At 75.5% G+C, this 57,671-nt stretch carries 46 protein-coding genes and 2 pseudogenes (1 of these 48 only partly in view); 25 read left to right on the top strand and 23 right to left on the bottom strand.

Annotation, left to right across the window (positions count from 1 at the left end; all coding sequences use genetic code 11):
- On the top strand, window positions 1–1,224 hold the 3' portion of the coding sequence (locus MN205_RS06760; RefSeq protein WP_242125568.1) for a cytochrome P450. 147 nt of this gene lie to the left of the window's left edge; 1,224 of the gene's 1,371 nt are visible here — the last part of the coding sequence; the start codon falls outside the window, past its left edge; its stop codon occupies window positions 1,222–1,224.
- Between the two features lie 3 nt (window positions 1,225–1,227).
- Complete coding sequence (locus MN205_RS06755) at window positions 1,228–2,292, top strand: NAD-dependent epimerase/dehydratase family protein (protein ID WP_242125567.1); 1,065 nt, start codon at window positions 1,228–1,230, stop codon at window positions 2,290–2,292.
- 152 nt (window positions 2,293–2,444) lie between these two features.
- Here the strand turns inward: MN205_RS06755 and MN205_RS06750 are convergent.
- Window positions 2,445–3,131, bottom strand: a pseudogene (locus tag MN205_RS06750) (sigma-70 family RNA polymerase sigma factor); the annotation flags it as partial.
- A gap of 93 nt (window positions 3,132–3,224) precedes the next feature.
- A complete protein-coding gene (locus MN205_RS06745) occupies window positions 3,225–3,842 on the bottom strand; it encodes a nucleotidyltransferase (protein WP_242125565.1) in 618 nt (205 codons plus the stop codon).
- 36 nt (window positions 3,843–3,878) lie between these two features.
- Here MN205_RS06745 and MN205_RS06740 point away from each other — a divergent pair, with 36 nt between their 5' ends.
- Both MN205_RS06740 and MN205_RS06735 read left to right on the top strand, forming a co-directional pair.
- Window positions 3,879–4,655: an endonuclease/exonuclease/phosphatase family protein gene (locus MN205_RS06740; RefSeq protein ID WP_242125563.1), complete on the top strand. Its 777-nt coding sequence runs from the start codon at window positions 3,879–3,881 to the stop codon at window positions 4,653–4,655.
- A gap of 131 nt (window positions 4,656–4,786) precedes the next feature.
- Window positions 4,787–6,562 (top strand): diguanylate cyclase, encoded by a 1,776-nt coding sequence (locus tag MN205_RS06735; RefSeq protein ID WP_242125561.1) that lies wholly within the window; start codon window positions 4,787–4,789, stop codon window positions 6,560–6,562.
- A 138-nt stretch (window positions 6,563–6,700) separates the two neighbouring features.
- Here the strand turns inward: MN205_RS06735 and MN205_RS06730 are convergent, their stop codons facing one another.
- Complete coding sequence (locus MN205_RS06730; RefSeq protein WP_242125558.1) at window positions 6,701–7,753, bottom strand: aldo/keto reductase; 1,053 nt, start codon at window positions 7,751–7,753, stop codon at window positions 6,701–6,703.
- Between the two features lie 9 nt (window positions 7,754–7,762).
- Window positions 7,763–9,658, bottom strand: coding sequence for a glycoside hydrolase family 2 protein (locus MN205_RS06725; RefSeq protein ID WP_242125557.1), 1,896 nt, complete (start codon window positions 9,656–9,658; stop codon window positions 7,763–7,765).
- A gap of 161 nt (window positions 9,659–9,819) precedes the next feature.
- On the opposite strand from MN205_RS06725, the gene MN205_RS06720 reads away from it, so the two are divergent.
- From MN205_RS06720 to MN205_RS06710, 3 genes are read left to right on the top strand one after another with little or no spacing between them, the layout of a single operon-like run.
- Complete coding sequence (locus MN205_RS06720; RefSeq protein ID WP_242125555.1) at window positions 9,820–11,187, top strand: extracellular solute-binding protein; 1,368 nt, start codon at window positions 9,820–9,822, stop codon at window positions 11,185–11,187.
- Window positions 11,188–11,230: 43 nt separating this feature from the next.
- Window positions 11,231–12,172, top strand: coding sequence for a carbohydrate ABC transporter permease (locus MN205_RS06715; RefSeq protein ID WP_242125553.1), 942 nt, complete (start codon window positions 11,231–11,233; stop codon window positions 12,170–12,172).
- 1 nt (window position 12,173) lies between these two features.
- Entirely contained in the window at window positions 12,174–13,091 is a 918-nt protein-coding gene (locus tag MN205_RS06710) for a carbohydrate ABC transporter permease (RefSeq protein ID WP_242125552.1), read from the top strand.
- Between the two features lie 80 nt (window positions 13,092–13,171).
- Here the strand turns inward: MN205_RS06710 and MN205_RS06705 are convergent, their stop codons facing one another.
- Window positions 13,172–14,413, bottom strand: a complete 1,242-nt coding sequence (locus MN205_RS06705) for an MFS transporter (RefSeq protein ID WP_242125551.1) — start codon at window positions 14,411–14,413, stop codon at window positions 13,172–13,174.
- A 43-nt stretch (window positions 14,414–14,456) separates the two neighbouring features.
- Here MN205_RS06705 and MN205_RS06700 point away from each other — a divergent pair, with 43 nt between their 5' ends.
- A complete protein-coding gene (locus MN205_RS06700) occupies window positions 14,457–15,587 on the top strand; it encodes an ROK family protein (RefSeq protein WP_242125550.1) in 1,131 nt (376 codons plus the stop codon).
- A gap of 4 nt (window positions 15,588–15,591) precedes the next feature.
- Here MN205_RS06700 and MN205_RS06695 read toward each other — a convergent pair whose 3' ends face one another.
- The 10 genes and pseudogenes from MN205_RS06695 to MN205_RS21665 form a co-directional block, all read right to left on the bottom strand.
- The gene (locus MN205_RS06695; protein ID WP_242125548.1) at window positions 15,592–16,476 is read right to left on the bottom strand and encodes an LLM class flavin-dependent oxidoreductase; all 885 of its coding nucleotides are present in this window, start codon (window positions 16,474–16,476) and stop codon (window positions 15,592–15,594) included.
- Window positions 16,473–17,399, bottom strand: coding sequence for an alpha/beta fold hydrolase (locus tag MN205_RS06690; protein WP_242125546.1), 927 nt, complete (start codon window positions 17,397–17,399; stop codon window positions 16,473–16,475). Before MN205_RS06690 ends, MN205_RS06695 begins: the two co-directional genes overlap by 4 nt.
- A gap of 57 nt (window positions 17,400–17,456) precedes the next feature.
- Window positions 17,457–17,933, bottom strand: coding sequence for a DUF1992 domain-containing protein (locus MN205_RS21685; protein WP_242125544.1), 477 nt, complete (start codon window positions 17,931–17,933; stop codon window positions 17,457–17,459).
- Window positions 17,934–17,992: 59 nt separating this feature from the next.
- Window positions 17,993–18,508 carry a hypothetical protein gene (locus MN205_RS21680; RefSeq protein WP_242125543.1) on the bottom strand — a complete coding sequence of 172 codons (516 nt, stop codon included), beginning with the start codon at window positions 18,506–18,508 and terminating at the stop codon, window positions 17,993–17,995.
- A gap of 175 nt (window positions 18,509–18,683) precedes the next feature.
- Window positions 18,684–19,235 (bottom strand): annotated as a pseudogene (locus MN205_RS22305) (M14 family zinc carboxypeptidase); the annotation flags it as partial.
- A gap of 171 nt (window positions 19,236–19,406) precedes the next feature.
- Window positions 19,407–20,594, bottom strand: coding sequence for an L-2-hydroxyglutarate oxidase (lhgO, locus tag MN205_RS06670; protein WP_242125539.1), 1,188 nt, complete (start codon window positions 20,592–20,594; stop codon window positions 19,407–19,409).
- A gap of 180 nt (window positions 20,595–20,774) precedes the next feature.
- On the bottom strand, window positions 20,775–23,084 hold the full coding sequence (locus MN205_RS06665; protein ID WP_242125537.1) for an EAL domain-containing protein: 2,310 nt from the start codon (window positions 23,082–23,084) through the stop codon (window positions 20,775–20,777).
- Window positions 23,085–23,172: 88 nt separating this feature from the next.
- Entirely contained in the window at window positions 23,173–24,300 is a 1,128-nt protein-coding gene (locus tag MN205_RS06660) for a hypothetical protein (RefSeq protein ID WP_242125536.1), read from the bottom strand.
- A gap of 81 nt (window positions 24,301–24,381) precedes the next feature.
- A complete protein-coding gene (locus MN205_RS21670) occupies window positions 24,382–24,672 on the bottom strand; it encodes a pyridoxamine 5'-phosphate oxidase family protein (RefSeq protein WP_242125534.1) in 291 nt (96 codons plus the stop codon).
- On the bottom strand, window positions 24,669–24,935 hold the full coding sequence (locus MN205_RS21665) for a hypothetical protein (RefSeq protein WP_242125532.1): 267 nt from the start codon (window positions 24,933–24,935) through the stop codon (window positions 24,669–24,671). Before MN205_RS21665 ends, MN205_RS21670 begins: the two co-directional genes overlap by 4 nt.
- Window positions 24,936–25,078: 143 nt before the next feature.
- Between MN205_RS21665 and MN205_RS06645 the strand changes: the two genes are divergently transcribed.
- Window positions 25,079–25,999, top strand: coding sequence for a zinc-dependent alcohol dehydrogenase (locus tag MN205_RS06645; RefSeq protein ID WP_242125530.1), 921 nt, complete (start codon window positions 25,079–25,081; stop codon window positions 25,997–25,999).
- 115 nt (window positions 26,000–26,114) lie between these two features.
- The gene (locus tag MN205_RS06640; protein WP_242125528.1) at window positions 26,115–26,591 is read left to right on the top strand and encodes an ATP-binding protein; all 477 of its coding nucleotides are present in this window, start codon (window positions 26,115–26,117) and stop codon (window positions 26,589–26,591) included.
- Between the two features lie 49 nt (window positions 26,592–26,640).
- Here MN205_RS06640 and MN205_RS06635 read toward each other — a convergent pair whose 3' ends face one another.
- Window positions 26,641–27,807 (bottom strand): metallophosphoesterase family protein, encoded by a 1,167-nt coding sequence (locus MN205_RS06635; protein WP_242125527.1) that lies wholly within the window; start codon window positions 27,805–27,807, stop codon window positions 26,641–26,643.
- Between the two features lie 208 nt (window positions 27,808–28,015).
- Here MN205_RS06635 and MN205_RS06630 point away from each other — a divergent pair, with 208 nt between their 5' ends.
- The 5 genes from MN205_RS06630 to MN205_RS06610 all read left to right on the top strand — a co-directional run bounded on the left by MN205_RS06630 (window position 28,016) and on the right by MN205_RS06610 (window position 34,100).
- Window positions 28,016–30,469: a phosphoketolase gene (locus tag MN205_RS06630; RefSeq protein ID WP_242125525.1), complete on the top strand. Its 2,454-nt coding sequence runs from the start codon at window positions 28,016–28,018 to the stop codon at window positions 30,467–30,469.
- A gap of 37 nt (window positions 30,470–30,506) precedes the next feature.
- Window positions 30,507–31,466 carry a threonine/serine dehydratase gene (locus tag MN205_RS06625; protein WP_242125523.1) on the top strand — a complete coding sequence of 320 codons (960 nt, stop codon included), beginning with the start codon at window positions 30,507–30,509 and terminating at the stop codon, window positions 31,464–31,466.
- Window positions 31,467–31,557: 91 nt separating this feature from the next.
- Window positions 31,558–31,965: an aspartate 1-decarboxylase gene (gene panD / locus MN205_RS06620; protein ID WP_242125521.1), complete on the top strand. Its 408-nt coding sequence runs from the start codon at window positions 31,558–31,560 to the stop codon at window positions 31,963–31,965.
- Window positions 31,966–32,079: 114 nt separating this feature from the next.
- Window positions 32,080–33,207, top strand: a complete 1,128-nt coding sequence (locus MN205_RS06615) for a magnesium and cobalt transport protein CorA (RefSeq protein WP_242125518.1) — start codon at window positions 32,080–32,082, stop codon at window positions 33,205–33,207.
- 167 nt (window positions 33,208–33,374) lie between these two features.
- The gene (locus tag MN205_RS06610; RefSeq protein WP_242125583.1) at window positions 33,375–34,100 is read left to right on the top strand and encodes an endo alpha-1,4 polygalactosaminidase; all 726 of its coding nucleotides are present in this window, start codon (window positions 33,375–33,377) and stop codon (window positions 34,098–34,100) included.
- A 78-nt stretch (window positions 34,101–34,178) separates the two neighbouring features.
- Here the strand turns inward: MN205_RS06610 and MN205_RS06605 are convergent, their stop codons facing one another.
- On the bottom strand, window positions 34,179–34,808 hold the full coding sequence (locus MN205_RS06605; RefSeq protein WP_242125516.1) for a hypothetical protein: 630 nt from the start codon (window positions 34,806–34,808) through the stop codon (window positions 34,179–34,181).
- On the bottom strand, window positions 34,805–37,510 hold the full coding sequence (locus MN205_RS06600; protein WP_242125514.1) for a fibronectin type III domain-containing protein: 2,706 nt from the start codon (window positions 37,508–37,510) through the stop codon (window positions 34,805–34,807). Before MN205_RS06600 ends, MN205_RS06605 begins: the two co-directional genes overlap by 4 nt.
- 287 nt (window positions 37,511–37,797) lie before the next feature.
- Between MN205_RS06600 and MN205_RS06595 the strand changes: the two genes are divergently transcribed.
- Genes MN205_RS06595 through MN205_RS06580 form a run of 4 tightly spaced genes read left to right on the top strand, consistent with a single transcriptional unit; the run spans window position 37,798 to window position 42,813 of the window.
- Complete coding sequence (locus tag MN205_RS06595) at window positions 37,798–38,340, top strand: hypothetical protein (protein WP_242125513.1); 543 nt, start codon at window positions 37,798–37,800, stop codon at window positions 38,338–38,340.
- Entirely contained in the window at window positions 38,337–40,007 is a 1,671-nt protein-coding gene (locus tag MN205_RS06590; protein WP_242125511.1) for a hypothetical protein, read from the top strand. The genes MN205_RS06595 and MN205_RS06590 overlap by 4 nt, the downstream gene beginning before the upstream one ends.
- Entirely contained in the window at window positions 40,004–41,497 is a 1,494-nt protein-coding gene (locus MN205_RS06585; protein ID WP_242125509.1) for a DUF3492 domain-containing protein, read from the top strand. Before MN205_RS06590 ends, MN205_RS06585 begins: the two co-directional genes overlap by 4 nt.
- Entirely contained in the window at window positions 41,494–42,813 is a 1,320-nt protein-coding gene (locus MN205_RS06580) for a hypothetical protein (RefSeq protein ID WP_242125506.1), read from the top strand. The genes MN205_RS06585 and MN205_RS06580 overlap by 4 nt, the downstream gene beginning before the upstream one ends.
- A gap of 37 nt (window positions 42,814–42,850) precedes the next feature.
- Here MN205_RS06580 and MN205_RS06575 read toward each other — a convergent pair whose 3' ends face one another.
- A complete protein-coding gene (locus MN205_RS06575; RefSeq protein WP_242125504.1) occupies window positions 42,851–43,831 on the bottom strand; it encodes an ABC transporter substrate-binding protein in 981 nt (326 codons plus the stop codon).
- A 202-nt stretch (window positions 43,832–44,033) separates the two neighbouring features.
- On the opposite strand from MN205_RS06575, the gene MN205_RS06570 reads away from it, so the two are divergent.
- Window positions 44,034–46,697, top strand: coding sequence for a bifunctional diguanylate cyclase/phosphodiesterase (locus MN205_RS06570; RefSeq protein ID WP_242125503.1), 2,664 nt, complete (start codon window positions 44,034–44,036; stop codon window positions 46,695–46,697).
- Between the two features lie 20 nt (window positions 46,698–46,717).
- Here the strand turns inward: MN205_RS06570 and MN205_RS06565 are convergent, their stop codons facing one another.
- From MN205_RS06565 to MN205_RS06550, 4 genes are all read right to left on the bottom strand, one after another.
- A complete protein-coding gene (locus MN205_RS06565; protein WP_242125501.1) occupies window positions 46,718–47,065 on the bottom strand; it encodes an STAS domain-containing protein in 348 nt (115 codons plus the stop codon).
- On the bottom strand, window positions 47,062–49,182 hold the full coding sequence (locus MN205_RS06560; RefSeq protein WP_242125499.1) for a SpoIIE family protein phosphatase: 2,121 nt from the start codon (window positions 49,180–49,182) through the stop codon (window positions 47,062–47,064). The genes MN205_RS06565 and MN205_RS06560 overlap by 4 nt, the downstream gene beginning before the upstream one ends.
- Window positions 49,179–49,976 (bottom strand): alpha/beta fold hydrolase, encoded by a 798-nt coding sequence (locus MN205_RS06555; protein WP_242125497.1) that lies wholly within the window; start codon window positions 49,974–49,976, stop codon window positions 49,179–49,181. Before MN205_RS06555 ends, MN205_RS06560 begins: the two co-directional genes overlap by 4 nt.
- 91 nt (window positions 49,977–50,067) lie before the next feature.
- A complete protein-coding gene (locus tag MN205_RS06550; protein WP_242125495.1) occupies window positions 50,068–51,477 on the bottom strand; it encodes an aminotransferase class V-fold PLP-dependent enzyme in 1,410 nt (469 codons plus the stop codon).
- A 152-nt stretch (window positions 51,478–51,629) separates the two neighbouring features.
- Between MN205_RS06550 and MN205_RS06545 the strand changes: the two genes are divergently transcribed.
- The 5 genes from MN205_RS06545 (at window position 51,630) to MN205_RS06525 (ending at window position 57,643) form a co-directional block, all read left to right on the top strand.
- Entirely contained in the window at window positions 51,630–53,678 is a 2,049-nt protein-coding gene (locus MN205_RS06545) for an EAL domain-containing protein (protein WP_242125493.1), read from the top strand.
- A gap of 191 nt (window positions 53,679–53,869) precedes the next feature.
- Entirely contained in the window at window positions 53,870–55,141 is a 1,272-nt protein-coding gene (locus tag MN205_RS06540) for an ABC transporter substrate-binding protein (RefSeq protein ID WP_242125492.1), read from the top strand.
- Window positions 55,138–56,091 (top strand): carbohydrate ABC transporter permease, encoded by a 954-nt coding sequence (locus tag MN205_RS06535; protein WP_242125490.1) that lies wholly within the window; start codon window positions 55,138–55,140, stop codon window positions 56,089–56,091. Before MN205_RS06540 ends, MN205_RS06535 begins: the two co-directional genes overlap by 4 nt.
- Window positions 56,088–57,005, top strand: a complete 918-nt coding sequence (locus tag MN205_RS06530) for a carbohydrate ABC transporter permease (protein WP_242125488.1) — start codon at window positions 56,088–56,090, stop codon at window positions 57,003–57,005. Before MN205_RS06535 ends, MN205_RS06530 begins: the two co-directional genes overlap by 4 nt.
- Before the next feature lie 5 nt (window positions 57,006–57,010).
- Window positions 57,011–57,643 (top strand): hypothetical protein, encoded by a 633-nt coding sequence (locus MN205_RS06525; RefSeq protein WP_242125486.1) that lies wholly within the window; start codon window positions 57,011–57,013, stop codon window positions 57,641–57,643.
- The last annotated feature ends 28 nt before the right edge of the window (window positions 57,644–57,671 follow it).

Genomic DNA, 57,671 nt, shown 5'->3' with positions numbered 1-57,671 from the left:
GGGCTGCCGCGGCTGCGCCCGGACCGCGGCGCCCCGGCGGGCGCCGCGGTGCGCTCGCGGCTGCTGGGCCGCCCGGCGGTGGTCGTGCGCGGCGCGGACGGCGTGCGCGCCTTCTACGACAGCTCCCTGGTGGCGCGGCGCGGCGCCGTGCCGGCGCCGCTGAGCAACGTCCTGTTCGGGCGCGGCGCCGTGCACGGCCTGGACGACGCCGCGCACCGGGTGCGCAAGGAGCTGTTCACGACCGCGCTCGCCCCCGAGCGCGTCGACGGCCTGGTGGCCGCCGCCGGGGAGGAGTGGGCGCGGGCGGTGCGCGGGTGGCCGGGCCGCGATCGGGTCGAGGTCTTCGACGAGGCCGTCGGCGTGCTCGGCCGGGCGGTCCTGCGCTGGGCCGGGGCCGGGGCCGGTGGGGCCACCGACACCGCCCGCGCGCACGAGCTCGCCACGATCGTCGACGGGTTCGGCTCGGCCGGCCCGCGGTTCCTGCGCGCTCGCCGGGCGCGGGGCCGCTGCGAACGGTGGGCGGCGCGGGCGGTGCGGGACGTGCGCTCCGGCCGGCGCCTGGCCCCCGCCGGCAGCGCGCTGGCCCTGGTGGCCGCGCACCGCGAACCCGACGGCCGGCTGCTGGACGAGCGCACGGCGGCGGTCGAGCTGCTGAACGTGCTGCGCCCCACGGTGGCCGTGGCGTGGCTCGTGGCGCAGGCCGCGGTCGCGCTGCACGAGCACCCGCGCTGGCGGGACGCCGTCGCTGCCGCGGCGGGCGGGCCGGAACCGTCCGGCACCGCCGTGGCCGTCGCGCACGAGGTGCGCCGGCGCTACCCGTTCGTGCCGGCCCTGGCCACGCGGCTGCGCCGCGACGCCGAGGTGGCCGGGCACCGCCTGCGCGCCGGCGACCGGGTCGTGCTGGACGTCGTGAGCACGCACCGCGACCCGGCCGCGTGGCCGTCGCCCGAGGAGTTCGACCCGGGCCGTTTCGACGGCGCCGGTGTGTGCCCGGTCGCGCACGGTTTCGCACCGCAGGGCGGCGGCGACGCCCGCACCGGCCACCGCTGCCCGGGGGAACCGGCCACGGTGCGCCTGCTGGCGCAGGCCGCCGAGGTGCTGTCCGGTCTGCGGTTCACCGTCCCGCCGCAGGAGACGCGGATGCCGGCGCGGCCGGTCCCGTCGCGGCCGGCGGACGGTTTCGTCGTCACGGAGGTCGCCCCGGCGGCCGGAGAGGAGCGCTGAGGAGTGCGGATCGTCATCACGGGAGCCGCCGGGAACGTCGGCACCGCCCTGCTGCGGCGCCTGGCGCAGCGCAACGCCGAGGGCGCCGGGCACGAGGTCGTCGGCATCGGCCGGCGACTGCCGCCCGCCGACCGGGCCCCCTACGACACGGCGACGTGGACGTCGCTGGACATCGCCGACCCGGCCCGCCGCGACGAGCTGCACGACGCGGTGCGCGGCGCCGACGCGGTGGTGCACACCGCCTGGCTGATCCAGCCGGCCCGCGACCCCGCGGAGCTGGCCCGCGTGAACCTCGGCGGCAGCCGAGAGGTGGTCCGCGCGGTGCGCGAGACGGGTGTCCCCCACCTGGTGCACCTGTCGTCGATCGGGACCTACGCACCCCACCCCGACGACGACTCGCGCGTCGACGAGAACTGGCCCGCCACGGGGATCCCCACCCTGCAGTACTCGCGGGACAAGGCCGCCGTGGAGGCGCACCTGGACGTCGTCGAACCCGACGCACCCGGCCTCACGGTGACCCGGGTGCGCCCGGGCCTGGTGTTCCAGCGGGACTCGGCCAGCGAGATCGCCCGGTACTTCGCCGGTGCCCTCGTGCCGACCCGCGCGCTGGGGCGCGTCCCGCTACCGGTGCTCCCGCTGCCGCACGGGGTGCGGTTCCAGGTCGTGCACGCCGACGACCTGGCCGACGCCCTGGTGCGCATCGTGGAGCAGCGCGCCGGTGGTGCGTTCAACCTCGCCGACGAACCCGTCCTGGGCGGGCGCGACCTGGGCCGCGCCCTGAACGCGCGCACTCTCGTCCCCGTGCCGCACGGGCTGGCCCGCGCGGCCGTGGCCGCCAGCTACCACGCGCGCATCCACCCCGTGAAACCCGGCTGGTTCGACCTGGGCATGTCGGTGCCCGTCATGGACACCAACCGCGCACGCAGGGAACTGGGCTGGCAGCCCCGTCACGCAGCCGCGGACGTGCTCACCGAACTGCTGGCCGGGATGCGCGAGCACGCGGGAACCGCCTCGCCGCCGTTGCGCAGCCGCTCGGCCGCGGAACCGGGCTCGCGGGTGGGCACGTGACGCACCGCACCGGGCGCGCGAACCACGCGGACCGGGGAACCGGCGCGCCGGGGCACCGCCGGTCGCTGCTGCCGACCGGCCGGTTCCCCGGCGAGGGCGTCGCGCAGGCGGTGCAGCACCGACGAGAGCAACCGGGACACCTGCATCTGGCTGATGCCGAGTTCCGCGGCGATCTGGGACTGCGTGGCGTCGGCGAAGAACCGCATCGCCAGGATCCGCCGGTCGCGGTCGGGCAGTTCCGCCAGCACCGGCCCGAGGGAGGCGAGGTCGTCGACCACGGCGGTGGGGTCGCCGGAGGCCACGAGCGTGTCCCCGACCGTGGTGTCGTCGTCGGCGCCCAGGCGCGCGTCCAGGGAGACCGCCGAGTAGGCCGCTGCGGCGCAACGCGCTTCGCGGACCTCCTGCACCGAGGTGCCCAGCCGGTCGGCCAGCGCGGCCTCGTCCGCACCGGTGGCGTTCTCCTGCTCCAGGTCCCGCTCCACCGACCGCATCCGGGAACGCAGTTCCTGCAGGCGCCGCGGGGGGCGGACGTCCCAGCCGTGGTCGCGGAAGTGGCGGCGGATCTCACCGGTGATCGTCGGGGCCGCGTACGCGGCGAACGACGCACCGGCGCCGGGCTGGTACCCCCGCGCCGCCTTCACCAGCCCGAGGAAGGCCACCTGGACCAGGTCGTCCCAGGACTCGCCGCGGTTGCGGTAGCGCGAGGCCAGGCCACGTGCCAGGTCGAGGTGCTCCACGACCAGGTCCTCGACGGCCGGGCCGGTGGTCCTGTGCGGCGCCGTCGGGGCGACGGCAGCATCGACGTCGGGAACTAGAGCGGTCACGGAAACCCTCCGCATCAGTTCTTGCTCGGTGATCAGGCGATCTGCTGCACCCGCGAGGCACAGTCGAGCACCGACGCACCTGGTCGGCAACCGCAGCCACCACCGTGCTCAGGCGCGGCCCGGGACCACCTGCAGCAGTTCGAGCAGGTGCACGAACGCCTGTGCGAACGGCCGGTGCCCCGTGCGCTCGCGCACCGCCTCCCAGTCCACGGCCTCGCGGATGCTGCGCACCACCCGCAGCGCGGGAGCGAAGTCGCAGGTGTGCTCGTCGAAGGCGCACAGCTTGTGCACGACGACGTCGGTGGCGGAGATCACCGGCATCTCGACCGACAGCACCTCCAGCCGCTGCGCGCGCGCGAGCAGCTCGTCGTCGACGGGCACACCGCCGCCGCGGTGCAGCAGGTCGACCTCCACGCCGTCGCTGAGCACCTTGAACAGCCAGTCCTCCGGCGGGGCGAGGACCTCCAGGCCCGCGTCGCGGAAGTGCTCGCGCACCCGCTCGGCGTCCTCTGCGCGCAGGTCGAAGTCCACGTCGTGCACCGGCTCGGGGGCGCCGTGGGCCCACGCGGCGTACCCGCCGGCCAGCGCGAACGGCGCACCGGCGCGCTTGAGCTCGGCGGCCACGCGCACCAGGGCGGTGCGGCGCTGCTCGACGGTCGTGGCGGCGGGGTTGACGCCCGCGTCCACCTCCCCGTCGCCGACGCCGTGGTTGCCCGTGTTCTCCACCGTGCTCCTCCTGCCCTCGTGCCGCACCCTGGGGAGGTGCGACTGGCGACCTTCAACATCCTGCACGGCAGATCGCTGGAGGACGACCGGGTGGACGTGGGGCGCTACGCCGCCGCGATCGCCTCCCTCGACGCGGACGTGGTGGCCCTGCAGGAGGTGGACCGCTCGCAGGAGCGTTCCGCGCGCGCGGACCTGACCGCGGTGGCCGCCGAGGCGCTGGACGCCGGCGAGCACCGGTTCGTGGCGGCGCTGTCGGGCACCCCCGGGGCCACCTGGATGGCGGCCACCGGGCAGGAGCAGCCGGACGAGGCCGCCTACGGCATCGCGCTGCTGTCCCGGTTCCCGGTGCGCTCGTGGGAGGTGGTGCGGTTGCCGTCGGTGCCGTGCACGGTGCCGGTGGTCTTCCCCGGGCAGCGCCGTCCGAAGCTGGTGCGCGACGAGCCGCGCGTGGCCGTGGTGGCCGCCGTGGAGGACCCGTCGACGGGACGCTGCCTGACGGTGGCGAGCACCCACCTGTCGTTCGTCCCGGGGTGGAACTCCTGGCAGCTGCGCCGCCTGGCGCGCACGCTGCGCCGCTCCCCCGCCCCGGTGGTGCTCATGGGGGACCTCAACCTGGAGCCGGAGGCTGTGCGGCGCAGCACCGGGATGCGCCCGCTGGTGCGGGCCGACACGTTCCCGGTGCACGCCCCCGAGCGCCAGCTGGACCACGTGCTGGTGGGCGACGACGGTGCCCGCCCGCTGCGCGTGCACGACGCCCGGGCCCGGCGCCTGCCGCTGTCGGACCACCTGGCGCTGACGGTCGACCTGGACTGAGCCCCCACCGGCCCCGCGGCACGGCACCGCGGCACGGCCCCGTGGCCCCCGTCCGGCGGTGCCGCTCAACCCCGCTCCCACGTGCGCCGATGGACCGGGGACGCCCATGCGCTGCGGAGAGGGAGGGTGACGTGAGCACCAGCACGGACAGCGCGCCGGTCCCCGCGCACCTCGCCGCGCTCGACGCCGAGGTGGTCGCGGCCCTGCGCCTGGCGGCCGCCGTGGCGGGCCTGCCCCGCGGGGACGTGGAGCTGCTGACCGGCGACCAGCCGTGCGCCCTGGAGCCCGGAGCGTCCTGCGCCTGCGCCCGCGTGCCCGTGGTCGGCGCCCGGGGGACGCCGCTGGGCGCCCTGTGCCTGCACGGCGCCCACCCGGACGCGGCGACCCTGGCCCGCCTGGAGGACGTGGCGCTGCTGCTGGTGCCCGCGCTGGAGCGCCGGCCCGGTGCGGGGGCGTCCCGCGAGGCGCTGGACGCCGAGGAGCAGCGCACGCTGGCCGAGCTGGTCATGGCCGAGGTCGAGCACCGGCGCGAGCTGACCGAGGCGGTGCTGGCCACCGTGGACGTGGGCATCCTCGTCGCCGATCCCGACGGCCGGCTGCAGCTGGGCAACGACACGGCCACCGACTGGCTCGGGCAGCCGGTGCGCGACGACCTGGACGCCGAGGACCAGCCGGCCCACTACGGCCTGTACCGGGCGGACGGGCGCACCCTGCTCACCGCGGAGGACTCCCCCCTGCAGCGGGCGCTGCGCGGGGAGGACGTCGTGGACGCCGAGGTGGTGGTGCTGCCCTTCGGGCGCCCGGCCCGCACCGTGCTGTGCACGGCCCGCACGATGAGCACCGCGACCGGGAACCTGCTGGGCGCGGTGCTGGCGATGCACGACGTGACCGCCGCCCGCGCCCGCGAGGCGGCGCTGGCCGAGGCGCACGCGCAGCTCGCCGAGCACGCCGAGCAGGTCGAGGCCCTGGCGCGGGCCTCGCGCGCGGTGGCCACGGCCGAGGACCCCCGCGAGGCGGTGTGCGAGGCGGTGCGCGGCCTGACGGGCGCGGACGCCGTGTACCTCCTGCAACCGGAGGAGCCCGGCGCCCTCGTCTCGACCGCCGCGGCCGGGGTGGACGGCCGGGTGAGGATCCGGGTGGACGTCAGCGCCCGCACCAGCCTGACGGCGACGGCGTTCCTCGACGGCGAGCAGGTCTTCGCCCCCGACGTGGCCGCCCGCGCCGGCAGCGACCCGGAGCTGGCGCGCTCGGTGCGCGCCGCCTCGGCGGTGTGGCAGCCGGTGCTGCTGCGCGGCGACGAGCCGATCGGCGTGCTCAGCGTGGTCTGGCACGAGCGCGTGGCCGTGCTGCCGGCGGCGCTGGCCTCGCTGCTGCGCACGTTCTCCGGGGAGGCGGCCCACGCGGTGGAGCGCGCGGACCTGCTGGCGCGGCTGGCGCGCGCCGCGGAGCGCGACGCCCTGACCGGCCTGGCGAACCGCCGGCACTGGGACGAGACGGCACCGCGGGAGATCTCCCGGGCGGGGCGCACCGGGGTGCCGCTGACGTTCGTGCTCGTCGACCTGGACCACTTCAAGCGCTACAACGACACGTTCGGCCACCTCGAGGGCGACGCGCTGCTGCGCGAGTTCGCCGAGCGGGCCTCCTCCTGCCTGCGGGAGGTGGACACGCTGGCCCGCTGGGGCGGGGAGGAGTTCGTGCTGGCCCTGCCCGGCTGCACCGCAGCGGACGCGGTGCTGGTGGCCGACCGCATCCGCGCGGTGGTGCCGCGCGGGCAGAGCGCGACCGCCGGGGTGGCGCAGTGGGTGCCGGGGACGTCGGCGGCCGAGGTGCTCGCGCGCGCCGACGAGGCGCTGTACCGCGGCAAGCACGCCGGCCGGGACGCCACGGTCGTCGCCCCGGGGGTCTAGCGCGGCAGCCGGGTCCACAGCCGCTCCAGCTCGTCCGCACCGGGTTCTCCCGCGGCCCGCTGCCGGTCCGGTGGTGACGCCGTGCGCCCGGGTGGGGCGTCGCCACCCCGGCGCACGGCGGTGCGGCCCGGCCGGGGCTCAGCCCAGGTGGGGGCCCAGCAGCGACAGGTCCGCGGCCGAGAGCCGGTCCCCGGCGGTGGCCGCCTGGTGCCAGTGCGGGTAGCGCAGCGGCACCGCGCTGACCTCGTCCAGGCGGCGGCGCTCCTCGTCCGTGAGCACCAGGTCGGCGGCGGCGAGGTTGTCGCGCAGCTGCTCCTCGGTGCGCGCGCCGATCACCAGGGACGTCACGCCGGGCCGGCCGAGCAGCCAGGCCAGCGCCACCTGCGCGGCGGAGACGCCGTGCGCCTCGCCGACCTCGACGAGCACGTCGACGGTGTCGTACAGCTTGCCCTCGTCGTGCACGGGCGGCTCGTCCCAGTCCGTCAGGTGCCGCGAGCCCTCGGGCGCCTGACGGTCGCGGCGGTACTTGCCGGACAGGAGCCCGCCGGCGAGCGGGCTCCACACCAGGACGCCGAGGTCCTGGTCGAGCGTCAGCGGCACCAGCTCGTCCTCGGCGTCGCGCGCCTGCAGCGTGTAGTGGATCTGCTGGGAGACGTATCGCTGGTACCCGCGGGCGTCGGCCACCGCCAGGGCCTTCATCAGCTGCCAGCCGGAGTGGTTGGAGGCGCCGACGTAGCGGACCTTGCCGGAGCGCACGAGCGTGTCCAGGGCCTCCAGCGTCTCCTCCAGCGGGGTCTGCCCGTCCCACTCGTGGATCTGGTAGAGGTCCACGTGGTCGGTGCGCAGGCGGCGCAGGCTGCGTTCCACCGAGCGCACGAGGTGGTGCCGTGAGGCGCCGCCGTCGTTGGGTCCGGGCCCGGCGACCATGCGCGCCTTGGTGGCGACGAGGACGTCGTCGCGGCGGCCCTGCAGGACCTCGCCGACGATCTCCTCGCTGCGCCCGTCGGAGTAGATGTCCGCGGTGTCGAGGAGGTTCACCCCCGCCTCCAGCGCGACGTCCACCTGGCGGCGGGCCTGCGCCACGTCGGTGTTCCCGACGTTCGCGAAGGCGCCCCTCCCGCCGAACGTCATCGTGCCCATGGTGATCGTCGAGACGCGCAGCCCCGACCGTCCGAGTCGCCGGTACTCCATGCCCGGACCCTACGCGGGGCCCCGGCGCTGCGCCTGCGCTCGCCACGCCTCCTCGATCGCGGCCGGGCGCTGCTGGGCGGCGCGCACCCGGTCGACGTCCAGCTTGGTGGAGCGGTCGAAGGAGTAGACCCCGTTCTGCTCCTGGAAGACGTCGGTGAGCTGGGTGTAGCAGTAGCCGAACATCAGCGGGTCGTCGAGCAGGACGCCGGTGAGGCCGGCGAAGCGGGCGTGGAACTCCTCCTCGCTGCGCGGGGCCCTCCCGTACCCCCAGGACGACTCCGCCCCGCGGTCCACGGAGGGGTCGCTCGCCTCGGCGTCCGGGCGCCACCAGATGCCGCCGAACTCGCTGCAGAACCACGGCTGCCCGCCGTAGGGCACCGACCACTCCCGCCCGTCCTCGCCGCGGTTGGTGTGCGGGGCGTCCTGCGCCAGGCCGCCGACCTCCCGGGCGAACTCCTCGGGGTCCTGGGTGTAGTCGTGGCTGTCCCACACGTCGGACTCGGCGACGCGGTGCGAGTACCCGGAGGCGTCCAGGACGGGGCGGGAGGTGTCCATCGCCTTCGCCGCCAGGAACATCCCGCGGGTGACGTCGTCCAGGACGGTGATCCGGTCGGTGAGGCGCTGGTAGGTCTCGTTCAAGCCGCACCACCCGATGAGCGCGGGGTGGGAGCGGTCGCGCTCGAGGGCCTCCAGCCACTGGGTGACGAAGGACGCGGTGGGCCGCTGGAACTCCCGGTCGAGCTCGGTGCCGCGCTCGGCGGCGCCCCAGTCGCCGAACTCGCCCCAGCACAGGTACCCCAGCCGGTCGGCGTGGAAGAGGAACCGCTCCTCGAAGACCTTCTGGTGCAGCCGGGCGCCGTTGAAGCCGGCGGCCAGGGACAGCTCGATGTCGCGCACCAGGGCCTCGTCGCTGGGTGCGGTCATCAGCCCGTCGGGCCAGTAGCCCTGGTCCAGCACCAGGCGCTGGAAGACCGGCCGGCCGTTGAGCAGCACCGCCTTGCCGTCGATGGAGACCGAGCGCAGACCCGCGTAGGTGTCCACCGCGTCGACCTCGGCGCCGGCGGCGTCCAGCAGGGCGATGCGCACGTCGTACAGGTGCGGGTCCTGCGGCGACCACAGCCGCACCCGGTCCCCGGGCAGCGTCAGCACCAGGCGCGGGGACAGGTCCAGGTCGGCGCGCACGGAGGCGGTGAGCACCTCGCCGTCCGCGTCGGAGACGGTGGCGCGCAGCGTCCAGCCCGTCCGGTCCCCGGCGCTGCCGGTGCCGGAACGGCGCAGCGGCTGCTCCAGGTGGAGCGCCGAGCCCGCGACGTCCGGGGTGATCCTGGGCCGGGCCAGGGAGACGTCGGGGACCGGCTCCAGCCAGACCGTCTGCCAGATGCCGGTGGTCCGGGTGTAGAAGCACTCGTGGTTGCCGTACCGGGTGGACTGCTTGCCGCGCGCCTGCGGGCCCCACCGGCTGTCGCGGGCGCGGACCACGACCGTCACCGTGCCGCGGCGGTGGCCCAGGTCGACCGTGAACGGGGTGAACCCGCCGCGGTGACGGGCCAGTTCCTCGCCGTCCACCCACACGGTGGCGTCGTGGTCGACGGCACCGAAGTGCAGCAGCGTGCGCCGGCCCGACCACTCCTCGGGCAGTTCCACCTCCCGCCGGTACCAGACGGCGGACATGAAGTCGGTGGTCCCGACACCGGACAGCTCCGACTCCGGGGCGAAGGGCACGGTGATCTCCCCGGTGAGCGGGCGTTCCAGCAGACCGCGCTCCAGGCCGGAGTCACCGGCGTCCACCTCGAACTCCCACCGGCCGTTCAGGCAGAGCCAGTCCGGGCGGCGCACCGAGGGGCGGGGGTGCTCCGGCCGGGGGACGTGGTTCGGGTGGCCGGAGCGGCCGGTGGCCTGGGGCACGGGAGCCTCCTCGTCGAGGGCTGGATCACCGGCAGCATGCCGCTGCCGCGGCGGTGCGGGCAACACCCGCGCAGACCCCTGACAACGTTGGAGGTGGGTGCTAGCGTCCGAGAGCACCAGCGGGGACATCGGAGTCCCCGCCCGGTCGAGGGATGGACGGCGTGACCAGTTCTCCACCTGCACCACGGCGCCGGACGCTGACCCGGCGCTCCCTCCTGAACGGTGGCCTCGCCGCCGGTGGTCTCGGTCTGGCCGCGACGGCCTCCGGGTGCGGAACGCCCTTCGCGGCGGGTGTCGCAGGCACCCAGCTCGCGCCCGGCACCGTGACCTTCTGGAACCTCTTCGGCGGCGGCGACGGCGCCCGGCTGCAGCTCATGCTTGACCAGTACGAGCAGGAGCAGGGCGGGTCGGACGCGCTGCAGGCGGCGACGTTCGCCTGGGGCAACCCGTACTACACGAAGGTCTCCCTGGCCACGCTGGGCGACAAGCCCCCGGACGTGGCCGTGGCCCACGCGACGCGGGCGACGAACCTCGCGCGCGCCGGGCTGCTCACCGAGATCACCGAGGACGTGCTGGCCTCGGTGGGGCTGTCGTCGACCGACTTCACGCCCAAGGTGTGGGAGTCCACCGTCCTGGACGGCAAGGCCTACGCGATCCCGCTGGACACCCACCCGTTCGTCCTCTTCTACAACAAGACGGTCTGCCGCGACGCCGGCCTGCTCGACGCGGACGACGAACTGGTGCCCATCCAGGGCACCGAGCAGTGGGAGGCCGCCCTGGCGGCGGCGAAGGAGGTCACCGGGGCCTACGGTGCGAGCGTCGCGACGGTCAGCGAGACGGCGACGCCCTGGCGCTTCTTCCAGACGCTGTACTCCCAGCGCAACGGCAGCACCCCCTTCCTCTCCGACGGCGGGACGGAGCTCACCTTCGACGAGGCGCTCGTCGCGGACACGCTGGCGTACCTGCAGGGCCTGACCGGCAGCGGCCTGATGCCGCAGGCGACGGACTACGCCGGTTCGCAGACGCTCATGTTCACCGGGCAGTCGGCGTTCTACCTGCAGGGCGAGTGGGAGATCACCACCGCGCAGAGCGTCGAGGGGCTGGAGTTCGGGATGGTCCCCGTCCCCACCCTGTTCGACCAGCCGGCCTGCCAGGCCGACTCCCACGCGTTCGTCCTGCCCACGATGGAACGCAGCCCGGACCAGCTCGAGCGGGCGATGGGCTTCGTGAAGTCCATGCTCGACCAGAGCCTCGCCTGGGCGGAGGGCGGGCACGTCCCGGCCTACCTGCCCGCGCTGCGCAGCCCCGAGTACGCCGCGATGGAACCGCAGTCCGACTACGCGGAAGCCGCCGACTACGCCGTCTACGACGCCCCGGCGTGGTACTCCGGCTCGGGGTCGAACTTCGAGAACATCGTCGGAGCCCAGATCGGCCTGGTCATGCAGGGCATCGCCAGCCCGGAGGAGGCCATCGCCAGCATGCGCTCGCAGCTGGGCACCTACGCCAGGACGGCGGACCCGCTGTCATGAGCCCCGCGCCGCAGACCCGCTCGCGCCGACAGGAGAGCCGCTCGTGAGTGCACCGACCATCACGCAACCTGGAGTGGCCGCCTCCCAGCCGCTGAGGAAGGACCGGATGCGCGCGGGCGACACCAAGCCCGCCTGGCTGTTCATCGCCCCCTTCGCCCTGTTCTACGTGCTGTTCCTCATCTGGCCGACCATCTACATGGTCGTCGCCAGCTTCTTCAACACCAGCATCGTCCAGGAGGGGTTCGGCTCCTTCGCCGGCTTCGGGAACTACCAGGAGATGCTGACCCGGCCGGAGTTCTGGTCGGCGATGTGGCACACCCTGCAGTTCACGATCTACACGACGCCGCCGCTGGTCGTGCTGGCCTTCCTGTTCGCCATCCTCGCCAACCGGGTGCGCAGGGGGCAGGCGCTCTTCCGCCTGGCCTTCTTCGTCCCGTTCATCCTGCCGTCCGCCGCCATCGCGCTGATCTGGAACTTCATCTACACCCCGGCCAGCGGCCTGCTGGCGGTGGTGCAGGGGTGGTTCGGCGTGGAGGCCCCCTCGCCCGTGCTGGGCACGCCGAGCATCGCCATGGTCGGCATCGCCGTCACCACCGTGTGGTGGACGATCGGCTTCAACTTCATCCTCTACCTCGCCGGCCTGCAGGACATCCCGCGGGAGCTGTACGAGGCGGCCGCCCTGGACGGCGCCACGCCGTGGCAGCAGATCCGGTGGATCACCATCCCCATGCTCAGCCGCACGACGACCCTGGTCGTCCTGCTGCAGATCATCGCCAGCCTGAAGATCTTCGACCAGGTCTACCTCATGACCGGCGGCGGCCCCGGCATCGCGACGGAGGTCGCCCTGGGCCTGATCACCACGTCGGCGTTCACCGACTTCCGGGTGGGGGCCGCCTCGGCCGCCTCGGTGCTGCTGTTCATCGTCATCGTGATCATCGCAGTGCTGCGGCAGCTCATCGACCGCGCGCAGGAGAGGAGGGCCTGACATGGCGACCACCGGAACGAGCAGCACCCCGCGCCGCACCCCCGGGATCTCGGCCGCGGCTCCGCCGCCGCGGCGGGTCACGGACTCGTCGAAGAACAGCAGCCGCGCCTTCAACGTCGTCTGCGGCGTCGTCCTGGGCGTCTTCGCGGTCCTTTGGCTGATCCCCAGCCTGTGGGCGATCAAGACGTCGCTGACCCCGAACAGCGTGTCCGCGGTCGGCGCCGAGGAGATCCTCCGCCACGGCGGTCTGACCCTGGAGCCCTACGCCAACATCCTGCGCGGCGGCGCCATCTGGGACTGGTACCTGGCCAGCTTCTTCACCGCCGCGGTCACCACCGCGCTGACCGTCGTGTTCGCGTCGATGAGCGGCTACGCCCTGTCCAGGCTGCAGTTCCGCGGGCGAGGACTGGTCTTCGTGCTCATGCTGGCCGGCATCATGATCCCGAGCCAGGTGCTGGTGGTGCCGATCTTCCAGATGCTCGACGCGGTCTCGCTGCTCAACACCTACTGGGCGGTGATCCTCCCGCAGATCCCGTACGTCATCGCGGTGTTCGTCTTCAAGCAGTTCTTCGACGGCCTGCCCAAGGAGCTGGAGGAGTCCGCCCGCATCGACGGCGCGGGCTTCTGGCGCATCTACCGCTCCATCATCATGCCGCTGTCCAAGCCGGTCGTCTCCGCGATGGCGATCCTGGCGTTCGTCAACGTCTGGAACAACCTGCTGCTGCCGCTGTTCGTGGTCTCCAACCCGGAGCTGATGACCATCCCGGTCGGCCTGGCGACGGTGCAGGGCTCGTTCGGCCAGCGCTACTCCGACATCCAGGCGTCGTCCATCCTCGGCGCCCTGCCGCTGGTGATCCTGTTCCTGCTCTTCCAGCGCCGCATCGTCGAGGGTGTCGCCGGCACCGGCCTGAAGGGCTGACCCGGCCACCTCGGACGCCTCTGCGGGAGGCCCCCGGCCCACCCGGCCGGGGGCCTCCCGCCGTCCCCGGCCCGCTCCCGTCAGCGGGCCGGCGCGGAGCCGAGGCGCGACGCGACGACGAGGGCGGTGACGGCCAGCGCCGCCCCGGTCAGGGCGAGCGGGACGGGGCCGCCGCCGAGCAGGACGCGCCCGCCCACCCAGGCGCCGGCGGCGATGCCGACGTTGAACATCGAGTTCACGACGGCCGGCGCCGCCCCGGGCACGTCGGTGGCGCGCAGCGCGGCGGTCTGCAGCAGCGAGGGCAGCGCCCCGAACGCGGCGCCCCAGACCACCACGGCCGCGACCGTCGCGGCGGCGTGGCCGGAGCCGAGCGCGAGCGCGAACAGGCACGCGGCGACCACGGCGACCACGGCGCGCAGGGCGGCCAGCGGGTGGCGGTCGGCGGTGGCACCGGCCAGGAGCAGACCGGCGAAGCTGGCCAGCCCGTAGCCGAGCAGCGCCAGGCTCACCGACCCCTCGCCGACGCCGGCGCGCAGCAGCAGCGGCGTGACGTAGGTGTAGGCGCTGTAGTGCCCCAGGGTCAGCACCGCCGTGGTGAGGGCGACGAGGAGCAGGCGACGCCCGCGCAGCGCCGCCAGCACGCCGCTCCCGCCGCGTCGCGGGTGCTCGCCGGTGCGCGGGCCGGGCAGGCCGGGGCCGGTCCCGGGCGCGCGGGCGGGCACCAGGACGGCGGCGGCCGCGGCGAGCAGCAGGAGCGCACCCGTGGTCGCGGCGAAGGTCCAGCGCCAGCCCCAGGCCGTCCCGGCGGCGCTGCCCAGGGGCACGCCGAGGGCCAGGGCCAGGGTGATGCCGGTGTTGACGAGCGCGACGGCGCGCCCGGAGCGCCCGGGCGGGGAGACGGCGACCGCGGTGGCGACCGCGACGGAGAACAGCCCGGCGTGGGCGAGCCCGCCGAGCAGGCGCGCAGTGAGCGCGAGCGGGTAGCCGCCGGTGGTGCCGGCGACGACGACGAGGCCGTTGGCCGCGGCGTACACCAGCAGCAGCGCGACGAGGACCCCGCGCGGTGAGCGGTGCGCGACCAGGGCGGTCACGGGGACGGCGCCGAGCGCGACGACGAGGGCGTACGCGGACATCCACCACCCGATGCGGTCCTCGGGCACGGCGAACGCGTCGGCGAGCTGGGGCAGGAGCCCGACGGGCATCACCTCGGTGCTGACGGCGGCGGCGACCGCCGCGGACAGCAGGGCCAGCGTGCCCACGGGGAGCCGGTGGGGCGCGCCGGCACCGGTGGTGGTCGTGGAAGCCTGGTCGCCGGTGCGCACCGCACCAAAATACTCTGAGAGCGAGCAAAAGGGGGCGGTACCCGTGGGCACGCTGACGGCCCGGGGCGAGGAGCTGCTGCGCCTGGCCCACGAGCGACCGGACCTCACCCGGGCCGAGGCCGCCCGGACCCTGGGCACGGGCACCGGGACGACCGCGGACCTCGTGGCCCGCCTGACGTCCGCTCACCTGATCGACGAGCGCCCCGCCGCCCCCGGCGGTGGTCGCGGGCGCCCCACCCGCCACCTCGTCCCCCACCGGGCGGGACCGCTCGTCCTCGGTGCCGTCGTCAGCCACGAGGACTGGGCCGTGGGCGCCGTCGCGCTCGGCGGCGCACCGGTCGCCACCGAGCGCGGCACCCACGACGGCGGCGACGGCACCGCCGTGCTGCGGGCCGTGCGCGCCGCCGCGAGCCGGCTGCGGCGCGGGGCGCCGGGGCGGGTGCGGGGGCTGGGCGTGGCCGTGCCCGGCCTCGTGCACGACGGGCACCTCCTCGACGCGCCCATCCTCGGCTGGCGCGGCCTGGACCTGCGCGCCGCCCTGGCCGCCGAGGGGGAGGTCTTCCTGGCCGGCAACGACGCCACCCTCGCCGCCGTCGGGGAGGCGCGCCGCGGGGCCGCCGCCGGCGCGGCGGTGCACCTGCACCTGCACGTGGACGCCGGTCTGGGGGGTGCCGTCACCACCGGCGGCCACCCGCTGGAGGGCGCCCACGGCCTGGCCGGGGAGTTCGGCCACGTGCCCTTCGGCGACCCCGCCGTGCGCTGCCCGTGCGGCGCCCACGGCTGCTGGGGCACCACCCTGGACGGCACCGCGTTCGCCCGCGCCCTCGGCGAGGCCCCGCCCGGCGACCCCGTGTCCTACGCGCGGCGGGCGCTGGAGCGCGCCGCCGCGGGCGACGAGGACGCCCTGCGCGCCACCCGCGCGGTCGGCACCTCGCTGGGGCGCGGTGCCGGCGGCCTCGTCAACGCGCTGGACGCCGACCTCGTCACCCTCGGCGGCCTGGCCGCCCGGCTCCTGGCGGTCGTGCCCGACGAGGTGCGCGGCGCCTGCGAGGACGGCCTGATGCGCTCGCGCCGCAGCGCCCCGCCCGCCCTGGTGCCGGCGGCCCTCGGCGACGACGGCCCGCTGACCGGCGCCGCCGAACTGGTCTGGTCGCAGCTGTGGGAACGCCTGTGACCGGTCAGCTCATCGCGGTGGGGGGCACGTCGAGGCCGTGGGTGCGCAGGACGTCCGCGAGCGCACCGGCGGGCACGCCGCGGCCGTCGGGGCGGGGCCAGTGCACGACGACCTCGTCGAACTCCGCCGCCGCCAGCCGCTCCGCGAACTCCCCGTAGCGGGCGAACACGGCCGTCTCGTCGCGGCCCACCAGGGCCAGGCGCCGCGGCGATCGGCCGGGGGCGACCTCGCGGCGGGTGCGCTCGAACCGCCCGGCCGCCTCGACGTACCCGGTGGTGACCGCCTCGGCGCCGGCCGCCGACGGGTCGCCGTAGGTGACCCAGGCGTCCCCGGCACGGGCGGCGAAGGCCATCCCCCGGGGCCCGGCGGCGGCGATCGTCACGGGCACCCCGCCCGGCTGCACCGGCCCGGGGACGGCGCGCGCGTCGTGAGCGGTGAAGAACTCGCCGCGCTCGTCGGTGACCCGCTGCGAGAGCAGCCGGACCAGCAGGGCCGTCCACTCCTCGAAGCGGCGCTGGCGCTGCCCGGGCGTGAGCGCCCCGGCGCCGAGGACGGCGGCGTCGTGCGCCGACGTGCCCGCACCCACCCCCAGCTCGAACCGCCCGCCGCACACGTGGTCCAGCGTCATCACCTCGGAGGCGAACGTCACCGGGTGCCGGAAGTTCGGGGACGCGACGAGGGTGCCCAGCCGCACGGTGCTCGTCGCCGCGCCCGCTGCGGCCAGCAGCGGCACGGCGTTGAACCACGGGCCCTCGCGCATGTCGCGCCAGGACAGGTGGTCGTAGGTGAAGGCGGTGCGCAGGCCTGCGGCCTCGACCTCGCGCACGGCGGCGGTGAACCGCGCGGGTGCGTGGTCGTTGAGGACGACGGCGGACAGGGCCGGGGTCACGGTGCCTCCGCGAGGTCGGGTGCGTCCCCAGTCTCCCCGGCTGCGGCGGCGGGGGCGACCGCTGGGCCCAGCGCCGCCCGCAACACGTCCTCGGCGTGCGACCAGAGCAGGGACCCGCCGGCGCCGGCGACGACGCGGTGCCGGGCGCCGGGGACCCGCGCAGCCAGGGTGGCGCCGAGGTCGGGCGAGTGGGTGCCGTCCAGGTCGCCGTGCCACACCTCGACGGGGACGGCGATCGCCTCCAGCGGCAGGCCCCACTCGCGCACGGCCAGCACCGTGTCGCGCGCGTAGGCGTCCGGTCCCTGCCGGAAACCGTCGTCGAGGACCCGTCGGAACCAGGTGCGGAAGTCCCCCCGGCCGTAGGTGGCGGCGTCGGCGGGGGCGACGCGGCCGAGGACCAGCTCGAACATCGAGGCCGCGGTGGACCCGGCGAAGGCGTCGTACGCCCTCTCGGGGTCCCGGGCGGCGAGGTCGACGAGGGCGGCGAAGCCCGGCGGCAGAGCCGCGCGGAACTCCGGACGGGCGACCTCGTCGGCCGGGGAGACGAGCACCAGGCGGCTGACCACCCCCGCCGCGGCGGCAGCCAGCCCGAAGGGGGCGCCCTGGGAGTGCGCCAGGCACGGCACGGGTCCGGTCCCGAGGGAGGCGACGAGTTCGCGCAGGTCCTCGGCCACGCTCGTGAACGTCGCCCCGGGGCACGGGTCGGAGGCGCCCAGACCGGGGCGCTCCACGGTGACCAGCCGGACGCCGAGGTGGCGCAGCGGCCCCTCGCCGGGGGTGACGAGGCCACCGGACGCAGCACCGGGCACCAGCAGGACGGGACGGCCGCCCGGGTCGCCGTGCTCGGCGTGGGCGAGGACGCGCCCGTCGCGCAGTCGCACGCGGCCGGTCGTCGGGACACCGGGGTCGAAGTCGGCGTGCACGCCGGGGACCGTAGCGGCGCTCCCGGAGCGCCGCTACGGCTTTCGGCACCGGTGCGCTCACCGCGCGCGGCGCCACCACCGGCGGCGCCGCACCACCGCGGCGGGCGGTTCCCGGGCGGGGGCCGGAGCGGGGCGAGCCCGTTCCCACCGCTCGCGCACCTCGGCGGCGTCGAGCAGCGCGACCACGACGAGAGGCCCGTCGGCGGGGCGCCGGTACAGCTCGCGCACCCGGTCGTTGAAGCCGGCCACGACCGCGTCGACGTCGGCGGCCGAGCGCAGTCGCCCGGCGTCGCGCAGCAGCTCCTCCCGCTCGCGGCGCAGCGCGAGCGCCGGGGGCAGCATCGCCGAGACGTCGAAACCCTCCCGGCGGGCCTTCTCGGCGGCCCACTCCTCCGCGGAGAACGGCCGGTCGAGGTGGCGCAGCGGCTGCCCGGCCCCGCGCAGGCCGTCGAACTCGCCGCGCTCGGCGGCCTCGCGCACCTGCCGCTCGACCCAGCTCTCGAAGGAGCTGCCGCCCGGCTTCCGGCCCGTCACCCCGGCGAGGGTACGACGGGTCCGGCCGGGCGGCAGCCCGGGACCGTCAGGTCGAGGGATCAGTCGACCTCGGCGTCGCTCTGCACGTCCGGGACGACCTGCCCGTCCGGGGTGAGCTGGACGCTGTCGGGCAGCGTCTCGTAGGCGCGCGGGTCCAGGCGGTCCACGGCCCCGGTCGCCAGGTCGGTGAGCATCCGCTCGATGCCCGCGACGGTGGCACGGGTGAACCGCTCGCGGCCGGCCTGCCCGAGGGTCTGGCTCTGGCCGCGGATCTCGAACAGCACGGTGCGGGTCCCGTTGAGCGCGAACGCCGAACGGGCCTGGCCGGGCAGGTCGCGCTCGGGTGCGTGGGAGTACCGCACGGGCAGGAAACCGGCCTGCTCGATGCCGTTGAACGCCGAGAGGGCCAGCTGGCGCGAGGAGTCCTGCGCGTCCTGGTACTCCGCGTACTTGCCGCCGGGCTCGAACTCCCAGTCCGGCAGCGGCGGGTAGTCGACGGCGACGTCGATGAGCTCGTTCGTGTCGTCGCGGGCGACGCAGGCACCCTGGTGGTGGATGTCGAGGAAACCGTCCACGCCGTCGAAGCGCTCCTGCAGGTCCAGGTACAGGTCGCGCAGCGCCTGCGACTCGGGGTTGAGGAACCACCCGAAGTCCTGGGGGGGTACCCGGCAGGTCGGCGGGGTCGGGAACGTGACCGAGATCGGCGTGGAAGTCGCGGTTGAGGTCGAAACCGGGCCGGGTGATGTAGTCGTCGCCCTGCTGGAGGCGCTGGATGTAGTTCCAGGCGGGCTGGCTGGGGGCCAGTTGCGGGAACTGCGCGACCACCTCGGCCCAGGTGCGGTCGTTGCCGCGGCGGTCCAGCTCGGCGCCGTCGACGTTGAGCTTGGGCACCGCGACGACGGTGACCGAGGACAGCAACCGCTGGGTCGACGGGTCGTCGGAGGTGGCGAGCCGGTCCAGGACGCGCAGGACGGCATCGGGGCCGACCTTCTCGTTGCCGAGCTCGGCGTGGCTGGTGAACTCGTTGATCGGGAGCTGGCGCACCTCGGTGGTGCACGGCGGCGGCGCCAGCGGGTCGAGCGGCGCGGCGGTGGCGGGCAGGCCACCGGCGAGCGCCACGGTCGCGATCAGCGGGAGGACGGACAGGCCGGTGAGCCAGCGGGCGGTGCGGCGCTCACGGGGTGCGGAGGTGCGCACGGGGCTCCAGGAGCAGGCGGCGACGACGCGCCGAGGGGGCGGGGACGCGTGCGGCGGGGGTGACCTCGGGAACCGTTTCCCGAAGATCCGCTGTGCGTTGTCCATGGCCGCGCGACACCCCCTGTCAACGACCTGGAGCGATCAGCAGCGCACGGAGCGCACCTGTCGGGCGGCGTCCACGGCCCACCCGTCCCCGGCGACCGCGTTCCAGACGCACGAGCGCCCGGCCCCCCGTGGACGGGGCGACCGGGCGCTCGCGGGGTGCTGCTGAGCCCGTCAGACCTCGGTGTCGATCTCGTCGGCGATGCGCCGACCGATCTCCAGCGAGGCGGTCGCCGCGGGCGAGGGGGCGTTCAGGACGTGCACCTGGCGGATGCCGCGCTCGAAGTAGAAGTCGTCCACCAGCGCGCCGCTGCGGTGCAGGGCCTGCGCGCGCACCCCGGCGTGGGTGGGCACGAGGGCGTCGTCGGCCAGCGCCGGCACGAGCTCGCGCAGGCTGGCCAGGAAGCGCTTGCGCGATGCGGAGCGCAGCACCTCGTCGATGCCGGTCCGCCAGTACTTCTGCCCCAGCTTCCACGTGCCGGGCCAGCGGAACGTGTCGAGCAGGTCGCCGGCGGAGACGTCGCGCCAGGTGTAGCCCTCGCGCTTGAGGGCGAGCACCGCGTTGGGGCCGGCGTGCACGCCGCCGCCGATCATCTTGGTCAGGTGCACGCCGAGGAACGGCAGCGTGGCGTCGGGCACCGGGTAGATGAGGCCCTTGACCAGGTGCGACTGCTGCGGGGTGAGCTCGAAGTACTCCCCGCGGAACGGCACGATGCGCACCTCCGGCTCCAGGCCGGCCAGCCGGGCGATGCGGTCGGACTGCAGGCCGCCGCAGTTGACGAACACGTCGCCGGTGACCTCGCCGGTGGTGGTCTGCACGGTCACCGAGCGGAACGTGGAGGTGACCCCGACGATCTCGGAGCCGGTGCGGATCTCACCGCCGTCCTTCTCCACGAGCTGCGCGAGGGTGTCGCACACGCCGCGGTAGTCGACGATGCCGGTGCTCTCCACGCGCAGCGCGGCGACGCAGCTGACGTGCGGCTCGAACTCGCGGGCCTCCTCGGGGGAGATCATCCGCACAGGCACGCCGTTGGCCAGGCCGCGCTCCAGCAGGCGGCGCAGCGCCGGGACCTGCTGCGTGGTGGTGGCCACGACGAGCTTGCCGCAGATGTCGACGGCGACGCCGTGGTCCTCGGCGAACTCGCGCATCGACTTCGCGCCGGCGGTGCCGAGCGTGGCCTTCAGGCTGCCGGGCGCGTAGTACAGGCCCGAGTGGATGACGCCGGAGTTGTTGCCGGTCTGGTGCTCGGCGACCCGGCTCTCCTTCTCCAGGACGGTCACCCGGTGGCCGCGCTGGCTGAGCGCCCAGGCCGTGGACAGGCCGACGATGCCCCCACCTGCGACGACGACGTGGCTACCCATGCGTGTTCCTCCCCCTGCTGGTGCGGTGCTGTGCTCCCGCGGCGCCGGGCGCGCGGGACCCCCGCAGGAGTGTCGCGCATCGGCGGGGCGCCCCGGGACCACCTCGGCGGATCGCTGCTCCACCTCGGGCACGTCGCCCCCCTGCGCAGTCAGGCGATCACGCGCAGTCGCCGGTGGTGGTCAGACCACCGGCGCGGGGAAGCCCGCGCCGCGCCGTGCCCGCTTGCGCTCGTGCATCGCCTCGTCGGCGCGGTGCAGCAGGTCCTCGACCCCGTCCCCCGCGGCGGCGGTGGCGACCCCGACGCTGACGCGGATCGAGACCTCGACCCCTCCCAGGGCGATCGGGTCGGCCACCGACCGCGCCAGCCGGGCCGCGACCTCCTGCGCGGTGGCGGGCGCCGGCCGCCCGGGCGGTGCGGTCAGCGCCACGATGAACTCGTCGCCGCCCAGGCGCGCCGCGAGGCCGCCCGGCGGCAGGGCGTCGCGCAGCCGGCCGGCCACCGCCACCAGCAGGTCGTCGCCCGCGCCGTGGCCGAAGCGGTCGTTGATCGCCTTGAAGCCGTCGAGGTCGCAGAGCAGCAGGGCCACCTCGTCCCCCGCGGCCAGGGCACCGGCGACCCGGTCGGCCAGGAGGCGGCGGTTCGGCAGGCCCGTCAGGGCGTCGGTGCGGGCCAGGTCCTCGATGCGCCGCAGGTGGGCGCGGGTGCGGTCGCGCTCCACCTCCAGGGCCCGCTGGGCCTCCACCCGCTCGGTGACGTCGTTCTGCAGGCCGACGTAGCGCACCACGCGCCCGTCGGCGTCGCGCACGGGGGCGAGCTGGATCTCGTTCCACCAGGGGGTGCGCCCGGGGCCGCGGTGGTTCAGCAGCACCCCGCTCCACTCCCGCCCGTCCTCCACCGCGGCCCGCAGGGCCGCCAGCACCGCCGGGTCGGTGCCCGGCCCCTGCAGGAAGCGGCAGTTGCGGCCCAGCACCTGCTCCGAGCGCAGCCCGGACAGCACCTCGAACGCGGTGTTGACGTACACCAGCGGCTGGTCCGGCCGGGTGACGTCGGCGATCGTCACGCCGTGCGAGGTGGTGCCCAGCACGCGCTGCAGGACGCGCTCGGCGACGGAGGCGTCCGCACCCGGCCCGGCGACCGCGGTGGCCGCCGCGGCCGCCCGCGCCGCAGCGGCAGCGGCCGTGGCCCCGGCGGCCGTCGTCGCACCGGCCGCCACGGCGGTCGCGACCACCCCGGCGGGTGCGGCACCGACGGGGGCGGCGGCGGTGCGGGGCGCCACCCGGGACAGCAGCGAGTGCGCGGCGGCCACGACGGTGGCGCGGTCGTAGGTCAGGGCGTACTCGAACGTGCGCCGGGCGTCCGGGCCGCTGTCGCCGAGGTCGCGCGCCAGCAGCGCCACGGCGAAGTGCGGGCCGAGGACCACCACGTCCCACTCCCCGCGCACCGGGTCGCGCGGGTCGAGCGCCGCACCGCGCAGGCCCGGCAGCGGCTCGGCGGGCAGCCCCTCCCCCAGCGCGCACACGAACCCGGTGCGCTCCACCAGGTCGCGGTAACGGCCCGTGGTGGCGGGGGTGAAGTGCCGCGCCTCCTGGAAGGTGGCGGCGACCACGCACGTGGACCCGATGCGCAGCGCCTCCCGCTCCAGCTGCTTGGACAGCTCGATGAGCAGCGACTTCGGCGAACGCCGCAGGGGCGTGCCGGGCGGCAGCAGCGCGAACGGCGACGACTCGGCGAAGCGGCCCACGGCCGGCGCGGCGGGGAGGCGCAGCTCGCCGGCGGGCAGGCCGGGCACGGGCGCGGGACCGGGGCGGCCGAACAGCCACCCCTGCCCCAGGTGGGCACCCAGGGCGCGGGCCATCGCCAGGTGCCGCTCGTCCTCGATGCCCTCGGCCAGCACGGTCGCCCCGCTCTCCTGGGCGTACGCGTTGACGGCGTGCATGATCTCGGCGACGGCGGCGCCGGGGCGCTCCTGCACCAGCCGCAGGTCCAGCTTCACCACGTCCGGCCGCAGCAGCGGCATGAACGCCAGCGACATCGCGTCGGCGCCCACGTCGTCCAGGGCGACGCCCCAGCCGAGCTCGCGCACGCGGGCGACGGTGCGCAGCAGCTCCGCGGGCCGGGCGGCGATGGCCCGCTCGGTGATCTCGACGACGACGCGCAGCTCGCCGGGTGCTCCCGCGGCCAGGGCCAGCAGGTCGTCCAGGGGGGCGCTGTCGAGGACCTCGGGTTCGACGTTGACGAACAGCGTCAGCGGGGCCAGCAGCCCGGAGGCGAGCGCCCCGCGGAACGCCGCCGCGCGGCACGCCTCGTCGAGCTCGGCGAGCAGACCCTCGGCGCGCGCGGCGGCGAAGAGGCGGTCGGGGCGCTCCAGCGGCCCGACCGGGCCGCGGGCCAGCGCCTCGTAGGCGACGATGTCCCCGCTGTCCAGCTCCACGATCGGCTGGAACACGCTGCGCACGCCGTGGCCGCCCAGCAGCTCGCGGATCCCCACGCTCACCTCCTGCGTCACCCGCCGGTGGTCGGCACGGTGGGCGCGCACCTTGAGCCCGCGCCCACCGGGACCGGCCGGCGCGCCCGGTTCAGGCGTGCACGCCGACGCCCACACCCTCGTCCTCGTCCTCGTCACGGTCCTCGGCGAAGAACACCGACACCACGTCGTGCACGGCACCGGCCACGCCGGGGCGCGCCGTCCACGGCTCCACCGCCGAGAGCACCCCCAGCTCACCCAGGGCCCGCACCGTCTCCAGCGCCGCGGGCAGCTCGTCGCCGTCGCCGGTGGACTCCATCACCGCCCGCAGCTGCGGGGTCGTCATGGGGTCCAGCACGGACGCCGTGACGACGCTGAGCCCGCCGACCACCGCGGCCGGTGTCGAGGAGGCCGCCAGCACGTTCGTCACCGCGGTGGCCAGGACGCTCGCGGCCACGTCGCGGCGGTTGTCGACGTCGTGCAGGGCGTCGACGGGGCCGGGCACGTGGGTGCGGCCGTCCACGACCTCCACGACGCCGGAGGCGGTCCAGTCCAGCCACAGCGCCACCGGGTCGATGGCCTCACCGACCCCGGCGCGCAGGGCGTCGACGACGGGCCCGTCCACGACCGGTTCCTCACCGACCGGGACACCGGCGCGCAGCGCGTCCAGCGCCTCGAGCGCCCCCGTGACCACGGGCACGGTCCGCAGGTCGCGCAGCTCCTCCTCGGCGGGCACGGCCAGGGCCGCCGCCTCCAGCGCGTCCAGGACGCTGTGCTGGTCCGAGGCGGTGCCGGCGATGCCGCCGGAGGCGACGTCCAGGCAGTCGGCGAGCTCCTCCGGCGCGCCCCGCCAGGCACCGGACTCGCCCAGGAACATCAGGTACGTCGTCCACGCGACGCGCACCTCGTCGACGAGCTCCTGCGCGTCCAGGCCGTTGTGCTCGGCGACGGCGGGCACGAGCTCGGTGAACAGCCCGCGCAGCTCGGCGGCGCCGAAGTACGTGGCGGAGCTGCGCTCGACGGGCTCGCCGGTGTCCACCAGCAGCCAGCCCAGCGACTCCATCAGGCGCGCCTCGAGGTCACCGGGGGCGAGGACGGCCTCGTCCTCCTCGGTCTCCAGGAAGGTGCGGTACTCCACCTGCAGGTCTCCGAGCGCGCGCCCACCGGCCCGCAGCGGCGAGAGGCCGGGGGCGGTCCGGGGACCGGCGGTGCGGCGGGCGGGCTTCTTCTTCTTCGGCACGGCGGGCACCTCGGCATCGGGAGTGGTCCCTGAGCACCCTACCGAGGGTGGCCGCCGGGGGACGCGTCGTGGAGCGGGCGCTCAGCGCGCCGGTTCGTCACCGCCCGCCGCGCCGGGGGCGCGCCGCCCACCAGCCGGAGCCGGTGACGGGGAAGCGGCGGCCGGCTTGCTGCCGTCGGCGGTGCGGAACAGGACGCTGCCGTGGTCGACGGCGTGGTTGACGGCGAAGACGTCCGGACGCCCGTCGGCGTCGACGACGACGAAGCGGCCGAGGGGGGCGCCGCGCAGCAGCTCCCAGCAGGCGGGCTCGTCGAGGAGCTCCACGCCCGGGGCGGGCACGCCCGCGGCGCCGGGACCGACCGGGGCGCTCACCGGGCCACCTCCGCCGCGCGGCCCCCCGTCAGGTCGCCCTTCAGGTCCAGGACGAGCTCCCCGCCCGGTGGCGGGCCGAGGCGGCGGCCGGTCGGCCGGGACAGCTCCAGGGCGTGGTTCAGCGTCGCGACGGCGGGCAGGGCGTGCTCGGTGCAGACGGCCCGGCCGGTGCCCCGCTCCCCGAGGAGCGCCCGGCACTCGGCCGGCGGGAGTGCGGTGAGGTGACTCGTCCCACCACGGTCCGCGACCGGTGCACGACCCACCAGGGACGGAGGTCCCGCCGCGGGCCCCTCGCAGGTCCCCGGTGGCGGGGACCTGCGGTCCTGTCGGCACGACCGGCCGCGCAGGAGACTGGTGGTGTTCCCGGGGCGGCAGGACGCCCCGGCCCCCGAGTCCGGGGGACACCGTGAGAGCAGCCGTCGTCACCGAGTTCACCGCCCCGCTGCAGGTGCGGGAGGTGCCCGTGCCCGTGCCGGGACCGCAGGACGTCCTGGTGCGCGTCGAGGCCAGCGGGCTGTGCCACACGGACATCCACGCCGCGCACGGCGACTGGCCGGTGGAGCCGGCCCCGCCGTTCGTGCCCGGCCACGAGGGCGTGGGGGTCGTCGAGGCCGTCGGCGCCGAGGTCACCTCCCGCCGCGTCGGCGATCGGGTCGCGATCGCCTGGCTGGGCTCGGCGTGCGGGACCTGCCGCTGCTGCGTGGGCGGGTGGGAGACGCTGTGCCCGGAGCAGCGGAACTCCGGGTACTCCGTCGACGGCGCGTTCGCCGAGTACGCCGTGCTGCCGGCGGCGTTCGCCAACCCCGTCCCGGAGGGCGTCCCGCCCCTGGAGGCGGCGCCGCTGACCTGCGCGGGCGTCACCACCTACAAGGCGGTCAAGGTCGCCCGGGTGGCGGTGGACGTGCAGGAGGACAAGCTGCAGCTGGCGAAGGAGCTCGGCGCCGACCACCTGGTGAACGCCCGCGAGACCGACCCGGCCGAGGCGGTGCACGCCCTGGGCGGCGCGGACGTGAGCATCGCCCTGGCGGCCTCCCCGGCCTCCTTCGACCAGGCGTACCGGGCGCTGCGCCCCGGTGGGCGGCTGGTGTGCGTGGCGCTGCCGGCCGACGGGACCATCACCCTGCCGATCTTCGACACCGTCCTGCAGGGCAAGTCGGTCATCGGCTCCATCGTCGGCACCCGCAACGACCTGGCGGACGTGTTCGCGCTGCACGCCGCGGGCCGCACGCGGGTGGTGGTGGAGTCCCGGCCGCTGGAGAGCGTCGACGAGTCCTTCGCCGACGTCCTGGCCGGGCGGGTGCCCGCCCGGGTGGTCTTCGAGCCCTGACCCGCTCCCACCCGCTGGGCGCCCGCGGGCGGCGGGTGGGAAGCTGTGCGGGAGCACGGCGGGGTCCGAGCACGTCGGAGACCGCGACGGGGAGCGGGGAGACGCGCGCGGCACCATGGACGACGGCACGTACCAGAGCGCCCAGCGGCGTCCGCGCGAGAGCCTTCGCGAGCGCGACGAGGACCGCACGGGCACGGACCCCGAACGCACCGCCAACCGATGGCACCTGGAGGTGGAGCACCACCTGTCCTCGGTGCCGCTGGCGCGCCACTGGGTGGTGCAGCGGTGCGCGGCCGCGCAGGTGCCCCCGGGCGCGCTGACCGTCGTGGAGCTGCTGACCGCGGAGCTGACGGCCAACGCCGTCCTGCACGGCAGGGCGCCCGTGCGGGTGGACCTGGAGCGCACCGCCACCGGCGTGCGCGTGGCCGTCGGCGACGCCGAGAAGACCCCTCCGGTGCGTCGCACGGTCGGCCCGGAGGCCACCGGGGGGCGGGGCGTGGCCCTGGTGGACCTGCTCTCCAGCGCGTGGGGCGTCGAGCAGGTGGCCGGCGGCAAGACGGTGTGGTTCACCCTCGACCTGCCCGGATCCTGACCCGCGCCGCCGGGTCCCCGCGGGGCGACGCCGGCGGGGACCCGGTCGTTCAGCGGTGCCCGAGCGGCTTCGGGGTCTCCAGCGGCTGCGGCTCGGGCGTCAGGTCGATGCCGAGGTCCGCGGCGAACACCGTCCGGGTGCTCTTCAGCACGCCGGGGTGGTCCAGGTCCAGGTCGAACACGCGCGCACCGCGCAGCCGGTGCTCGTCGTCCCCACCCAGGCCGTAGGTGCCGAACCCGGTGCCGGGGCCGTAGCCGAGCTGGATGCCGAAGTAGTTCCCGACGTAGGTGTTGATGTGGTCGTGGCCGCAGAAGACGCCCTTCACGTCGCCGCGCTCGAGGGCGGCGTGGAAGAGGCCGGGGTTGAACTGGGCGGTGTACTCGCGCTCGTTGCGCTCGCCCACGATGCCGTGCTTGACCACGGCCGCGGCGTGCGCCTCGTCCGTCCACTCGGTCGGGGAGCCGAACCACATGAACCGGTGCTCCCACAGGGGGATGTGGAAGAACATCAGCGCGGGGACGGGGGCGCCGGCCTTCCGCTCCAGGGCCTGCGACTGCTCGCGGTACCAGGCGACCTGGTCGGCGTGGATCGTCTCGTACGTGTACTCCTCGACCTCCTGGCCGGCGATCGTCTCCGGGGAGTACCGCCCGGAGTCCAGCAGCCACAGGGCGAACGCCGGGCCGCGACCGCGCGCGGCGCGCAGGGTGAGGACCTGGTTGGAGTCGCCGGTGACGCCGCGCGCCGTGGTGCCCACGTAGTGGCGGTACCCGGACAGGAACTCGCGGATCCTGCGCTCGGTCATCCCCGTGGCGGCCACGGAGTCCTCGTCGTGGTTGCCGAACGTCACCGCCCACGGGATCCCCCGCTCCTCCATGGGCAGCACCACGTGGTTGTACGCCTGCCGGACCTGCTCGGCGGTGCTCATGTCGCCGTTGACGACGTCGCCGTTGACGAGCGCGAACCCCGGCTGCTCCCGGTCGAGGACGCGTTCCATCAACTGGATCGTGCGCACGTCCGTGCGGTGGTTGTCCTGGGTGTCGTTGAACTGGACGACGCGGAAGGTCCCGTCGTCGGCGAAGCACAGGTCGCGCCGTGCGGACGCGCCAGCCGGGGCCGCGGCGGCGACCTGGGCGGCCAGGGCACCTCCGGCGGCGGTCGCGGCGCCGAGGCCCAGCAGGTGCCGACGGCCGAGGGGGTGGGACGTGCTCTCGCTCACGGGTTCCTCCGGGGGACGGGGTGGTCGCGGCCACGCTGGCGGGGAGGGGTTGCGCCCGGGTGACCTGCAACCCTCCGGCGGGCGACCGGCCGGGGACCAGATCCTCCCGGTGCACGGGCGCGCTGCGCGGGCGCAGGGCCGAAGGGCCCTGGCCGTGAGGGCCGGAGCGCGAGAGGGTGGGCGCGTCGACCGAGGAGGAGGGACGTCCATGTCCACCACCAGCGTGCCCGCCGGCACGACCGGCACCCCAGCGCCGGGCACCTCGCCCGAGACCGCCGAAGCGCTCGCCGCGATCAGCCCCGACGAGGTCGCCGCGCTCGACGCGTGGTGGCGCGCCTGCAACTACCTGACCGTCGGGCAGATCTACCTGGGCGCCAACCCGCTGCTGCGCGAGGACCTGAGCCCCGAGCACGTCAAGCCCCGTCTGCTGGGGCACTGGGGCACCAGCCCCGGGCTGTCCTTCGTCTACGCGCACCTGTCGCGGCTGATCCGCCGCACCGGGCAGTCCTCGCTGTTCCTCACCGGCCCCGGCCACGGCGGCCCGGCGCTGGTGGCGGCCGCCTATTTGGAGGGCACCTACACCGAGAAGTTCCCGCACGTCACGATGGACACCGAGGGGATGAGGCGGCTGTTCCGGCAGTTCTCCGCCCCCGGCGGCATCCCCAGCCACGTGTCCGTCACCACGCCCGGTTCCATCCACGAGGGCGGGGAGCTGGGCTACGTGCTGGTGCACGCCTTCGGCGCCGTCATGGACAACCCGGACCTGCTGGCGCTGGCCGTCGTCGGCGACGGCGAGGCCGAGACCGGCCCGCTGGAGGGCTCCTGGAAGGGCATCTCCTTCCTCGACCCCGCCCGCGACGGCGCGGTCCTGCCCGTGCTGCACCTGAACGGCGCGAAGATCTCCGGCCCGACCGTGCTGGCCCGCAAGGACCCCGCCGAGGTCCGCTCGCTGCTGGAGGGCCACGGCTACGAGGTCCTCGAGGTCGGCGGCGACGACCTGCCCGGCATGCACGAGCGGTTCGCCGGCACCCTGGCGCGCGCCTGGGGACGCATCCGCGAGATCCAGACCGCGGCCCGCACCGGCGAGCCCCCCGCCGACGCTCCGCGCCCGCGCTGGCCGCTCATCGTGCTGCGCACCCCGAAGGGGTGGACGGGGCCGGACCAGGTGGACGGCGTCCAGGTGCAGGGCACGTTCCGCTCGCACCAGGTGCCGCTGTCCGGGGTGCGTGACAACGCCGACCACCTGCGGCTGCTGGCCGGGTGGATGCGCTCCTACGGCCCCGACGACCTGTTCGACGCCTCCGGGGCGCCCGTGGAGCTGGTGCGGTCGGCGAACCCCGACGGGGACCTGCGGATGAGCGCCACCCCGCACGCCAACGGGGGCCTGCTCACGCAGGACCTGGACCTGCCGGACTTCCGCGACTACGCCGTGCAGGTGGACCGCCCGGCCGCGGGCCGCGCGGAGTCCACCCGGCGCCTGGGCGAGATGCTGCGCGACGTCTACGCCCGCAACCCCCGCACGTTCCGCCTGTTCTCCCCCGACGAGACGAACTCCAACCGCCTGGGCGCGGTGTTCGAGGTCTCCGACCGCGCCTTCGCCGAGCGCACGTACCCCGAGGACGTGTCGCTGAGCCGGTCCGGGCGCGTCATGGAGGTGCTCAGCGAGCACAACTGCCACGGCTGGCTGGAGGGGTACACCCTCACCGGCCGGCACGGGATGTTCGCCACCTACGAGGCGTTCGCGATGGTCAGCGCCTCGCAGACCGTCCAGCACGCCAAGTGGCTGGAGGAGGCCGGTGCCCTGCCGTGGCGCGCCGACGTCCCCAGCCTGAACGTCCTGCTGACGTCCACGGCGTGGCGCAACGACCACAACGGCTTCTCCCACCAGGGACCGGGCCTGCTGCAGGTGGCGATCACCCAGCGCCCGGAGGTCTCCCGGGTGTACCTGCCGCCGGACGCGAACTGCCTGCTGTCGGTCGCGGACCACTGCTTCCGCTCGCGGAACTACGTGAACCTGATCGTCATCGACAAGCAGCCGCAGCTCCAGTACCTGTCGATCGACGAGGCCGTCGAGCACTGCGCGCGCGGTGCCTCGGTGTGGGAGTGGGCGGGCAACGACGACGGCCGGGCCGACCCGGACGTCGTCCTCGGCTGCGCCGGGGACGTGGTGACGATGGAGACGGTCGCGGCCGCGCAGATCCTGCGCGACCGGCTGCCGCAGCTGCGCTTCCGCGTCGTCAACGTCGTGGACCTCATGTCGCTGCAACGGCCGAAGGACCACCCGCACGGCATGAGCGAGGTGCGGTTCCGGGAGCTGTTCACCGACACCGTGGACGTCGTGTTCGCCTTCCACGGGTTCCCCGGAGCGATCCACCAGGTCGTCCACGGCCGCCCCGACGCCGACCGCTTCCACGTGCGCGGCTTCATGGAGGAGGGGACCACCACCACCCCGTTCGACATGACGGTGCGCAACCGGGCGTCGCGGTACCACCTGGTGATGGACGCCCTGAACAACGCCCGCCGCCTGCCCCCGGGCGCCGGCGAGCTGATGGAGTACTGCCGGGCCCAGCTGGCCCGGCACCAGGAGTACGTCGTGGAGCACCTGGAGGACGTGCCCGAGGTGCGCGACTGGTCCCTGGGGGACTCCACGACGCTGGGCTGACCGGGCCCGCCGCGAGGGGCGGGGTAGCGTCACCGCCGTGCCGCACCCCGCTCCCCCCGTCGCACCCACCCGCGAGGACGTCGTGGTCGCCGCCGAGCGCACCGCCGGCCGTGTGCGGCGCACCCCGGTGATCGACGTGGCGCTGCCGGTGGGCGGGCGCGAGGTGCCCGTCACCGTGAAGCTGGAGCTGCTGCAGCACACGGGTTCCTTCAAACCGCGCGGGGCGTTCCACCGGATCCTCACCGCCCCGGAGCGTCCCGCCCTGGTGGTGGCGGCCTCCGGCGGCAACCACGGCCTCGCCGTCGCGCACGCCGCCCGGGCGCTGGGCATCGACGCCGAGGTGTTCGTGCCCGCCTCCGCCCCCGCCGTGAAGGTCGAGGGCATCCGTGCCCGCGGCGCGCGGGTGACCCTGGTGGGCGCCTCCTACGCGGAGGCCGCCGCCGCGAGCGCGGAGCGGGCGAGCGCCCCGGGCGCGCTGGCGGTGCACGCCTACGACGACCCGGCGGTGGTGGCCGGGCAGGGCACGGTGGCCCTGGAGCTGTCCGAGCAGGCCCCGGACCTGGACACCGTGCTCGTCGCCACCGGCGGCGGCGGGCTGATCGGCGGCATCGCCGCCTGGTACGGCACCGCCACCCGGGTGGTGAGCGTGGAGACGCGGGGGGCGCCGACGCTGCACGCCGCTCTGGCCGCGGGCCGTCCGGTGGACGTGGAGGTCGGCGGGCTCGCCGCGGACTCGCTGGGGGCGCGTCGCACCGGCGAGCACGGCTTCGCGAGCGCGGTGGCGGCCGGGGTGCGTGCCGTGCTGGTGAGCGACGAGGCGGTGCGCGCGGCCCGGCGGTGGCTGTGGCAGGAGCTGCGCGTGACCGCCGAGCCCGGTGGTGCGGTGGCCCTGGCGGCGCTGCTGGACGGTGCTCACGTGCCCGCCGACGGCGAGCGGGTGGGCGTGGTGGTGTGCGGGGGCAACGCGGACCCGCACGACCTGTCGCAGCCCCGCTGAGGCCGGGGCGGGCACGACGGCACCCCCGCGGGGCGGGGATAATGGCCGCACCGGGTGCTGCCCACCCGGGGAGGCGATCACGGGAGCGGTTGTGCGGCGCACGGTCATGCACGGCAAGATCCACCGGGCGACGGTCACGGAGGCCGATCTGCACTACGTCGGCTCGATCACCCTCGACGCCGACCTGTGCCGGGCCGCGGACCTCGTGGAGGGCGAGCGGGTCCAGGTCGTCGACGTCACCAACGGCGCGCGCCTGGAGACGTACGTCATCGTCGGCGAGGCCGGCGGTGGGGACGTGCGCATCAACGGGGCGGCTGCGCACCTGGTGCGCCCCGGCGACCTGGTGATCATCATCTCGTACGTGCAGCTCGACGAGGCGGAGCGCGCCGCGCACCGGCCGAACGTGGTGCACGTGGACGGGGCGAACCGGATCGTGGCGCTGGGCGCCGACCCGGCCGAGCCGGTGCCGGGCGCCGAGGACCAGGTTCCCTCGCGCTAGGCCCCCGGCCGGGCGGTGGGCCGGGTGGGCGGTCTCGGGCGGGGTGGGCCGGCGCACCGCCCCGGCGGGGGGATGATGGGGTGCCCGCGTCCCGACGAACCCGGAGGTGCTGCCATGGCCAGGCGTCGGAACCCCCTGTCGTCCCTGGGGCGCCGGGGGGCGGTGCCCTCCACCCGCAACCTCGCCGGTGACGGTGCGATCCCCACCGCGCCGCTGGGCCGCAGCAGCCTGGTGGACTCGGGGGTGTACGAGCGCGGCGAGCGGGTCGCCTCCCCCGCGACCCTCGGCGACACGTACCGGTGCCTGCACGAGGACGACGCGCGCATCGCCTGGATCGGCCTGTACCGCCCCTCCGGCACGGAGCTGGGGTCGCTGGCGCGCGAGTTCGACCTGCACGAGCTGGCCGTGGAGGACGCCATCGTGGCGCACCAGCGCCCGAAGCTGGAGCGCTACGGCAACACCCTGTTCGTGGTGCTGCGCGCGGCCCGCTACGACGACGCCGCCGAGGAGGTCGAGTTCGGCGAGCTGCACCTGTTCATCGGCCCCGACTTCGTCGTCACCGTCCGGCACGCCGAGTCCCCCGACCTGGCGCAGGTGCGCCGGCGCATGGAGCAGGACCCGGAGATGCTCGCCCTGGGCACCGAGGCCGTCCTGTACGCCATCCTCGACGCCGTCGTCGACGGCTACGCGCCCGTGCTGCGGGGCCTGGAGAACGACATCGACGAGATCGAGGTGCAGGTCTTCGACGGCGACCCGGCCGTGTCGCGGCGCATCTACGAGCTGTCCCGCGAGGTGACGAACTTCCAGCGGGCCGTCCTCCCCCTGACCGCGGTGCTGCAGGGCCTGACCGACGGCTTCGAGAAGTACCGGGTCGACGAGGAGCTGCAGCGCTACCTGCGTGACGTCGCCGACCACGTCACCGTCGCCGCCGAGCGCATCGAGAACTTCCGCAACCAGCTGCGCGACATCCTGACGGTGAACTCCACGCTGGTGGCGCAGCGGCAGAACGAGGAGATGCGGTCGCTGACGGAGGCGAGCTACGCGCAGAGCGAGGAGGTCAAGAAGATCTCCTCGTGGGCGGCGATCCTGTTCGCCCCCACGGTCGTGGCGGGCATCTACGGCATGAACTTCGAGCACATGCCGGAGCTGGACTGGACGTTCGGGTACCCGCTGGCGGTGACGCTGATGTTCGGCACGTGCTTCCTGCTGTACCACCTGTTCAAGCGGCGGGGCTGGTTGTGAGGGCAGCGGGCGGCGGTGTCCTCGTGCGCACCGGAGCGGCTGCCGGTTCCGCCCTGCTGATCGCTCTCACCGGGGCCTGCGGTGGCGCGCCGGCCACGCCGCCGTCCGGCGCGTCCGCGACCGCCGCACCGGCGAGCCCCGTCCCGACCGCGGAGGAGCACGTGACGATGGACCAGGACCCGTCCGGCTGGTGGCGTCCCGAACCGGGCACGCCCTGGCAGTGGCAGCTCTCCGGCGACCTGGACCTCACCGTCGACGTCCCCGTCTACGACGTCGACCACCAGGTCCCGCAGGAGGTCGTGGACCGCCTGCACGCCGACGGCCGCCGCGTGATCTGCTACCTCAGCGCCGGCACCGTGGAGGAGTACCGCGACGACGCGCACCGCTTCCCGGCCGAGGTGGTCGGGAAGGCCCTCGGCGACTGGCCCGACGAGCGCTGGCTCGACGTGCGCCGCATCGACGTGATCGGACCGGTGCTGCTGGACCGGCTGGACGCCTGCCGGGACGCGGATTTCGACGCCGTCGAACCCGACAACGTCGACGCGTGGGCGAACGACAGCGGGTTCGACCTGACCGCCGAGGACCAGTTGCGCTTCAACCGGTGGCTGGCCGCCGCCGCCCACGAGCGGGGCATGGGCGTGGCGCTGAAGAACGACCTCGGCCAGGTGGCGGACCTCGTCGGCGACTTCGACTTCGCCGTCAACGAGTCGTGCGCGCGCTACGACGAGTGCGACCTGCTGCAGCCGTTCGTGGACGCCGGCAAGGCGGTCCTGCACGTGGAGTACGGCCTCACCCCGGCGGGCTTCTGCGAGGTGGCGCACCGCCCCGGCTTCTCCTCCGTGCTCAAGGACAGGGACCTCACCGCGTACCGGCACGTGTGCGAGCACGCCTGAGCGCAGGTTCCGGCAGCGGGACGGAGCACGACGACGGCCCGCCCGGTGGGACCGGGCGGGCCGTCGTCGTGCTGGTGCTCAGCAGGCGTCCCAGCGCCACCGGCCGTCCTCGGCCACCCACCGCTCACCGGTGACGTCGCGGCCGGGGACGGCGCGGTCGTAGTCGACCTCCGCGGTGCCGCCGGCGGCGCGGACGGTGACCGTGCTGACGGCGGCGAACCCGCCCTCGGCCGCGGCGCGCAGCACCTCCGGGGCGACGAGCGCGCGGCAACGCCCGGACAGCAGGCGCTCGGCGGTGGTGACGTCCCCCGCCAGCAGGGCGTCTGAACGCAACCGCACGGCGACCTCCAGGTCGCCGGTGGCGCCCAGGGGAACCCCGCCGACGGCGGGCGGGCCCACGGGTGCCGCCCCCGGCACGGTGGTCGCCGTGCCGGTGCTCCCGGGCGCGTCCTGCCCGGGGACGGCCTGCCCCGCGGCCTCCGGCGCCGTGGACTCCGGCGCCGTGGACTCCGGCGCCGCGGACTCCGGCGCCGCGGGGGGCGTGGCCGTGACCGGTGCGCCGGCGTCCGTGGTGGCGGTGGGAGCCGGGGACGTCGTCGTGGCCGGTGCCGCGCCGGGCGCGCTCCCCCGGGAACCGCACCCGGCCGTCACCGCCACGGCCGCGACGAGCACGAGCGTGGCGGTGAGGCGGGTGAGCGGGTGGGTCACCAGGCGAAGACCGCGTTGGACGCTGCGGACGCCGGGCCCGTGCCCGCCGCGGTGACGGCCTGGACGGTGAAGCGGTGGAGGGAGCCGCGCGCCGGCAGTTCGACCCGGGCGCTGCGCGCCGTGGCCGGGTACACCGTCGGCAGCGTCGCGGTCGCGACCGGCCAGCCGAAGGGAGCCAGCCGGGTCGCGGTGATGCGGTAGCCGATGACGGGCTCGCCGCCGGTGGCCGGTGCGTCCCAGCGCACCGTCGCGGTGGCACCCGGGTCGAGCAGGCGGCCGGAGGTGGCGGCGCCGATGCGCGGCGCGCCCGGCAGCGACGGGACCGGCGCGGTCGGCGACGGGACCGGCGTGCTCGGCGACGGGACCGGCGTGCTCGGCGACGGGACCGGCGTGCTCGGCGACGGGACCGGCGCGGTCGGCGTGGTCGGCGACGGGACCGGCGCGGTCGGCGTGGTCGGCGACGGGACCGGCGCGGTCGGCGTGGTCGGCGACGGGACCGGCGCGGTCGGCGTGGTCGGCGACGGGACCGGCGCGGTCGGCGTGGTCGGCGACGGAACCGGCACGGTCGGCGACGGGACCGGCGCGGTCACGGGGACGCCGACGTAACCGCCGCGGTCGGTGGCGAGCGTGGCGACGACCGTGTCGGTGGTGGGCGCGCTCACCCAGGCAGAGCGCTGCCCGCCGTGGTCCTCGAGCGCCAGGGTGGAGCGCGCGTCGCCCGGCAGGGTCAGCGGCACGGTGGTCCCGGCGGGGCCGCTGACGTGCACGCCCTCGTCGTCGACGTAGGCGGTCACGTCCGCGCTCGCCTCCCGCCACGCGGAGGACCGGGCCAGCTGGCGGGCCTGGCCGGTGAGGCTCAGGGTGACCAGGGGCGCGTCGGCGGTGTGGGTGGCGCGGTACTCCTCCAGGACCCCCTCGACGACCGGGTAGACCAGGCCGTCCTCGGCGAGGTTGGACTGGTGCACGTAGAACGAGCGCGGGTCGTCGGCGAGGACGTAGCGCAGCGCGTTGCGGACCTCGAGGGGCTTCAGGTAGCCGTCGTAGGAGGCCTTCGCCTCGGCCGCGGTGCCGGCCGGCAGCGGGGTGATGCAGGTGCTGGTCGCGGGGTTGTCCTCGCAGATCCCGCTGCCGCCGTTCGAGCGGGAGGTGTAGTACCAGTTGTACTCGTCGATCTGGTCCTGGTACGTGCCGGCGTTGTAGTAGACGTTCATCGGGTGCCGGGGCACGGTGACGGCGGCGCCGACGGCCCGCTGGTCCTTCTCGCGGGACGCGTCGGACGCGATGGTCGTGACACCGGCCGCCTCCAGCGCCGGCGCGAGGAACGGGTTGTCCTGCGGCTGGTTCGGCAGGGTCCTCAGGCCGGAGTGCTCGCCGGTGACGAGCTCGCTGGCGTCGAAACCGGGCAGGGCGTTGGTCCGGGCCCAGTCGATGTTGTCCCGGAGCTGCCCGGTGATGAACTCCTGCGAGGCCCACTGGACGCCCCCGTCCTCCTGACCGGGGATCTCCGCGTCCTGGCGGGGCGTCTCGTCGGCACCGGTGGCGCAGTGCCAGGGCTGCCCCACGACGGTGGGGGCGATCTGGATGCAGCCGAGGTAGGGGTGGGAGAAGGTGTGGTTCACCCACGTGAACTCACCCTTGCGCGCCATGAACGCATCGGTGAGGGCGTCCGTGCCGTCGCCTTCCGCCTTCGCGGCCTCGCTGCCACCGCCGTTGAACACCATCGTCAGGCCGAAGGAGTTCTCCTGCTGCCAGGCGGAGAGGCGCTGCACGTCCGCGGCGGTCATGCGGATGTCGGTGGTGGCGGTGGCGGGGTCGACGCAGTCGTCACCGGGGGTGCAGTTCCCGGTGACGCTCCAGCGGCCGTCGGGCAGGAAGACGTCGTCGACCTGCACGTCGAAGTAGGCGCGGTGGTGGCCGAGGTGGACGCCTCGGGTCATCCAGGAGACGACTCCGTGCGCGACGGTGTTGAACCACTGCATGGAGTCGTTGTAGGCGGCGGAGACCATGAGCTGCTCGCGCCCACCGGACTCGTACTCCCAGGCGACGGCCCCGGAGACGCCACCGGTCGTGGCGGTGAGCAGCGGGGTGACGCGGTCACCGGCCGGCAGGGCCGGGTCGGCCGCGGCGAGGTACCCGTACACCTCCTGCACACCGGTGTCGAAGTCGTCGATCGGGAACGCGCCCGACAGCTCCGAGAAGCCGTCCGCCCTGCCGGCGTCGGTCACGGTTCCGGCGGCGCCGTCGAGGAACCCGGCGCTGAGGGCGAGCGCTCCGGTTCCCGTGCCGGGGTAGACGTACGCGTTCACCTGGCGGATGCCGTAGCGGGCCTCGTACGCGGCCAGCGCCTCCTGCTCGTCCTCCCCCAGCCCCGCGGGGTCCGCGCTGGGCAGCACGACCGCCTGGTAGCGGGCGGCGCCGGTGGTCGCGTCGACGAGGAACGGGGAACCGATCGCGGCGCGCGATCCGTCCCGGAGGTCCACCGAGGTGTACGGGACGCCTTCACGGTCCAGCTGCGTCGTGAGGGCGTTCACCGAGACGCTCCCGTCGGTGACGACGAGGACCCGGAGGTCGACGCGCGTCCCGGTGGCGGCCTGCGCGGGCAGCGCCGCCGCCGAGGGCAGGATCGCGGTGGTGGTGAGCGCCGCCGCCAGCAGGCGGGCGGCGTTCCGGGAGCGTCGTGAGCTGCGGTGCCTGTTCGGCATCGGGTCCTCCGGGTCGTCTGGGGGTGCGCCGGGAACGTAAGCGGTCGGACGAGCCGGTTCCGGTTCCGAGGCCCCCGCGCACCCGTGCGACGGCTGTGAATCACCCGATCCCCCGGGGCGATGACGAGGGAGTCAGCACACCTCACGCTGCGCGTTCACCCGCGGATCCGCCCGGTCGTGCAGGTGGGTGAACGGCACGGCTGGTCGTCCCACCGGGACCGGGACCCGGTTACGGTCGGGGGACACGGAGGCGGGTGGCGCGGTGGCGCCGATCGAGGAGGACGACGATGGCGGGTCACCGTTGGAAGCGCGGTGGCGCGACGGACCGCGAGGAGGAGAGGGAACTGCGCGCCGAGGTCGAGCGCCTGACCCAGGAGGTCATGCGCCTGCGCCTGGAGCGGCAGCGTCCCGTGGGCATCGGCAGCATCGCCGAGCAGCTCGCCGGGTTGTGCGCGGACACGGCCGGGAACCCCACCGCGAGCGCCCGCGGGAACACCGGGACCGACGAGCTCGAGGCGCAGGACCAGGCGCACCACGTGCTGGCCCAGGCGGAGTCGATGCGGCGGTCGCTGCTCGACGTGCTCGACCAGCTCGTCGTCGCCGCCTCGCAGATGCAGCGGCAACTGGTGGCGGGCGGTTCCCCCATGGAGATCGACCGGCGCGTCCTGGAGCGCCGCCGGGGCACGGACCGGGCGCCCGGCACCGCCGAACCGCACGAGGCTGAACCGCACGACGCCGAACCGCACGAGGCTGAACCGCACGAGGCCGGGGCGTCCGCGCCGCGACCGCGCACCGGCGCGGCCCCCGTCGCCGACGGCGCCAGGCGGTGAACGCCGCCCGCACCGGGACGTCCACGGGCGTGGTGGTCCTGCTGGTGGCGGGTGACACCGCCCCCGCCGACGACCCCGTGACTCGTTTCTGGGTGGACGTGCTGGAACGGACCGGCTGCCCGCACGAGGTGCACCGGCCCACCGCGGCGCGGCCGCTGCTCGACACCGACCTGGTGGCCGCCGACGGCACCGGCCGGTTCGGCGCGATCGTGCGGACCACCACCACCGCCGCGGGGGTGGAGCCGGCCAGCGCCGCCGCGCTGTCCCGGTACCGGGACCGGTACGGGGTGCGGCTGCTGCGCGCCTACGAGTTCCCGGACGCGGCGTCGGGCCTGCGCGACGTGTCCGGTGGCTCGGCCGACGGGCTGACCGCCCGGGTGACCGCCGCGGGTGCGGCGGTGTTCGGGTACCTGGGCGGGGAGGTGCCGGTGGCCGGGGGCTGCTGGGCCTACCTGGGCCGGGCGGTGGCCGGCGGCCCGTTCACCCCGCTGCTGGTCACGACCGGCGGCGCTCCCCTGGCCGGGGTCGTCGACGCCGGGGACGGGCTGGAGGACCTGCTGGTCCTGGTGAACACGGCCGAGGACTCCCTGCACGGCGCCCTGCTGGCGCGCGGGCTGCTCGCCTGGGTCACCCGCGGCGCGCACCTGGGCGCGGTGCGGCACGCGCTCTCGTGCCACGTCGACGACGTGTTCCTGCCGAACTGGTCGGTGCCGGGTGTGCGGGTGGGCGAGACCGCGCCCACGGTGCGGATGGTCCCCGCCGACGTGGACGCCGTCGTGGCGTGGCAGGAGGCCACCGGGTTCACGCTGGACCTGGCCCACAACGCCGCCGGGGCGTCCGGCGACGACCCGCTCACGGCGGCCCTGCTGGTGGCGGCCGGTGCGTTCCGGTGGCTGAACCACACCTGGGACCACCGCGACCTGGACGCCGTGGACGCCGACGAGCTGCGCGCGCAGGTCGAGCGCAACCGGCGGTGGGCGGACGAGGCGGGCGTTCCGGCGAGCCCGACCGCACTGGTGACCGGCGCCCACTCGGGCCTGCGCAACCCGGCGCTGCCGGGGGTGCTGGCCGCCGCGGGCATCACCGCCCTGGCCTCGGACGCCTCGCGCGGGCCGGGCCCGGGGTCGCTGGGGCCCGCGACGCTCGTACCGCGGCACCCCACGGAGGTCACCACGCACGTCAGCACGTGGCCGCAGCTGCTGGCCGACCAGGAGCGCCTGCACGGTGCACCGGCCCCGTCGCGGGAGGAGTTCCTGGACCGGCAGGGGGACGTGGTGCTGGGGCGGGTCCTGGCCGGCGACCCGCGGCCGCTGTTCGCCCACCAGTCGAACCTGACCGGTGACCGGGTGCTGCTGGACCTGCTGCAGCAAGTGCTGGACCGGTGGGCGCGGTTGCTGGCACCGTGCGCGCCGCTGGACGGCCCGTCGATGGACGAGGTGGCCCGCGAGCTGGGCCGGCGCCGGCGCTGGCGCGAGGCGCTGGACGCGGGGGCGGTGCGCGCCCGGACGGACGGCGCGGAACTCCTCCTCGCCGCCGACGTCGACGTGGAGTTCCCGGTGACCCTGCCGGCCGGTGCCGGCGCCGGTGACGCGTACGCGGGTGCGCGGTGCGGCTGGCTGGCCGTCGAGGCGGGACGTGAGCTCGCCGTGCCGCTGGGTGCGGCGTGAACGGCGCGGCCCCCGTGGACGGCGCGGCCGGTCCCCGGGTGACGCTGTTCACCGAGGGCACGTACCCGTTCGTGGTGGGCGGGGTGAGCACCTGGTGCGACCTGCTGGTGCGGGGCCTGCCGCACGTGGACTGGTCGGTCTTCGCGCTGACCGGCGCGGACCTGCAGGAACCCGTCTTCGAGTTCCCGGGCAACGCCCGCCTGGCCGGGCACCTGCAGCTGTGGGGCCCGCGGGAACCGCGGCGCACCGGCCCGCGCCCGCGCGGACGGCGCCGTCGCCGCACGACGCTGGCGGCGGAACTGGTGCAGGGCCTGCTGGGCTGGTCGGCGGACCCGCTGGGAACCGTGCCGGCGCTGGTGTGGTGCCGGCGCAACCCGGACCTGGTGCTGCCGACGTTCCGCGCCGAGGAGACGTGGCAGCGCTACGTGGACGCGCTGGCGTCGGTGCTGGAGGAGGAGCACCCGGAGGTGGTGGGCGCCGCTCCGTTCGACCTGGACCGGGCGGTGGAGACCTACCAGACGATCTCGTGGGTGGCGCGGACCGCGGCCGAGCCGACCCCTGCGGCCGACGTGTCCCTGGTGACCGCGGCCGGGTGGTCGGCGGTGCCCGCGGCCGTGGACAAGGCGCTGCACGACCGGCCGGTGGTGCTCTCCGAGCACGGCGTGTACGTGCGGGAGAACTACCTGACAGCGGTGCGCTCGGGCGCCGACGCCGCGGCCCGGTTCGTGCCCACGCGCCTGGCGCGGGGGCTGACCCGTCTCGCGTACGCCGTCTCGGACGTCGTCACCCCGGTGGCGGCCGCGAACGCCGCCTGGGAGGAGGGCCTGGGGGTGCGGCCGGGGCGGATCCTCGTCATCCCCAACGGGGTGCCCGCGCCGGGCGAACCCGCGCCGGCACCGCGAACCCGCACGGTGGTGAGCGTGGGCCGGCTGGACCCGCTGAAGGACGTGCCGACGATGCTGCGGGTCGCCGCGGCGGTGCGCCGCCGCGTGCCGGACGCGAGGTTCCTGCACTACGGGCCGGTGCCGCGCGGTCAGGAGGGGTACGCGCAGGCGTGCTCCGACCTGTGCACCGCGCTCGGCCTGGGCGAGGGTTTCCGGTTCATGGGCCCGACGAAGGACCCCACGGGGGTCGTCCGCGACGCCGACGTGGTGCTGATGACGAGCATCTCCGAGGGTTTCCCGATGGCGGTCCTGGAGGCGCTGTCGCAGGCGCGGCCGGTGGTCACCACGCTGGTGGGCGGGGTGCTCGACGCGATGCGCGGCGCGGGCGTGACGGCGCCGCCCGGCGACGTGCACGGGCTGGCGGACGCGGTGAGCGCTCTGCTGCTGGACCCGCCGTTCGCGGAGCTGCTGGGCCGGCGCGGGCACGCCCGGGTGACGCGGCTGTTCGGGCAGGAGCGCTGCCTGGACGGGTACGCGGCGGTGCTGGGTGCGCTGAGCGCGCAGGTGCGCGAGACGCCGGTCACGACGGGGAGGGGGGTGCGGTGAGGATCACCGAGGGGCAGGCGGCGGCGCGCGTGCGCGCCGCGCTGGGCAGGGAACCGCAGGACGCGCTGGAGTCCGCGGTGGTCCTGGAGGCGTGGGGCGGGCTGGTGCCGAGGGCCGCGGTCCCGCTGGCGCGCCGCAGCACCGCGGCCTCCGCCGCCCCGCCGCCCGCGGAGGCGCCCGCGGTGCGGCGGCCGCGCGAGGTGACGCCGAGCGACCCGCGCGAACTGCTGGGGCTCGTCGCGGCCCTGCTGGCGACGACCGCGTGGGTGGGCCCGCTGGCGGCGGAGTTCGGCACCGGCGTCACCGAGCAGGCGTGGAAGCTGGCGCTGCCGGTGAGCTTCGGGCTGCAGTGGCTGCTGCGGCGGCGCTGGCTGACGGACGCCGACGGCCTGGGGCGGCTGCGCGCCGAGCGCGGCCCGGCCCTCGCGGTGGGCCTGCTCTCGGCGCTGGTCCCGGTGGCGGTCCTGCTGGCCCCGCAGCAGGCGCTGGTCGCCGCGCTGGTGGCCGCGCTCGTCGTCACCTGGGTCGGCAGCCTCGTGGTCGTGGTGCGCGGCTGGGGCGTGCCGTACGCGCTGGCGCTGGTGCTCGCCTCGCTCGCTGTGCGCGCCGGCGTGCCGGTGCGGGTGGACGTGCTCGCGGTGGTGCTGCTGACGCAGGGGGCGGTCGCGGCGGCGGTGCTCACGACGGCCCCCTCGCCGCGGCCGCCGACCCCGTGGGGCCGGTCCCTGCCGGCGGCGGCCGTGGGCGCCGGGACGGCGCTGCTGGTGGTGCTGGACCCCTCGGTGGGCTGGACGAGCACGGCGACGTTCCCCGTGGTGGCGCTCGTGCCCTCGCTGCTGGGCAGCATCTGGGCGAACCGGCACCTGGACCGGGTGTGGACGGTGCTGCTGGACGTGCTCGCCTCCACCCGGTTGCGCGAGCAGGCCCGCTCCCGCGCGGCCGGGGTCTTCGGCGGGATCGTCGCCGGTGCCTTCGCGCGGCTGCTGCTGCTGACGACCGCGGCCTCGCTGGCGCTGGGGGCCGTGCTGCGGACCGCGGGGGCCGCCCCGTCCGCGCTGACGGCGCTGCTGCTGGGGCTGGGCTGCTTCGGCGTCGTGGGTTTCCTGGCCGGCGTGCTGGAGGCGTACTCGCGGCTGGCCGCCGCCGGGGCGGTGGTGGCGGCCGCCCTGACCGCGGAGGTGCTCACCGGCGCCGGGGTGCTGGGCGGGGCGGTGCCGCCGCTGGTGGCGGCGGCCGTGGTGGCGACCCTCACGGCGGTGCCCGCGGTCGTGCGCCTGGTGCACCGGCCCGCGCGGACGCTGGCCACGATGCTCTGACGCCGCCCGGGCGGCGCGGGCCGGGCGGGGTCGCGGTTCAGTACGTGCGCGCCTCGATCTCCGCCTCGGTGACGGACCGGTCGAACCCCCGGCCCGGGACCACGACCCGGTCAGGCACCCGTTCACCGGCCGCGACCCGGCGCAGCACGGCGGCGAGCTGCTCGCCGAAGAGCGGGTCGCACTCGACGACGTGCGCGATCTCGCCGTCGGCGAGGGCGCGCAGCGCCTCGCGGGTGCCGTCCACGGACACCACGCGCACGTCCACGCCCGGGCGCAGGCCGGCGGCCCGCACCGCCTCCACCGCCCCCAGGGCCATGTCGTCGTTGTGGGCGAACACCAGGTCGACCTCCGGCCACGCCTCCAGCGCGGCGGCGGTGACGTCACGGCCACCGGCGCGGGTGAAGGCGCCCGTGGCCTCGCCGACGACCTGGTCGCCGACGACGGCGCGGAAACCCTGCTGCCGGGCGACCTGCGCACCGGACCCGAGGGTGCCCTGCAGCTCGAACACCCGGGCGCCGGGCGCGTGCTCCCGGACCCAGCGCCCCGCCCGCTCCCCCTCGGCGCGGAAGTCGGCGCCGACGCGGGTGACGTACGCGCCGTCCAGGCGGCTGGTGGTGCTGCGGTCGACGAGGACGACGGGGACGCCGGCGTCCCGGGCCTCGCGCAGCACCTGGTCCCAGCCGTCCTGCACGACCGGTGAGAACGCGATGACGTCGACGTCGGCGGCGATGAAACCGCGCAGGACCGCGATCTGCCCCTCCTGCTTGCGCTGGTCGTCGCTGAACGTCAGCTCGAACCCGTCCGCGGGGGTCAGCGCGGAACGGATCGAGGCGGTGTTCGCGGCCCTCCAGCTGCCCTCGGCGCTCAGCTGCGAGAAACCGACGCGCACGGGGTCGGCGTCGCCGCCCGCCCCGCAACCGGCGGGCGCGAGCACCACGGCGAGCGCGAGGACCGCGGCCACCCGCGAACCCCGCCCGCCCAGCGCACCCAGCGCACCGCGCGCACCCCGTCGAAGCACCGCGCACCTCCCCCGACGGCATCGGCGGCGAGCACCGCCGGCTTGAACGGGCGCGACCGGGCTGCTCCGAGCGGGTGACGTGCGCCCGTGGACCGCCCGCCGCACCGCGGTGCGGCTCACGTCGGCGGGCGGGAGGGCCGATGCCGGGCGGGTGGAACCGACGACGGACCGTGCGCCGAGGCGCCGGCCGCGAGCGCGCCCCGTGTGGCAGCACCTCGCGGCCCTCGTCGTCGTGCCGCTGCTGGCCACCGGCGTCGTCACCACCGGCTCGGTGCTCGAGCGGTCCCGGGAGCTCGCGGAAGCCGGTCAGGCCGGTTCCCTGATGCGCGCGGCCACGGAGCTGGACACGGTGCGGCGCGCCGTGGAGAGCGAGCTGCTCCCCACGCTGACGCGCAACGTCACCCGCGACCGCGAGCAGGCGCTCACCGCGGGCTTCGGCGACCAGCGGGCCGTGACCTACCTGACCGCGGTGAACCGGCTGCAGCTGGCGCGGCAGGTCACCGACCGCGCCGTGGCCCGCATCCCCGGCACCTCACCCGCCGCGCTGCGCACCGCGCTGGCCGTGGAGCGGCTGCGCACCGTGCGCTCGGCGGCCGACCAGGGCACCTCCAGCACCGACGCCCTCGCGGGGCTGTACCTGGACCTGTCGGACTGGCTGGCGCACGCGGAGGAGGAGGTCATCACCCGGACCACGGCGACGGGCCTGAGCGACCGCAGCGCCCTCGCCGTCAACGACGTCACCCTCGTCGCCGCCCTGACCCAGCAGGCCAGCCGGGAGCTGCCGGTCACGTTCACCGCCCGCGTGCTCGAGGGGAGCCCGCGGGTGCGGGCGCGCCAGCGCTCCGCGCACGTCCTGGGCACCTACCGGGAGCTGGCCGGCACCGGGTCGGAGCTGTCCACCTCGCGGATGCGGCTGCGCTGGGCGGAGGTGACCGGCAGCGGCTCGGCACGCCGGGTGGCGGAGGTGCTGGCCGTGGAGACGACGAGCCCCGGCCGGCTCAGCGGCCCGGAACTGCTGGGCCTGGAGGAAGCCAGCGCGCAGCGCGACCGGGACCTCGCGGCCCTGCTGGAGGACGCCGTGGACACCGCCGTGGTGGCGATCGACTCCGAGCAGGCCGGCGCGGCGCGGCGGTTGCGCACCACGGTGCTCGTGTCGCTGCTCGTGCTCGCCGGCGCCCTGGCCGCGGCGCTGGCCGAGGGGCGCTGGCTGGCCGGTTCGCTGCGGCGCCTGGCCGACGCCGCCCGCCGCGTGGGCCGCGGCGAGCTCGTCGACGTGCCGGAGAGCGGTCCCCGCGAGGTCCGCACCGCGGCGCGCGCCCTCGCCGGTGCGGTGGCGGGGTTGCGGCGGGTGCGGGAGCAGGCCGACGCGCTCTCGCGCGGCGACCTGGCCGGGGCGCTGCGCGAGCACCCGGTGCGCGGCCCGCTGGGCGAGGCGGTGCAGGCGTCGGTGCAGCAGCTCGTGCGGGCGGTGCAGCAGCGCGAGGAGCTGCAGGGCGAGCTGGCCCACCAGGCGGCGCACGACCCCCTGACCGGGCTGCCGAACCGCGCCGCGGCGTTGCGGCTGCTGTCGCGGGCGCTGGACGCCTGCGCCCCCGGTGCCGCCACCGGCCTGCTGTTCGTCGACCTGGACGGGTTCAAGGCCGTCAACGACACCGCCGGGCACGCCGCGGGCGACGCGGTGCTGCGCGAGGTGGCCGACCGGTTGAGGGCCTGCGTGCGCGACGGCGACGTGGTCGGGCGCCTGGGCGGCGACGAGTTCGTGGTCCTCGTGCACGACGTGGTGGACGAGACGGACCTGGTGCGCCTCGGTGAGCGGGTCGTCGCGTCGGTGCGCCGTCCCCTGGAGGTCGGTGCCGACCGGGTCACGCGGACCGCCGGGCGGGCCGTGCGCGTGGGCGCGTCCGTGGGCGTGGCGCTGGCCGGGGCGGGCTCGGCGGGCTCGGCGGGGCCGGGGGGCGCGGAGGTGCTGCTGGCGGAGGCCGACTCGGCGGTGTACCGCGCGAAGTCCCGCGGGCGGGGCCGCGTGGAGGTGTTCGACGACGTGCTGCGCGAGGAGCTGACCGCCCGCTCGGACCTGCAGTCCGCGTTGCGCGAGGGGTTGCGGCGCGGGGAGCTGACGCTGCACTACCAGCCCGTCGTGGGCCTCGCGGACGGCTCGCTCGCCGGCTACGAGGCGCTGGCCCGCTGGGACCGGCCCGGTGCCGGGCCGGTGCGCCCGGACGTGTTCGTGGCCGCCGCGGAGGCGTCCTCGCTGGTGTGCGACCTGGGCCGGTGGGTGCTGCACGAGGCGACGGCGCAGCTGGCCCGCTGGCGCTGCGAGCGGCCGGTCGCGTGGCCGGCGCCGGGCGAGGGGACCGAGCCCACGATCGCCGTGAACGTCTCGGGGCGGCACCTGGCCGAACCGCGTCTGCTGGAGGACGTGGCGGACGCGCTCGCGGCGTCCGGGCTGCCGCCGCACCTGCTGGTGCTGGAGATCACCGAGACCGTGCTCGTGGACGACCCGGGTGCCACGGCGCGCCTGCAGCGGTTGCGGGCCACCGGGGTCGCCGTGGCCATCGACGACTTCGGCACGGGGTTCACCTCCATCGGGCAACTGCCCTCGACGCCCGCGGACACGCTGAAGATCGACCGGAGCTTCGTGGCGTCCACCGACGCGGGCCGACGCGGGCTGGTGGCGCTGACGGTGCACGCCGCCCACACCTTCGGCCTGCGGGTCGTCGCGGAGGGCGTGGAGGAACCGGAGCAGCTGCGCTGGCTGCGCGAGCAGGGGTGCGACACGGCGCAGGGGTACCTCCTCGGGCGGCCGCTGCCGGCGGGCGAGGCCGCCGCCTGGGCGCTGCCGGCGCTCGGGACCGCCGTGGTGTGACGGACGACGCCGCAGCGGCCTCAGCCGGCGGCGCGCAGGGCGGTGACCGCCGCGCCGAGGTCGTCGACGGCGAGCGCGTCGGCCATGCCGACCAGCTCGAGGACGCGCCGGGGACGCGTGCCCCGCGGGGCGACCACCCGGAAGGGCGCCCCGCCGTCGGCGCAGGCGCGGGCGAGCTGGTCGACCAGGCGGACGCCGCCGCTGTCGAGGAACGTCGCCCCCGACAGGTCGAGCGCCACCGCGCGGGCCCCGGCGACGAGCGACGCCGCTCGCGGCAGCAGCGCGGGGACGACGGCCGCGTCCAGCTCGCCGGTCGCGACGAGCACGCGCAGCCCGTCGGCCTCGTCGGGCAGAGCGCGCAGCGTCACGCCGCACCTCCCCGCAGCGCGTGCCGCAGCACCAGGCGAGTCCCCGTGTCCGACGGCTCCACGCGCACCTCGTCCACCACCGCCCGCATGATCCCCAGTCCCCGCCCCCGCTCGTCCGACGCCGTCCTCGCTCGCCACCGCCCCGGGTCCGCGACGGTGATGAGGACGACCGGGTCCCGCGCCGGGCCGGCGGCACGGGTCAGCTCGGCCCGGACGGTGACGTGCTGCTCCGGCCTGCCGCCGCACCCGTGCTCGACGGCGTTGGCCACCGCCTCCGAGGCGGCCAGCACGAGGTCCTCGGCGGTCTCCTCCTCCGCGCCGCGCTCGGCCAGCCAGGCGCCCAGCTCCCGCCGGAGGGGGGACAACCCCGTCAGGTCGGCGGCCACGCGGCGCTCGAGCACCGGTCCCGACCAGGACAGCAGCAGGACGCAGACGTCGTCGCGGGCGTTCCCGTCGTCGAGGAGCGCGCCGGTCAGCGACTCCACGACCTCCTGCGCACCGAGGCCGTGCAGCGGCGCGGCCGTGGAGAGCAGCACGTCCAGCCCCTCGTCCAGACCCTGCTCGCGTCGCTCGACCAGCCCGTCGGTGTAGAGCAGCAGGCGGTCGCCGGGACCCAGCTGCACGGTGTCCTCGCCGCGGTCGCGGGTTCCCAGGACGACGCCCAGCGGCGTCGACCGGCCGCCCCACAGGTACCGGGGGGCACCCTGCGCCGGCAGGAGCAGGGGCGGCAGGTGACCGGCGCACGCGTACCGGACGCACCCGTCGCCGAGGTCGAGCTGGGCGTGGACCAGGGTGGCGGTGCGAGCGGCCTCGACCTGGTCGACGAACCGGTCGAGGCGGGAGAGCACCTGCGCGGGCCCGGTGCCGGGGTCGGCGACGGCTCGCACCGCGCTGCGCAGCTGCCCCATGGCGACGGCCGCGCCCAGCCCGCGCCCGACCACGTCGCCGACGACCACGGAGACGACGTCCTCGCCCGCGGTGAACACGTCGAACCAGTCGCCGCCGACCTCCAGCGCCTCCACGCCCGGCCGGTAGACGGTCGCGAAGGTGAACCGCTCGTCGTGCGGGTGCTCCCCCGCCAGGAGCGATCGCTGCAGCTGCTCGGCGATGCCGGCGCGCTCCTCGTAGCGGTGGGCGCGGTCCAGGGCCAGGCCGGCCTGCTGCCCGACGGCGGTGTGGACGTCGACGCTCGGGGGTTCGGCGCCCGCGCCGCGGTCCAGCGTCAGCGCGAGGACCCCGTGCAGCGCCGTCTGCCCGCGCAGGGGCACCAGCAGGTCCTCCCCGACGAGGACGGGTTCGCCGTGCACCACCTCGCCGAACGGCGGGGGTCGCAGCTCGACGACGGCCCCGGTGGACCGCCGGGGCGACAGGCCGCCGTCCTCGCCCGTGAGCCAGACCGTGCCGGCCGACGCGCCCAGGGGCGCCACCGCGGTCCGCAGCAGCGCGTCGGCGACGCCGTCGACGCCCACGGCGCGCGACAGCGCCGCGGTCACCGCCTGCAGGGCCCGCAGGCGCGTCTCGGACCGCTCGGCCTCCCGACGCGCGGCGACGAGCTCCCGCTCGTAGCGGGAGCGGTCGCCGGCGCTGGACAGCGCCACGTGCACGACCTCCGCCGGGCCGTCGCCGGCCGTGGTCAGCACGGCGCTCATCAGGACGGGCAAGCGCCCGCGCGGGGTCCGCACCTCCACGGCGACCTCGTCGAGGCGCCGCTCGACGAGCAGCAGCGGTGCCAGGTGGGTCTCCCAGAAGATGCGGCCACCGACGGTCAGCAACCCGCTCAGGGTCCGGCTGCCGACGACGTCCTCGCGCTCCAGGCCGGCCCAGTCGAGCAGGGTCCGGTTGGCGTCCAGCACCGTCCCGTCGGGGCGCAGCGTCAGCAGGGCGCTCGGTGACCGCTCCCAGGCCTCCCGCGCCGAGCGCTCCGGGTGCTCCGGGTGCTCCGGGTGCTCCGGGTGCTCCGGGTGCTCCGGGTGCTCCGGGTGCTCCGGGTGCTCCGGGTGCTCCGGGTGCTCCGGGTGCTCCGGGTGCTCCGGGTGCTCCGGGTGCTCCGGGTGCTCCGGGTGCTCCGGGTGCTCCGGGTGCTCCGGGTGCTCCGGGTGCTCCGGGTGCCCCGTCACGCGGCGAGGTAGTCGGCCACGGCGGCGACGACCTGCTCGGGCGCGCTGAGGTTCGGGCAGTGGCCGGTGGTGTCGAGGACCACCATCTCGCTGCCCGCGAGGTGCTCGTGGACGTAGCGGCCCACCTCGGGCGGCGCGATGACGTCCTCACGGCTCTGCAGGACCAGCGCGGGGGTGCGGACCCTCGGCAGGTCGGCCCGGTTGTCGGACAGGAAGGTGGTGCGCGCGAAGCGGCGCGCGATGGCCGGGTCGGTGCGGCAGAAGCTGTCGGTGAGCTCCCGGCCCAGCTCGGGGCGCTCGGGGACTCCCATGATCATGGGCGCGACGTGGGCGGACCAGCCGAGGTAGTTGTCGTCCATGGTGGCGAGCAGCTCGTCGATCTCCTCCCGGCTGAAGCCACCGCGGTAGCCGGTGTCGTCGACGTAGCGGGGGCTGGGACCCACCAGGACCAGGTGCGCGAACCGCTCGGGCCGCTCGGCGGCCGCCAGGACCCCGATCATCGCGCTGACGGAGTGGCCCACGAACACGGCGGGCGGCAGGTCCAGGGCCTCCAGCACTTCCAGGACGTCGGCGGCGTACCCGTCGAGGCTGCTGTGGCGCACGGGGTCGTAGGCGGCCAGGTCGGACCCGCCCGCCCCGACGTGGTCGAACAGGACGACGCGGTGGTCCGCCTCGAACGCCGGGGCGACGTGCCGCCACATCAGCTGGTCGCAGCCGAACCCGTGGGCGAAGACGACCGGGGGGCCGCCGGGGCGGCCCGTCACCGTGACGTTGTTACGGCGGAGGACGTCCATGCGGTCAGGCTATGCCCCGCTCCGCCCCGCGTCGCTCCACGCCGTGCAGCGGCGGGGCTCCCGGCGCCGCCGGACGGCCGGCGCCCCGGCCTCAGCCGGCGGCGGGCACGCTGCGGACCGGTGCCGGCAGGTGCTCCGGACCCGCGAGCTCGAAGCCCGGGTGCTCGAGGTCCACGTGCTGGTGGTCCCCGTGGTCGTCGACCCGGTAGTCCCGCGCGACCCCCGGGGTGGCTGCGATCTCGCGCAGGGCCGAGCCCAGGGCGGCGATCTCCTGCAGCGTCGTGGTGCGCCCCGCGCTGGCGCGCACGGCCCCGGGCAGGCGGTGGCGGGCGCCGGTGCGCACGTCCCGGTGGAACCGCTGCACCTGCTCCTCCGTGAGCGCGAGCAGCCGGCTCACGTAGGGGTGCGCGCAGAAGCAGCCGCTGCGCACGCCGATGCCGTGCTCCTGGGACAGCCGGGCGGCCAGCAGCCCGTGGGGGACGCCGTCGAGGTCGAAGGCGGCGACGGGGACGCGGTCGGCACCGGTGGTGCCGTAGCGGCGCAACCCGGGGACAGCGGCCAGCTCGGCGTCCAGCGCCCGCGTGAGGGCGTCCTCGTGCACCCGCAGCGACGCCCAGCCGGCGGCGAGCTCGGTGGCGGCGGCCTCCAGCGCCACGACGCCCAGGACGTTCGGCGAGCCCGCCTCCTCGCGGTCGGGGCCGTCGGCCCACACCACGTCGTGGTGGGACACGGCGCTGACGGCGCCCCCGCCCACCAGCATCGGCTCGCCCCCGGCGAGCAGCCGGCGCGGGACCACGAGGGCACCGGCGCCGTAGGGGGCGTTCAGCTTGTGCCCGGACAGCGCGAGCACGTCGATCCCCGTGGCGGTCATGTCGATCGGCCGGTGCGGCGCCAGCTGCGCGGCGTCCACCACGACCAGGACCCCGCGGCTGCGGGCCGCCGCCGCGACCTCGGCCAGCGGCGGGACCCACCCGGTGACGTTGGAGGCCCCCGTCACGGCCAGCACCGCGGGACGCGGGTGCTCGTCCAGCGCCGCGGCGACCGCGGCGGTGTCGAACACGCCGTCCTCGCCGACGTCGACGACGCGCAGGCGGGCGTGGCGCTGCCAGGGCAGGAGGTTGGCGTGGTGCTCGACGGCGGTGGTGACGACCACGTCGTCGCGGCGCAGACCCAGGCGGAAGGCGATGAGGTTCAGGGCCTCGGTGGTGCCGCGCGGGAACAGCACGACGTGCGTGTCCGGGTCGGCCCCGACGAAGCGCAGCAGCGTCTCGCGCGCCCCCTCGTAGCGGGCGCTGGACCGGCGCGACTTCGCCCCGGCCCCGCGGTGCACGCTGGAGTACCAGGGCAGGAACTCCTCCACGGCCCGCGCCACGACCACCGACGCGGACCCGGTCGCCGCGTTGTCGAGGTTGATGTACCGGCGCGTGCCGCCTCCCACGACGGGGACGCGGACGTCGTCCCCCACGAGGCGGTCGCGCGCGGGGGTGTGGTGGAGGGGCACCTCGTCCCCATCGGTGCCGCGGCTGCGGTGCTTGAGCCGGGGGCGGGTTCAAGTTCGGGCGCCGTCCGGCCGATCACCCGGGGGTGAGCTCCCAGGCGCCCGCGACCGGACCCCGGACGGGGCTCCGCCGCCCCTTCCGCATCACCCGGAGGGTGTTCTGGGACCTGGCGGTCTACATGGTGGGGCTGGGCCTGGCCGTCGGCCTCGTGTTCCCGCCCTTCGCCGCACTGCTGGGCGTGCCGCACCGGTACGCGGGACGGCCCTCCTTCCAGGTGGCCTGCCTCGTCGCGGGGTTCCTCGTCGGTGCCCTGAACTACGCGCTGTGCCGGGCCGTCGTGGGTGGCCGGCTGGCGCTGCTGACCGAGCGGCTGCGGGCGGTGACCGGGACGATCGCGCGCGGCAGCCGCGGCGGCGAGTGGTCGTCGGCGACGTCGGCGCGCATCGAGGTGGACTCGGACGACCAGCTCGGCACCACGGCCACGGCCTTCAACGACCTGCTCGACGCCCTGGAGGCCGGCGAGCACTTCCGCTCCCTGGTGCGCAACGCCTCCGACGTCATCACGGTGGTCGACGCGGCGGGCACGATCACGTACCAGTCGCCCTCCGTGGGGTGGGTCCTGGGGCACCCCCCGACGTCCCTGGACGGCACGAGCTTCCTCGACCTGGTGCACGAGGAGGACCTGCCCGCGTTCCGCGAGCACCTGCGCGCCACGCTGGCCAGCCGCCAGCAGCTCGCGCCGGTCGTCAGCCGCGTGCAGCACCGCGACGGTTCGTGGCGGTGGGCCGAGACCGTCGCCGGGAACCTGGTCGCCGACCCCGCCGTGGCCGGGGTCGTCCTGACGACCCGGGACGTCAGCGACCGGCGGCGGCTCGAGGAGCGCCTGCGCACCCAGGCCTACCACGACCCCCTCACCGGCCTGCCGAACCGGGCGCTGTTCATGGAGCGGCTGCGCCTGGCCGAGCAGCGCCCGGCCGGGGGCGAGGACGCCCGGGCGGTGCTGTTCCTGGACCTGGACAACCTCAAGACGGTCAACGACGGGCTCGGTCACGACAGCGGTGACGCGCTCCTGCGGGCCGTGACGAGGAGGCTGGACGACTGCGTGGGCGACGGCGACGTCCTCGCCCGCCTGTCGGGCGACGAGTTCGCGATCCTGCTCAGCGGCGCGCGCTCCACCGAGGCGGTCGCGGTCGCCGAACGGGTCCTGGAGTCGCTGCGCGAACCGGTGCGCCTGCTGGACCGCTACGTGCACACCGGGGTCAGCATCGGCATCGCCACCTCCGCGACGTGCGCCTCCAGCGGGATCGGGTTGCTGCGCGCCGCGGACGTGGCCATGTACGTCGCCAAGAGCACCGGCAAGGGGCGCTGCGAGGTGTTCCAGCCGGCGCACCACGCGGCGGAGCTCGACCGCGAGCGGCTGCGCGCGGACCTGCACCGCGCGCTCGACGAGCAGCAGTTCACCCTCGCGTTCCAGCCGATCGTGGAGCTGTGCACCGGCAGGATCGACGGTTTCGAGGCGCTCCTGCGGTGGAACCACCCGGTGCGCGGCCTCGTGCCCCCGGCCGACTTCGTCCCGCTGGCGGAGGAGAACGCCCTCATCGTGCCCATCGGCCGCTGGGTGCTGCAGGAGGCCTGCGAGCAGGCCGTGCGGTGGGGGGCGGAGCACGGTTCACCGCTGAAGGTGAGCGTCAACGTCTCCGCGCGGCAGTTCCAGCACCCCACCCTGGTGCGGGACATCACCGAGGTGCTCGCCTCGACCCGGCTGGACCCGCACCTGCTCACCCTGGAGATCACCGAGACGCTGCTCGTGCAGGACACCTCGCGGACCGCCGGCAAGCTGAGCGACATCAGGGCGCTGGGCGTGCGGATCGCCCTCGACGACTTCGGCACCGGCTACTCCTCGCTGAGCTACCTGCGTCGCTTCCCCATCGACGTGCTGAAGGTCGACAAGTCGTTCATCGACGGGGTGGCGGAGAACCCGGAGGACCGCACGGTCACCGGCGCGGTGGTGCAGCTGGGGCGGACCCTGGCCCTCACGGTCGTCGCCGAGGGGATCGAGAGCGCCGAGCAGGTCAGCACCCTCGTGCAGCTGGGGTGCCCGCTGGGTCAGGGGTACCGCTTCTCGCGCCCGGTGTCGGCCGCCGAGGCGAGCCGCCTGGTGGGCCGGCAGCTGATCCTGCACGGGGCGGGCACCAGCGGCTGAGGGCGCCGGCGCCCCGCGGGGAGCGTGCGGAGCGGGTCCGCGGAGCGGGTCCGCGGAGCGGCCGCGGCGGAGAGGCCCAGGTTGCTTGACGGGTCCTGGGGGCCCACCTATTGTCGCGGTAAGCGCTTACTTTGAATCGATGCAAGCCACGGTGCGGCCCTCCCCGGGTCCCGAGCGACGGAGCTCAGACGATGAAGAACCGACACCTCCTCACAGTGGCCGCGGCCCTCTGCGCGAGCACCCTCGGCCTCGCCGCGTGCGGCGGCGGCTCCGGCGAGACGGCGGCCGACGGCCCCGTGAGCCTGGACTACACCTGGTGGGGCAGCCAGGACCGCGCCGACCGCATGACGAAGGCGATCGCCGCGTTCGAGGCGTCCCACCCGGACATCGACATCAACCCCAACTTCAGCGACTTCGAGGGGTACTGGCAGAAGCGCGCCACCGAGGCGGCCGGCGGCGGCCTGCCCGACGTGATGCAGTTCGACCTGTCGTACCTGCGCCAGTACGCCGAGCGCGGCGCACTGCTCGACATCGCCGAGCTCGGCGACGCGGTGGACACCAGCACCATCGAGGAGACCCTGCTGCCCTCCGGTCAGATCGACGGGGCGACCTACGGCGTGCCGATCAGCACCAACGCCCTGGGGCACTTCTACAACCCCGCGATCCTGGAGCAGGCCGGCGTGGCCGCCCCCACCGGCGACATGACGTGGGACGAGTACGACGCCTGGATCCGCGAGGTCACGGAAAAGAGCCCGGAGGGCGTCTTCGGCAGCGGCGACTACACCAGCACCTTCTGGTTGTTCGACATGTACCTGCGCCAGCAGGGCAAGCAGGCGGTCACCGAGGACGGCGAGATCGGGTTCACGAAGGCGGAGCTGAAGGAGTGGTGGGAGTCCCCCGCCGACCTGCGCCAGGACGGTTCACTCATCTCCGCCGAGCGCACCACCCAGCTCGACCCGAAGTCCCCCTTCGGCGCCAACGAGACCGCCTCGGAGTTCAGCTGGGACAACTTCCTGGCCGGGTACCTGACGGACACCGGGGCGGAGAAGCTGGAGATCGTGGCCCCGCCCACCGACACCGGCGACCGCGGCCTGTTCCTGAAGGCGTCGATGCTGTACGCCATCGGCGCGAACACCGAGAACCCCGAGGCGGCCGCGGAGTTCGTCGACTTCATGGTCAACGACCCGGAGGTCGGTGCGATCTTCGGCACCTCCCGCGGCATCCCCGCCTCGGAGACCCAGCGCGAGGGCGCCACCTTCGAGGGTGCCGACGCGCAGATCGTCGCCTACGAGGAGTCCATCGCCGACGAGCTCGGTGAGAGCCCGGCGCCGCTGCCCATCGGTTTCGGCACGCTGGAGAGCAACTTCAAGCGACTGGCCTCCGACGTCAACTACGGCCGCTACACGGTGGACGAGGCCGTGGACCAGTGGTTCGCCGAAGCCGAATCGGCACTGCAGCAGTGAGCGCCCTGCAGACCGGGCAGCCCCGCGACGTCCTGTCCGCTCCCGCGTCCCCCGACTACCGGAGGGCGCGGCGGGCGGAGAGCCGGACGGGGTACGCGTTCCTCGCGCCGTGGCTGATCGGGTTCTTCGTCCTGACGGCGGGCCCGATGCTGGCCTCGCTGTACCTGGCGTTCACCGACTACAACCTGTTCCGGGCGCCGGAGTGGATCGGGCTGGAGAACTTCCGCCAGCTCTTCGACGACCCCCGCTACCTGCAGTCGGTGAAGGTCACCCTCGTCTACGTCCTGGTGGGCACGCCGATCAAGCTGGCCGCCGCCCTGGCGGTCGCCCTGCTGCTGAACAACGCCCTGCGGGGCCAGGGCTTCTACCGGTCGGCGTTCTACGCCCCCTCCCTCATCGGTGCCAGCGTGTCGATCGCCATCGTGTGGAAGGCGATGTTCTCCGACGGCGGCGTCGTGGACCTGGGGCTGACCAACCTCGGCTTCCCGTCCGAGGGGTGGGTGGGTGACCCCGGCAAGACCATGCCGATGATGATCCTGCTGGCCACCTGGCAGTTCGGCGCCCCCATGGTCATCTTCCTGGCCGGCCTGAAGCAGGTCCCCCGGGAGCTGTACGAGGCCGCCGCGGTCGACGGCGCCGGCAGCATGCGCCGGTTCTGGAGCATCACCGTCCCGATGCTCTCGCCGGTCATCTTCTTCAACCTGCTGCTGGAGACGATCAACGCCTTCCAGGTCTTCGCCTCCGCGTACATCATCTCCGGCGGCCAGGGTGGCCCCGCGGGTTCGACGCTCTTCTACACGCTCTACCTGTACATCCGCGGGTTCAGCGACTTCCGGATGGGTTACGCCTCCGCGATGGCCTGGGCGCTCGCCCTGGTCATCGGCCTCATCACCCTGGTGATGTTCCGCACCTCCAACGCCTGGGTGCACTACAGCGGGGAGTCCAAGTGAGCACCGCCACCTCCACCACGACCGCCGCCGCCCTGACCGACGACGGGTCGGGCACCTCCCGCCGACCCCGGCGCCAGCAGGGCGCGCTCAAGCGCTCCGTGCTGCTGCACGCGCTGTCCCTGGCCATCCTCGCCGTCGCGCTGTACCCGGTGCTGTGGATGCTGGTGTCGTCGCTGAAGCCGACGGGCGAGATCGTCGGCGACGCCTCCCTGGTGCCCAGCAACGCCAGCTTCGACAACTACCGCACCGCCCTGGCCGGCATCGGCGGGGTCTCCGCGTGGACCTTCGCGTGGAACTCCCTGGTGCTGGCGGTGCTGTCGGTGATCGGCACGGTGCTGTCCTCCGCGGTCACCGCGTACGCGTTCGCGCGCATCCAGTTCGCCGGCCGCAAGGTGTGGTTCGCCCTGATGATCGGCACGCTCCTGCTGCCGTTCCACGTGCTGATCATCCCGCAGTACATCGTGTTCCAGAAGCTCGGCCTGGTGGGCACGTACGTGCCGCTGCTGGTCGGCAAGTTCCTGGCGGCGGAGGCGTTCTTCGTCTTCCTCATGGTCCAGTTCATGCGCAACGTGCCGCGGGAGCTGGACGAGGCGGCCCGCATCGACGGCTGCGGGCACGGACGGATCTTCGCACGCATCATGCTGCCGCTGATGCGCCCGGCCATCATCACCGCGTCGATCTTCGCCTTCATCTGGAGCTGGAACGACTTCCTGGGGCCGCTGCTGTACCTGAACGACCCGCAGAAGTACCCGCTGCCCCTGGCGCTGCGGCTGTTCGTGGACCAGACGAGCGTGTCCGACTACGGGGCGATGATCGCCATGTCCGTGCTGGCGCTGCTGCCGGTCATGCTGTTCTTCCTGGTGTTCCAGCGATTCCTCGTCGACGGCGTTGCCACGCAGGGCCTGAAGGGCTGAGCGGCGTGCCGCGCAGCGCCGGCCCCGCCCGGGCCCGCACACGACGTCCCACCGGGCCCGGCGGCACCACCGGGTCCGCGAGCAGCCGCGACTCCTTCGAGCTGTTCGCCGAGACGCTGCTGACCGGCATCGTCGTGGGCGTGCTCGCCGTCCCGCTGGTCACGGCCCTCCCGGCCGTGGCCGGCGGCGTCGAGCACCTGCGCCGCCACCGTGCCGGGCGGAGCAGCGGCGTGCGCGTCCTGCTGCGCACGGCACGGGCAGCGCTGCGCGGATCGTGGGGCGTCTCGACCGCCCTGGTCGCCGCGCTGCTCCTGCTGGGGTTCAACGCCGTGCTCGCCGGCGGTCCCCTCCCCGGCGGCGAGGGGCTGCTGGTGGCCACGGCGGTGCTGGCGGTGGGTGTCCTGGTCGTGGCGCTGCGCGCGGCGAGCTCCTGGCGACCGGGAGCGTCCTGGCCGGGCCTGGTGCGCGGCGCCGTCCGCACCTGCGTGGCCGACCCGGCCGGTTCCGCCCTGCTCGCGTCCGCCGTCGCCTTCGTCGGGGTGCTGGCCTGGATGCTGCCGCCCCTGGCGCTGCCCGGTGCGGGGATCGTCGTCCTCGGGCTCGTGGCGGTGGAGGCGCGCCACCGTCCCGCCGGCTGAGCGACCCACCGGCTCGGCGCAGGCCCCG

The sequence above is a fragment of the Kineococcus sp. TRM81007 genome (genome assembly GCF_022669155.1).
In the GTDB taxonomy this organism is placed as follows: Bacteria; Actinomycetota; Actinomycetes; order Actinomycetales; family Kineococcaceae; genus Kineococcus.
The sequence above is the reverse complement of the archived record's forward strand: the minus strand, read 5'-3'. Positions and strand labels throughout refer to the sequence as shown.

What these genes read in the sequence shown, in the direction of transcription:
- MN205_RS06600 (WP_242125514.1), bottom strand. Translation starts at nt 37,510, where the DNA reads ATGCCGAACAGGCACCGCAGCTCACGACGCTCCCGGAACGCCGCCCGC.
- MN205_RS06730 (WP_242125558.1), bottom strand. Translation starts at nt 7,753, where the DNA reads ATGGAGTACCGGCGACTCGGACGGTCGGGGCTGCGCGTCTCGACGATC.
- MN205_RS06615 (WP_242125518.1), top strand. Translation starts at nt 32,080, where the DNA reads ATGGCCAGGCGTCGGAACCCCCTGTCGTCCCTGGGGCGCCGGGGGGCG.
- MN205_RS06540 (WP_242125492.1), top strand. Translation starts at nt 53,870, where the DNA reads ATGAAGAACCGACACCTCCTCACAGTGGCCGCGGCCCTCTGCGCGAGC.
- MN205_RS06710 (WP_242125552.1), top strand. Translation starts at nt 12,174, where the DNA reads ATGGCGACCACCGGAACGAGCAGCACCCCGCGCCGCACCCCCGGGATC.
- MN205_RS06630 (WP_242125525.1), top strand. Translation starts at nt 28,016, where the DNA reads ATGTCCACCACCAGCGTGCCCGCCGGCACGACCGGCACCCCAGCGCCG.
- MN205_RS06555 (WP_242125497.1), bottom strand. Translation starts at nt 49,976, where the DNA reads ATGGACGTCCTCCGCCGTAACAACGTCACGGTGACGGGCCGCCCCGGC.
- MN205_RS06610 (WP_242125583.1), top strand. Translation starts at nt 33,375, where the DNA reads ATGGACCAGGACCCGTCCGGCTGGTGGCGTCCCGAACCGGGCACGCCC.
- lhgO (WP_242125539.1), bottom strand. Translation starts at nt 20,594, where the DNA reads ATGGGTAGCCACGTCGTCGTCGCAGGTGGGGGCATCGTCGGCCTGTCC.
- MN205_RS06595 (WP_242125513.1), top strand. Translation starts at nt 37,798, where the DNA reads ATGGCGGGTCACCGTTGGAAGCGCGGTGGCGCGACGGACCGCGAGGAG.
- MN205_RS06640 (WP_242125528.1), top strand. Translation starts at nt 26,115, where the DNA reads ATGGACGACGGCACGTACCAGAGCGCCCAGCGGCGTCCGCGCGAGAGC.